46 protein-coding genes and 5 pseudogenes are annotated in these 46,287 nt (G+C 71.9%); 29 read left to right on the top strand and 22 right to left on the bottom strand.

Translation table 11 applies throughout. From position 1 onward, the window contains the following. Positions 1-269 precede the first annotated feature (269 nt). Together ABZ312_RS38585 and ABZ312_RS38580 are read right to left on the bottom strand one after the other, a co-directional pair. A complete protein-coding gene (locus ABZ312_RS38585) occupies positions 270-608 on the bottom strand; it encodes a DUF3040 domain-containing protein (protein WP_500439715.1) in 339 nt (112 codons plus the stop codon). 175 nt (positions 609-783) lie between these two features. Next, positions 784-951, bottom strand: a complete 168-nt coding sequence (locus ABZ312_RS38580) for a DUF5670 family protein (RefSeq protein WP_018561957.1) — start codon at positions 949-951, stop codon at positions 784-786. Positions 952-1,059: 108 nt separating this feature from the next. Here ABZ312_RS38580 and ABZ312_RS38575 point away from each other — a divergent pair, with 108 nt between their 5' ends. Next, positions 1,060-2,199, top strand: coding sequence for a winged helix DNA-binding domain-containing protein (locus ABZ312_RS38575; RefSeq protein ID WP_500323975.1), 1,140 nt, complete (start codon positions 1,060-1,062; stop codon positions 2,197-2,199). Positions 2,200-2,344: 145 nt separating this feature from the next. Beyond that, complete coding sequence (locus ABZ312_RS38570; protein ID WP_500439714.1) at positions 2,345-2,575, top strand: hypothetical protein; 231 nt, start codon at positions 2,345-2,347, stop codon at positions 2,573-2,575. Between the two features lie 68 nt (positions 2,576-2,643). Here ABZ312_RS38570 and ABZ312_RS38565 read toward each other — a convergent pair whose 3' ends face one another. From ABZ312_RS38565 to ABZ312_RS38555, 3 genes are all read right to left on the bottom strand, one after another. Next, positions 2,644-3,117, bottom strand: a complete 474-nt coding sequence (locus ABZ312_RS38565) for a hypothetical protein (RefSeq protein ID WP_500323977.1) — start codon at positions 3,115-3,117, stop codon at positions 2,644-2,646. Between the two features lie 46 nt (positions 3,118-3,163). Continuing rightward, positions 3,164-3,721: a hypothetical protein gene (locus tag ABZ312_RS38560; protein ID WP_500323978.1), complete on the bottom strand. Its 558-nt coding sequence runs from the start codon at positions 3,719-3,721 to the stop codon at positions 3,164-3,166. A gap of 114 nt (positions 3,722-3,835) precedes the next feature. After that, positions 3,836-4,312 carry a MarR family winged helix-turn-helix transcriptional regulator gene (locus ABZ312_RS38555; protein WP_500323979.1) on the bottom strand — a complete coding sequence of 159 codons (477 nt, stop codon included), beginning with the start codon at positions 4,310-4,312 and terminating at the stop codon, positions 3,836-3,838. A gap of 149 nt (positions 4,313-4,461) precedes the next feature. Here ABZ312_RS38555 and ABZ312_RS38550 point away from each other — a divergent pair, with 149 nt between their 5' ends. Further along, positions 4,462-4,683, top strand: coding sequence for a hypothetical protein (locus ABZ312_RS38550; protein ID WP_500323980.1), 222 nt, complete (start codon positions 4,462-4,464; stop codon positions 4,681-4,683). Positions 4,684-4,785: 102 nt separating this feature from the next. On the opposite strand, the gene ABZ312_RS38545 is transcribed toward ABZ312_RS38550, so the two are convergent. Together ABZ312_RS38545 and ABZ312_RS38540 are read right to left on the bottom strand one after the other, a co-directional pair. Then, a complete protein-coding gene (locus ABZ312_RS38545; RefSeq protein WP_500358981.1) occupies positions 4,786-6,408 on the bottom strand; it encodes a phytoene desaturase family protein in 1,623 nt (540 codons plus the stop codon). Between the two features lie 25 nt (positions 6,409-6,433). Beyond that, positions 6,434-6,892 carry an SRPBCC family protein gene (locus ABZ312_RS38540; protein ID WP_500439713.1) on the bottom strand — a complete coding sequence of 153 codons (459 nt, stop codon included), beginning with the start codon at positions 6,890-6,892 and terminating at the stop codon, positions 6,434-6,436. A gap of 109 nt (positions 6,893-7,001) precedes the next feature. On the opposite strand from ABZ312_RS38540, the pseudogene ABZ312_RS38535 reads away from it, so the two are divergent. Both ABZ312_RS38535 and ABZ312_RS38530 read left to right on the top strand, forming a co-directional pair. Further along, positions 7,002-7,880, top strand: a pseudogene (locus ABZ312_RS38535) (SDR family oxidoreductase); the annotation flags it as partial. Further along, positions 7,866-8,345: a DUF5994 family protein gene (locus ABZ312_RS38530; protein WP_500358987.1), complete on the top strand. Its 480-nt coding sequence runs from the start codon at positions 7,866-7,868 to the stop codon at positions 8,343-8,345. The pseudogene ABZ312_RS38535 and the gene ABZ312_RS38530, both read left to right, overlap by 15 nt. A 386-nt stretch (positions 8,346-8,731) precedes the next feature. Here the strand turns inward: ABZ312_RS38530 and ABZ312_RS38525 are convergent, their stop codons facing one another. Both ABZ312_RS38525 and ABZ312_RS38520 read right to left on the bottom strand, forming a co-directional pair. Continuing rightward, the gene (locus tag ABZ312_RS38525) at positions 8,732-9,457 is read right to left on the bottom strand and encodes a hypothetical protein (RefSeq protein WP_500439716.1); all 726 of its coding nucleotides are present in this window, start codon (positions 9,455-9,457) and stop codon (positions 8,732-8,734) included. Beyond that, positions 9,454-10,032 carry a DUF5994 family protein gene (locus tag ABZ312_RS38520; protein WP_500323983.1) on the bottom strand — a complete coding sequence of 193 codons (579 nt, stop codon included), beginning with the start codon at positions 10,030-10,032 and terminating at the stop codon, positions 9,454-9,456. The genes ABZ312_RS38525 and ABZ312_RS38520 overlap by 4 nt, the downstream gene beginning before the upstream one ends. A gap of 231 nt (positions 10,033-10,263) precedes the next feature. Between ABZ312_RS38520 and ABZ312_RS38515 the strand changes: the two genes are divergently transcribed. Beyond that, positions 10,264-10,983, top strand: a complete 720-nt coding sequence (locus ABZ312_RS38515) for a hypothetical protein (RefSeq protein ID WP_500323984.1) — start codon at positions 10,264-10,266, stop codon at positions 10,981-10,983. A gap of 3 nt (positions 10,984-10,986) precedes the next feature. On the opposite strand, the gene ABZ312_RS38510 is transcribed toward ABZ312_RS38515, so the two are convergent. Beyond that, entirely contained in the window at positions 10,987-11,484 is a 498-nt protein-coding gene (locus ABZ312_RS38510) for an Ohr family peroxiredoxin (RefSeq protein ID WP_500323985.1), read from the bottom strand. 304 nt (positions 11,485-11,788) lie between these two features. Here ABZ312_RS38510 and ABZ312_RS38505 point away from each other — a divergent pair, with 304 nt between their 5' ends. From ABZ312_RS38505 to ABZ312_RS38490, 4 genes are all read left to right on the top strand, one after another. Then, positions 11,789-12,055: a WhiB family transcriptional regulator gene (locus tag ABZ312_RS38505; RefSeq protein ID WP_500324238.1), complete on the top strand. Its 267-nt coding sequence runs from the start codon at positions 11,789-11,791 to the stop codon at positions 12,053-12,055. Positions 12,056-12,361: 306 nt separating this feature from the next. Then, on the top strand, positions 12,362-13,591 hold the full coding sequence (locus tag ABZ312_RS38500) for a PP2C family protein-serine/threonine phosphatase (protein WP_500439712.1): 1,230 nt from the start codon (positions 12,362-12,364) through the stop codon (positions 13,589-13,591). Positions 13,592-13,640: 49 nt separating this feature from the next. Continuing rightward, the gene (locus ABZ312_RS38495) at positions 13,641-14,372 is read left to right on the top strand and encodes an SDR family oxidoreductase (RefSeq protein WP_500323987.1); all 732 of its coding nucleotides are present in this window, start codon (positions 13,641-13,643) and stop codon (positions 14,370-14,372) included. Positions 14,373-14,420: 48 nt separating this feature from the next. Further along, on the top strand, positions 14,421-15,296 hold the full coding sequence (locus tag ABZ312_RS38490) for an RNA polymerase sigma-70 factor (RefSeq protein ID WP_500323988.1): 876 nt from the start codon (positions 14,421-14,423) through the stop codon (positions 15,294-15,296). A 54-nt stretch (positions 15,297-15,350) separates the two neighbouring features. On the opposite strand, the gene ABZ312_RS38485 is transcribed toward ABZ312_RS38490, so the two are convergent. Further along, positions 15,351-15,830: a cupin domain-containing protein gene (locus ABZ312_RS38485; protein WP_500323989.1), complete on the bottom strand. Its 480-nt coding sequence runs from the start codon at positions 15,828-15,830 to the stop codon at positions 15,351-15,353. A 139-nt stretch (positions 15,831-15,969) separates the two neighbouring features. Next, the gene (locus tag ABZ312_RS38480; protein WP_500358984.1) at positions 15,970-16,431 is read right to left on the bottom strand and encodes a hypothetical protein; all 462 of its coding nucleotides are present in this window, start codon (positions 16,429-16,431) and stop codon (positions 15,970-15,972) included. A 284-nt stretch (positions 16,432-16,715) separates the two neighbouring features. Between ABZ312_RS38480 and ABZ312_RS38475 the strand changes: the two genes are divergently transcribed. The 3 genes and pseudogenes from ABZ312_RS38475 to ABZ312_RS38465 form a co-directional block, all read left to right on the top strand. Further along, complete coding sequence (locus ABZ312_RS38475) at positions 16,716-18,071, top strand: NAD(P)/FAD-dependent oxidoreductase (RefSeq protein ID WP_500323991.1); 1,356 nt, start codon at positions 16,716-16,718, stop codon at positions 18,069-18,071. A gap of 11 nt (positions 18,072-18,082) precedes the next feature. Beyond that, a complete protein-coding gene (locus ABZ312_RS38470; protein WP_500439711.1) occupies positions 18,083-18,508 on the top strand; it encodes a MarR family winged helix-turn-helix transcriptional regulator in 426 nt (141 codons plus the stop codon). A gap of 432 nt (positions 18,509-18,940) precedes the next feature. After that, positions 18,941-19,624 (top strand): annotated as a pseudogene (locus tag ABZ312_RS38465) (sigma-70 family RNA polymerase sigma factor); the annotation flags it as partial. Between the two features lie 79 nt (positions 19,625-19,703). Here the strand turns inward: ABZ312_RS38465 and ABZ312_RS38460 are convergent. Then, complete coding sequence (locus ABZ312_RS38460; protein WP_500439710.1) at positions 19,704-20,588, bottom strand: sigma-70 family RNA polymerase sigma factor family protein; 885 nt, start codon at positions 20,586-20,588, stop codon at positions 19,704-19,706. Positions 20,589-20,880: 292 nt separating this feature from the next. On the opposite strand from ABZ312_RS38460, the gene qcrB reads away from it, so the two are divergent. From qcrB to ABZ312_RS38435, 5 genes are all read left to right on the top strand, one after another. Next, a complete protein-coding gene (gene qcrB, locus ABZ312_RS38455; RefSeq protein WP_500439709.1) occupies positions 20,881-22,509 on the top strand; it encodes a cytochrome bc1 complex cytochrome b subunit in 1,629 nt (542 codons plus the stop codon). Between the two features lie 77 nt (positions 22,510-22,586). Then, positions 22,587-23,537, top strand: a complete 951-nt coding sequence (locus ABZ312_RS38450; RefSeq protein ID WP_500323995.1) for an alpha/beta hydrolase — start codon at positions 22,587-22,589, stop codon at positions 23,535-23,537. A 233-nt stretch (positions 23,538-23,770) separates the two neighbouring features. After that, positions 23,771-24,622 carry an alpha/beta fold hydrolase gene (locus tag ABZ312_RS38445; RefSeq protein WP_500323996.1) on the top strand — a complete coding sequence of 284 codons (852 nt, stop codon included), beginning with the start codon at positions 23,771-23,773 and terminating at the stop codon, positions 24,620-24,622. A gap of 399 nt (positions 24,623-25,021) precedes the next feature. Then, positions 25,022-25,657: a DUF1062 domain-containing protein gene (locus ABZ312_RS38440; RefSeq protein WP_500323997.1), complete on the top strand. Its 636-nt coding sequence runs from the start codon at positions 25,022-25,024 to the stop codon at positions 25,655-25,657. A 247-nt stretch (positions 25,658-25,904) separates the two neighbouring features. Continuing rightward, positions 25,905-27,137 carry an MFS transporter gene (locus tag ABZ312_RS38435; protein ID WP_500439708.1) on the top strand — a complete coding sequence of 411 codons (1,233 nt, stop codon included), beginning with the start codon at positions 25,905-25,907 and terminating at the stop codon, positions 27,135-27,137. 12 nt (positions 27,138-27,149) lie between these two features. On the opposite strand, the gene ABZ312_RS38430 is transcribed toward ABZ312_RS38435, so the two are convergent. Beyond that, on the bottom strand, positions 27,150-27,611 hold the full coding sequence (locus ABZ312_RS38430; protein WP_500439707.1) for a hypothetical protein: 462 nt from the start codon (positions 27,609-27,611) through the stop codon (positions 27,150-27,152). Between the two features lie 114 nt (positions 27,612-27,725). Between ABZ312_RS38430 and ABZ312_RS38425 the strand changes: the two genes are divergently transcribed. The 4 genes and pseudogenes from ABZ312_RS38425 to ABZ312_RS38410 all read left to right on the top strand — a co-directional run. After that, complete coding sequence (locus ABZ312_RS38425; protein ID WP_500324000.1) at positions 27,726-28,298, top strand: GNAT family N-acetyltransferase; 573 nt, start codon at positions 27,726-27,728, stop codon at positions 28,296-28,298. Between the two features lie 79 nt (positions 28,299-28,377). Further along, positions 28,378-28,788 carry a VOC family protein gene (locus ABZ312_RS38420; RefSeq protein ID WP_500324001.1) on the top strand — a complete coding sequence of 137 codons (411 nt, stop codon included), beginning with the start codon at positions 28,378-28,380 and terminating at the stop codon, positions 28,786-28,788. Positions 28,789-29,036: 248 nt separating this feature from the next. Continuing rightward, complete coding sequence (locus ABZ312_RS38415; protein ID WP_500439706.1) at positions 29,037-31,418, top strand: ATP-binding cassette domain-containing protein; 2,382 nt, start codon at positions 29,037-29,039, stop codon at positions 31,416-31,418. Between the two features lie 54 nt (positions 31,419-31,472). Further along, positions 31,473-31,616, top strand: a pseudogene (locus tag ABZ312_RS38410) (helix-turn-helix transcriptional regulator); the annotation flags it as partial. Between the two features lie 18 nt (positions 31,617-31,634). Here the strand turns inward: ABZ312_RS38410 and ABZ312_RS38405 are convergent. Next, positions 31,635-32,051: a nuclear transport factor 2 family protein gene (locus tag ABZ312_RS38405; protein ID WP_500324003.1), complete on the bottom strand. Its 417-nt coding sequence runs from the start codon at positions 32,049-32,051 to the stop codon at positions 31,635-31,637. 223 nt (positions 32,052-32,274) lie between these two features. On the opposite strand from ABZ312_RS38405, the gene ABZ312_RS38400 reads away from it, so the two are divergent. Further along, a complete protein-coding gene (locus tag ABZ312_RS38400) occupies positions 32,275-32,997 on the top strand; it encodes a DUF6082 family protein (RefSeq protein WP_500324004.1) in 723 nt (240 codons plus the stop codon). Positions 32,998-33,085: 88 nt separating this feature from the next. After that, positions 33,086-33,439, top strand: a complete 354-nt coding sequence (locus tag ABZ312_RS38395; protein WP_500324005.1) for a VOC family protein — start codon at positions 33,086-33,088, stop codon at positions 33,437-33,439. A gap of 12 nt (positions 33,440-33,451) precedes the next feature. Here the strand turns inward: ABZ312_RS38395 and ABZ312_RS38390 are convergent, their stop codons facing one another. From ABZ312_RS38390 to ABZ312_RS38370, 5 genes are all read right to left on the bottom strand, one after another. Continuing rightward, positions 33,452-33,658 carry a hypothetical protein gene (locus tag ABZ312_RS38390; RefSeq protein ID WP_500359579.1) on the bottom strand — a complete coding sequence of 69 codons (207 nt, stop codon included), beginning with the start codon at positions 33,656-33,658 and terminating at the stop codon, positions 33,452-33,454. Further along, positions 33,658-34,254 (bottom strand): YceI family protein, encoded by a 597-nt coding sequence (locus ABZ312_RS38385; RefSeq protein WP_500324007.1) that lies wholly within the window; start codon positions 34,252-34,254, stop codon positions 33,658-33,660. Before ABZ312_RS38385 ends, ABZ312_RS38390 begins: the two co-directional genes overlap by 1 nt. Positions 34,255-34,332: 78 nt before the next feature. Then, on the bottom strand, positions 34,333-35,082 hold the full coding sequence (locus tag ABZ312_RS38380; protein ID WP_500439705.1) for an SDR family oxidoreductase: 750 nt from the start codon (positions 35,080-35,082) through the stop codon (positions 34,333-34,335). 165 nt (positions 35,083-35,247) lie between these two features. Then, positions 35,248-36,948, bottom strand: coding sequence for an L-aspartate oxidase (locus ABZ312_RS38375; RefSeq protein WP_500324009.1), 1,701 nt, complete (start codon positions 36,946-36,948; stop codon positions 35,248-35,250). 184 nt (positions 36,949-37,132) lie between these two features. Next, a complete protein-coding gene (locus ABZ312_RS38370; RefSeq protein ID WP_500359581.1) occupies positions 37,133-38,377 on the bottom strand; it encodes an NAD(P)/FAD-dependent oxidoreductase in 1,245 nt (414 codons plus the stop codon). A 209-nt stretch (positions 38,378-38,586) separates the two neighbouring features. On the opposite strand from ABZ312_RS38370, the pseudogene fdxA reads away from it, so the two are divergent. From fdxA to ABZ312_RS38350, 4 genes and pseudogenes are all read left to right on the top strand, one after another. Beyond that, positions 38,587-38,898 (top strand): annotated as a pseudogene (gene fdxA, locus ABZ312_RS38365) (ferredoxin); the annotation flags it as partial. A gap of 103 nt (positions 38,899-39,001) precedes the next feature. Continuing rightward, positions 39,002-39,544: a GNAT family N-acetyltransferase gene (locus ABZ312_RS38360; RefSeq protein WP_500324011.1), complete on the top strand. Its 543-nt coding sequence runs from the start codon at positions 39,002-39,004 to the stop codon at positions 39,542-39,544. A 137-nt stretch (positions 39,545-39,681) separates the two neighbouring features. Beyond that, a complete protein-coding gene (locus tag ABZ312_RS38355; protein ID WP_500439704.1) occupies positions 39,682-42,135 on the top strand; it encodes a SpoIIE family protein phosphatase in 2,454 nt (817 codons plus the stop codon). Positions 42,136-42,240: 105 nt separating this feature from the next. Then, positions 42,241-42,894, top strand: a complete 654-nt coding sequence (locus ABZ312_RS38350) for a DNA alkylation repair protein (protein ID WP_500324239.1) — start codon at positions 42,241-42,243, stop codon at positions 42,892-42,894. 35 nt (positions 42,895-42,929) lie between these two features. Here the strand turns inward: ABZ312_RS38350 and ABZ312_RS38345 are convergent, their stop codons facing one another. Continuing rightward, positions 42,930-43,562: a response regulator gene (locus tag ABZ312_RS38345; protein ID WP_500359589.1), complete on the bottom strand. Its 633-nt coding sequence runs from the start codon at positions 43,560-43,562 to the stop codon at positions 42,930-42,932. Beyond that, positions 43,562-43,921 (bottom strand): annotated as a pseudogene (locus ABZ312_RS38340) (sensor histidine kinase); the annotation flags it as partial. The pseudogene ABZ312_RS38340 and the gene ABZ312_RS38345, both read right to left, overlap by 1 nt. 37 nt (positions 43,922-43,958) lie before the next feature. On the opposite strand from ABZ312_RS38340, the gene ABZ312_RS38335 reads away from it, so the two are divergent. Next, a complete protein-coding gene (locus ABZ312_RS38335; RefSeq protein ID WP_500439703.1) occupies positions 43,959-46,217 on the top strand; it encodes an FtsX-like permease family protein in 2,259 nt (752 codons plus the stop codon). Positions 46,218-46,287: the final 70 nt, after the last annotated feature.

Genomic DNA, 46,287 nt, shown 5'->3' with positions numbered 1-46,287 from the left:
CCGGCTCGGCCGGAAGAGCTGGCGGCCCTGGTGCCCAAGGCCGCCCACGCGGTCTTCGCGGCCGCCCTGGTGCGGGCGGCGCTCGACCGCCACGTGGCCGAGGAGGTCGCCGCCGCCCAGCCCTGAGCGGGAGTTTTCCAGCGGCGAGCTTGCCACGGGGCGGCATGATGCCGGGCTCGGGGGGCTCGCTGTGCACGACGCCCCTGGCGTGACGAGGTGACCGCGGCCGTGGCCCTCGCCGCGCTCACCGTCCGCCGGCTGAGGGTCCGTTACACGACCTGCCTGCGCCGACCGATGCGCCGCCTGGGCGAGGTCGGCCACGCGGCGGCGAGCAAGGTGACGGCCCACGAGGCCGCGCCGACCCACACCAGCGGGGTCTCCTTGGTCAGCGTCGCCGACAGCAGCAGTGCCAGGGTGGTGCCGGCGAGGAAGGTCACCAGCAGGGCGCGTGGCCACCGCGCGAACCGCGCCGCGATCTCCCGCAGGGGGGTACACACGCGCATGGTGCGCAGTCGCCGGGCGAGCGCCCGGTCCTCACGGCGGAGCAAACGCTCGATTCCGTCGAGAGCCATGCGTTCCCGGACGGTGAGCCGGCAGTCCTCCCTCATCAGCATCTCCTGGAGGCGTGGGCCGGGCTGCTCCGGCCATCTCTGCCCCGCGTGTACCCCGTTGTGCGGCAGGGACCGCCGCCGCGGCAGGAATGACCTGATACGACCGGTGGCGGACGACGGACGGGGGCCCGCCGCGATGCGCGGCGGGCCCCGGCGTGCTGCGGGCGAGAGGTCACCATCGGTACCAACGGCGGCGCCCACCGCCTTCGGCGGCCCGGAACACGAAGCCGAGCAGCCACACCACCAGCACGATGATGGCGATCCACCACAGGGCCTTGAGGGCGAAGCCCGCACCGAAGAGGATCAGGGCGAGCAGCAGGACAAGAAGCAAGGGAACCATGTCGTCAACCTCCTGACCCCGCGTCTGCCCTGGTGTTCCGTGACCATGCACCACCGGGCCGCGGCGTCCACCGGAAGGACTGTCGGACCGGGGCGGCATAATCCGGCCATGAGCCTCACCGCGCGGCAACTCACCCTCGCCACCCTGGACCGTCAGCTCCTGCTCGAGCGCAGGCGCCTCGACGTGGCCGAGGCGGTCCGCCGGGTCTGCGCGCTGCAGGCACAGACCCCGGCCTCCCCGTACCTGGCGCTGTGGAACAGGGTTCGGGACTTCGCGCCCGAGGACCTCGACGCGGCGTTCGCGGACCGGCGGATAATCAAGGCGACCCTGATGCGGATCACGCTGCACGCCGTCCACGCCGAGGACCATGCCGCCTACCACGCCGCGATGGTGGGCACGCTGCGGGCGTCACGGCTGTACGACCGCCGCTTCACCTCGACCGGGCTGGACCCCGCCGACGCCGACGCGCTGCTTCCCGAACTCGCCGGGTTCCTCGACCGGCCCCGCACCGGCGCCGAGGTGGAGAACGAGGTCGCGGGACGTTTCGGCGAGCACGCCCACCGCGTGTGGTGGGCGCTGCGCACGTACGCCCCCGTGCATCACGCGCCGGCCGGCGGCCCCTGGTCGTTCACCCTGCCGAACACCTACCGCGCCTCCGCGGCGGTCCCCGCGCCCGAGCCCGAGCAGACCGACGCCGGGGTGCGGCGACTGCTGCTCGCCTACCTGGGTGCGTTCGGGCCCGCCTCGGCCCAGGACTTCGCTCGCTTCACGCTGCTGCAGCGCTCCGTCATCACCCGGGCGCTGGACGGGCTCGGCGACCAGGTGGTGCAGGTGGCGGGACCGGGCCGCGCCGCCCTGTACGACCTCGCCGACGCCACCGTCCCCGATGAGGACACGCCGGCGCCGCCGAGGCTGCTCCCCATGTGGGACAGCATCCTGCTGGCCCACGCCGGCGCGGGGCGGGTCGTGCCAGGGGAGTACCGGCCGGTGATCGCGCGGCGGAACGGCGACACGCTGCCGTGCCTGCTCGTCGACGGGCAGGTCGCCGGCGTGTGGCGCGCGACCGGCGACGGCCTGGAGCTGACCGCCTTCCGCAAGCTCGGCAAGGCCGCCTGGCAGGGGCTGGTGGAGGAGGCGGCGAAGCTGTGGGCTCTGCTCGCCGACCGCGACCCGGCCGTCTACCGGCGCTACGGACACTGGTGGGACAAGGGGTTCCCCGGCGTCGAGAGCCGGTTCGTGAAGGCCTGAACGTGGCGCCGCGACGTCGGCTTCGCCGTTTCACCGCCTCGCGTCATGTCGCGGAGGCTGCTCTGCCGATCTTTCGCGTACTTATCATCGGGTTTATACGTGATGATGCTGAGACGCCACTGTCCGAGAAGGGAGGAGTCAGCCCATGGAGCAGCCGGAGGAGGAGACCCGCCGGGACCCGGACCGAGACCCGGGGGAGGAGGCGACCCGGGAATCGGGAACGCCGTCCTCGGATGCACCGGATGCACCGGATGCACCGGATGCACCGGATGCACCGGATGCACCGGATGAACCGGATGAAGAGGAGCGGGGCTCGGAGCAGTTGAAGATTCCACCGCACGAGAAGCGTCGGGGAACCGGCCTGGAAGATTTCTAGGTCGTCCTCCCGGCACCCGCACAGCGGTGGGCGGGACGCCGCCTGGGCAGCGCCCCGCCGCGCCGGACTCAGGTGGACAGCAGGCGGTTGAAGAAGGACCGGTAGCGCCGGAGCGCCGTGCGCAGGTCCTCCGTGTTCACCTGCTCGCCACGGGTCCACTGGCCTTCCAGGTCCCCCTTGTGCTGGGCGAACGTCGATGCCAGCTTCTGCATGACGTCGGCCACCAACTCGTCGGCGGCGTGCACGGCATCGCGGGGGTCGTCGACGAACTCGCTCTGGATCTGCTGCCAGCGGTCGCGGAAGTGCTCCTGGTCCTGAGAACCCAGCAACTGCGGGGCCTCATCCGATGCGGTCTCCTGGACAGGAGTGCCCGCCATGTCCTCCGGGGGCGGTCCGCCCCGGGTTCCGCTGCTCTCGCCTGGGTACTCCGGTGCCCGGGAGGCCGCTTCCGGGCGGTCCGGCTCGAGGCCGGCGGGTGCGTGGGTCTCTGCGAGGTCTTCGGTGGCCAGACCGCTTCCGCGGGAGGCACGCTCGCGTTCCATGGTTCTCCGCCTCTCCAGATGGGGTGTTCCGGGACGGGCCCTTCGCTCAGGCCCGGGCGTGGCGCCGCCCACCGCCGTCGGTGAGCAGTTCGTCGAACAGGGCGCGGTAGTGGACCATCGCGCCGCGCAGCTGTTCGGTCGTGGCCTCGTGCCGGGTGCTGAGGTCGTTGACCTCGTGGGCCGCCCGGTAGTGGTCCAGGGTCCGGCCGTGCTCCACCGAAAGGTCCTTGACCTGCTGGTCGAAGTTCTCGGTCGGGTAGCCGCGGTCGCGCATCAGGGAGCCCACCAGGCTGTCGGCGTCGTGGACGGCGTCCTCGGGCCGGTCGACGAACTCCTCCTGGACGCTGGTCCACTCCCGCGCGTAGCGGTCACGCACACCGCTCGGCAGCGGCTTGATGTCCAGCGAGTCGTGACGCTTGGTGCGTGCGGCGAGGTCCCGCTCGGCGTCCTTGCGGCTGTCGGCGCCTTCCACCGTCCGGTCGTACTCCGGGCCGAACCGTTCCTTCAGGCGCCGGTGGCGCATGAAGAGGGTGGACGCCACCGCGATCAGGGCGAGTATCACCACCACGGGGATGATGATCGCCAGAAGTGTCCCTGTTGACATGGGGTCGACTCCCTAGCACTTACGGGAACCCCCCTCAGGCTGACGCCTGCCCTGGCACCGGTATCCAAAACGCCATGTGTGCGGGCATTCGTCACGTATGACGCCAGTGGCACCTCAGGCCGTACCGTGCTCCGCGCGCAAGTGCTCGACGACCGGGGTGAGGGCTTTGCGGAGGGCCGCCTGGTCCTCGGCGGGGAGCAGGTCGATGAAGTGCTCCCGGACGGCGGCGACGTGGTGCGGGGCGACGTTGCGCATGGTCTCCCAGCCCTCGTCCGTGAGGACGGCGAACAGCCCGCGCCGGTCGGACTCGCAGTTCTCGCGGCGGACCAGGCCGGCGTTCTCCATGCGGCTGATCTGGTGGGACAGCCGGCTCTTGGACTGCAGGGTGGCGCGGGCCAGGTCGCTCATCCGCATGCGGTGCTGGGGCGACTCCGAGAGGTTCACCAGGATCTCGTAGTCGTTGATGGTGAGGTCGAACGGCTCCAGGTCGCGTCCGAGCTGGTGGAGCAGCAGCGTGCCGACCTCCAGATAGGTGCGCCAGGCGCGCTGCTCGTCAGCGGTCAGCCATTCGTCGCTCTTGCCCTTCGCCATTTCCCCATCCTATCGAGTGCGGCAATTCTGCTTGAAAGCTCCACATTTTAGCCATTGCGATTGACCCGAATGCATCACTCAACTGTGATCGATCTTCACCGCGAGTACGCTCCGTCGATAGGGATTCAGCCACGACAGGAGCGTTGACCATGCCCGAGATGCGCCTTGCATGCCGCAGTCCTGAAGCGGCTGCCGCCGTGGTGGCGGTAGGCAGTTGCCCCGGTGACCCGCAGCACACCGTGAAGCAGGACGGGGCCGACGTCGTCATCGGGTATTGCGACTCACTGTGGCCCCTGGACGTCGCGGAATGGGCGGCGCTCGAAGGCCACGCCAGCGACCGCGCCGCTGCCCGGGTGATGATCTCTCTGTAGAAGCCGGCGGCAGCGAGTTCCGCAAGGGCGGGGAAACCGGTTCCCGGGAAACGGCGAATCCGGCCTGCGTCTGCCTCACCAAGGCCTGAAGGACACGGCGGATCAGGTGGAGCGCCCCGTGCGGCCGCGGCGGGTGAGGGCACGCTGCGCCCTGCTCAGCAGGCGGCTCGGGGAACGGGATCGCAGCGCGGCATGAGCGGCGTTGGCGCCCGGGGCGCCGTGCACGCCGCCGCCCGGATGGGCCCCCGCGGACGCCAGGAAGAGTCCCGCGATCGGCGTCTCCGGACGTCCCGTTCCCGGGAGGGGGCGGAAGACCAATTGCTGGTGCATGCCCGCGGTGCCGCCGTTGATGGCGCCGCCGTGGAGGTTGGCGTCGTTCGCCTCGAGCTGGGGCGGGGCGAGTACACGGCGGGCGGCGACGAGTGAGCGGAAGCCGGGTGCGTACCGCTCGACCTGCGCTTCGACCCGGTCGGCCATCAGCTCCTGGTCGGTGCGGGTCCAGGTGCCGGTGATGCCCGCCCCGCCGGCGTCGCCGCGGACACGGTGGGGGAGGTGGGTGTACGCCCACGCGGATTGCGTACCGGACGGGGAACGCGACCCGTCCGCCGTGGTCATCTGCCCGAACAGGAGGAAGGGCCGCTCGGGCACCTGCCCCATGGCGATCTGCGCGGCGAACCGCGTCAGTTCGTCGACACCTTCCGCCAGGTGCACGGTGCCCGCCTGCGCTGCCGCGGACGACGACCACGGCACCGCGCCCTCCAGGGCCCAGTCCACCTTGAAGGTCGCGAAGTCCCACTGGAAGCGGCGCAGATCCTCCAGGACCCGGTCCGGGAGGTCGTCCCGGTCGACCAGCTGCCCGTACAGCGCGGGCACGGACACGTCGGCCAGCACGGCGCGGCGTGCCGGCACCGCGTCGCCGTCGGCCGTACGGACCCCCACCGCCCGGCCGGAGCGCACCACGACCTCCGTCACCCGCGCTCCGCACCGCAGCGTCCCGCCGCGTCTGCGGAGCCGCCCGACGAGGGCGGCCGTGAGCGCTCCGGCGCCGCCGACGGGCACGGGGAAACCGTACGTCTGCCCCAGCATGGCCATGAGCCAGCCGAATCCTCCGCTCCCCGCGGCCTCCGGGGCGAGATCGGCGTGGAGCGCGCAGCCGGCCAGCAGCAAGGGGCCCAACTCGCCCCGGAACTCCTCCTCGCCCAGACGGCGCACGGGAAGCACCAGGGTGCGTGCCATGCGCAGCCCACCGCCCGCGCGCAGCCGTGCCGCGAGCCGCAGGCCCGGACGCACCGGAGGGAAGGGCGTGAACAGGGCATCGACGAGGTCGTCGCCGAGGCGCCCCCAGATCGTGCACAGCCGGTGCCATGCCGCGCCGTCGCCGGCGGTCTCCGCGTCGAGGACCGCGGCCGTGTCGACGGCACGCCGGTGCAGCACCGCGCAGCGGCCGTCGAGCAGCGGATGGGCGACGACGGCCGGCGCGTGGCTCCAGCGCAGGCCTTCACGGTGCAGGTCGAGCCCGCGGATGACCGGCGAGGCGGCCGTGAGAGGGTAGAAGGAGCTGAACAGGTCGTGGATGTACTCGGGATGGACGTCCCGCCCGGAGCGGACTCCGCCGCCGGGCTCGTCCTGGGCCTCGAGCACCTCCACGCTCCATCCTGCGTCGGCCAGCAGGTTGGCGGCGACCAGGCCGTTGGGGCCCGCGCCGATCACGACCGCGTCCGCCATGGGTGCCTCCCGTCGTCGGCGCCGTTCAGCCGCCGTCCGTGTCTTCGCATGCCGCGTCGGCCTCCACGGCGTCGGCCAGCCGGCTGAGCATGCTGCGGTGCCGGACCTGGAGCAGCGCGTCCAGCGCGGCATTGTGGAACAGGCCGCCGGGGCCGCGCAGCGGATGCTCGTCGACGATGACCAGCGTGTCCTTGCCCCACGGGCGCAGGTCGATGGCGATCCGCGCGGAGCCGAGCCATCCGCTGAAGGCCTCCAGTTCCAGCTGCCGCGGGGGCCGGCAGATCCGTACGATCGTCTCGCCGGTCAGCTTCACCGGACCCAGCGGAACGGTGTACTCGATGCTGGAGCCGACCGCCGGCCAGTCGCCTTCGCCGCGCCGGGACGACGACGGACCCACGACCCAGTCCCCGTAACGCGTGCCGTCGGCCAGCACGGCCCATACGTCTTCCGGCGCGCCGCCGACGAGCCTGTGCCGAACTGCCATGAGTACCTCCGGTGACCTTCGTGTTCACCGCACGCCCGTTCTTCTGCCCTCGGTTACGGTCGTTATAGGCGTGTTTGCGGAGTTTCCTCGTCGCAGCGGGAGGAGCAAGGTGACGGGCTCCCTGCCTTTGCTGGGCCGTACGGCCGTGGTCACCGGCGCCGCCCGGGGCATCGGGCGGGCGGTGGCGCACGCCCTCGCGGCCCGCGGCGCCCGTGTCGCGCTGCTCGGACTGGAACCGGAGGAATTGGAGTCGGCGGCCGCCGGCGTGCCCGGTCCGGCGCGGGCCTGGCAGCTCGATGTCACGGACGAGGCCGCCCTGCGCCGCACTGCCGACGAGGTGACGGAGCAGTTCGGGCCGGCCTCCGTGGTCGTCGCGAACGCCGGGATCGCCTCCGCTGGCCCCTTCGGCGAGTCCTCCATGGCGACCTGGCGCAGGATCGTCGAGGTCAACCTCGTCGGAAGTGCTCTGACCGCCCGGGCCTTCCTCCCGCAACTGCTGGCCACCCGCGGCTACTACCTGCAGGTCTCCTCGCTCGCGGCGATCGGCGCCGCCCCGTTGATGTCCGCCTACTGCGCCTCCAAGTCAGGGGTCGAGGCCTTCACGCACTCCCTGCGTGCCGAGGTGGCCCACCGTGGCGTCGCCGTGGGCGTCGCCTACCTGAGCTGGACGGACACCGAGATGATCCGCGATGCCCGGTACGACGCGCCCCTGCGCGAACTGAGGGCCCTCATGCCCTGGCCCGCGAGCCGTACCTACCCCGCGGAGGACACGGCGGAGCGGCTCGTGCGGGGCATCGAACGCCGCGCGCCCGCCGTCTACGTACAGCCCTGGCTGCGCGGTGTCCAAGCGGTGCGCACCCTTCTGCCGGGTGTGGTCGCCTGGCGGGCCCGGCACGCGATGGGCGCCCTGGAACGGCGGACGGCAGGCCGGCGCAGGGAGTACGTTGAAGACGACAAGACGAGCGAGAACACCATGGCCGACTCCGACACCCCCCACCCTCCCGGACTCCTTGCGGATGAGATCCAGCGAGAAGTGAAACCCGGGACGGCAGTGCTGAGGCTGGAGACGACCCCCGACCGCCAGGGCATCCTCGACGGTGCGTGGTGGCCGCGTTCCCGCGACATCGTCGCGGAGCTTCCCAGCCTGATCACCGAGTTGGTCCGCCACCTGGGTCCCATCACGCGCGTCGGCCTGGACGCGAGCGCCTGGGACGAACTCCCCACGCGCCTGACCATCGACGACCGGGTCGTGCACATCGACTCCTTCGCCGTCGGTGACGACACGGTCCTGATCACCCGCGGCGAGCGGGACCACTTCTCCCTGCTGGTGGTTCCGCCACAGGCGACCCCCGATGCGGCACGCGCGGCGATGGCCAAGGCGGTGGCGGCCGGCAACGTCCAGGGGGCCGAACAGATCCTCATCGACACGGGCACCCCTCCCCGCGGACCGTGACGGGGGTCCCGGCGAAGCGGCGCGTCCCCTCCGCCCCATGCGCGACGACCCGCGCTCCCGCACCCTGGCACGGGAGCCTCGCGCAACCGCCAACACAACGGCCCCGGCGCATTCACACGCCAGGGCCGCCCTTCCAAACTGCCGCACGTGAGAGTGCGCCAGTTCACTGTCCATGGTACTGCTGCCGGACGCTCGACGCTGAGACACAGATACCGGGGAGAGCCATGTCCCGCGGACGAGGGTGCCGTCGCGGACGCCAGGGGGGAAGCCCCCAACGGGGCCCGCACCGGCGGTCTTTCGCCGGTCCGGGCCCCGCGGTGAAGCCGGGCGGGACGGGTTCGCCCGCCCCAGCCGCCTGCCGGCCCGATCGGGTACGGGCCGGTACATCACCCCCAGGCGGTTGCCGGCGGCCAGTCGGCCCGGCGGGCCCGGGCGGTGTCCGCTCGCTTGCGGGTCTGCGCCGCTTCGCCCGTGTCATCGCGGCCCGACTCCGTCCGAGCCGGAATCTCTCCCTCGTGCGGACGGCCGGTGGGGGCCGGGTGTCCCGTGCCCGCTCCGGACTGGAACGACTCCACGGCTCCGGGGCCCTGCGTGGTGTCGACCGTGAGGTGCAGGCGGGTGCCGCCTTCGGGATTCGCCGGGTAGCTGCGCTGTTCCGTCCCCGCGAAGTGCCTCCGGAGCGTTTCGGCGACCCGGCGGGCGGCCTCGGGGGACGCGGCGATGATGCGGACCTGGGCGAGCGCGGTCCGAGGCGGCGTGGCCGTCTGCCCGGTGTGCGCCGCCGACGGCGGGCGGTCCGCAACGGTGACCCGACCAGGCGAGGCCAGCAGCCGTTCGGGTTGCCGCGCACTCGCTGCCGTCGAACCTGTGGATCGCAGCAGTCGACGGCTTCCGCCTCGCGGCTCTTCCTGCATCGTCCCGGCCGGTGGGTTCGCGGGATCGCCCGCGCTTTCCTCCGGGACGGCGACGGTCCGGCGGCGACGGTACGGAAGGAGATCGCCGTAACGGAAGGCGGCGATCCGCTGGTCGTGGCGGTCGTTGAGCGCATGGATCAGGAAGGTGCCCACGGCGATCATCGCGAGGAGCACGGCCAGGCTGACGAGGATGGTCATGACGTCCACATCCCCTCAGCGCGGACCGGCCCCGCGGCCGCGCCGGCCGCCGGCGCGGCTCCGCCTTCCGACTCCCAGTCCGCTTCGTCTCCGCGGTCGGTTCCCCTGGCCCGGAGGGCTTCTTCGTCCGCCATGATGCCGCTCGCGGTGCTCCGGCTCCGGGGGTCGGCCGCGGCTGCCATCAGCCGGGTCGCTGCGGCCAGATCACATTCCGGCGGAATGACCAGCAAGTCGAGGCGGCCGGTGGTGTAGGAGAGCAACAGCAGTTTGTTCGCGTCCTGTTCGGTGAACCAGCCGACGTGGACGACATGTCCCGAGACGGGCACTTTGCGTGGGATCACAGGCCAGAGCGAGGGGTGCACCGCGACCCGGGTCACGCGCGCCCAGCAGCGGTCCAGCGTGTCGATCAGGGCCGGGAGTTCACGCGTGAGGTCGCGAGAACGAGGCCACCAGGCTCCGTCCAGCAGTCCCCGGGTGCCGGCACTGGCCGGCTTGAGTGCCAGCCGAGGCGGCGGTATCGGTGGTGAAGAGTCCTGCCCATCAGCGACGAATGGGCGATCGAGGACGATGTTCATGACACGGACCTGACTCCGGGGAGCGTTCCCGCTTGCCCGAGATGGTCGTTCGCCGGGAACGACACCGGCATGAGGGCCCGTGTGCGAAATGCTCCTGGTCCCTCAAGCGTACTCCGGTGAGGACCCGACGGGGCCGTGGTCGGGCGGCCGGCAGTGCCGTGATGCCCCGCGGGCGGGGCCCTGGAAGACTCGTCCCACGTACTCGGGGCCATGCGAAGGAAGCGAACGGCCATGGACCGGTACCTGGCGGAGATCCTCCGGGCGCACGGCGGCGGTGACCGCTACGCGCGGTTCGGCGAGGTCCGCGCGACGATCGTCACCGGCGGCGAGCTGTGGAGGCTGAAGGGCGTGCCGCAGGACCCGGCGCCCCGCAACATGACCGTGTGGCTCCACGAGGAGCGGGCGTCCCTGCGCCCCTATGGCGCGCCCGACCAGTCGACCGACTTCACCCCCGGCCGTGTCGCGATCGAGAAGGCCGACGGCACGGTCGTCGCCGAGCGCGGCGACCCCCGGTCCCACTTCGCGGGGCACACGATGACCACCCGCTGGGACGCGCTGGACCGCGCCTACTTCAACGGCTACGCCCTGTGGACCTACCTGACCACCCCCTTCCTGCTCGCCGGCCCGGGGGTCACCGTGTCCGGCATCGGGGCGTGGCGAGAGGACGACGAGACGTGGCGGGGCCTGCGCGCCACGTTCCCCGCGGACGTGGCCACGCACTCCCGTGAGCAGGACTTCTACTTCGACGACGCCCTCCGGCTGCGCCGCTACGACTACCACGTGGAGATCGCGGGCGGCTTCGCGTGCGCGCAGTACGTCTACGACTACGTCGAGGCCCAGGGGCTGCGGATGCCCTCGAAGCGCCGGGTGCACCTCCGCGCCGAGGACGGCAGCCCGCGGCGCGACACGTTGCTCGTCTCGATCGACGTCAGCGACGTGCACTACGTGTGAGGCTCAGGGGGCCAGCGTGAGCGTCGCCGGCGTCCCCCGCGCCAGCATCTTGGTGTAGGGACACAGCGAGTCCGCCCGCCGCAGCAGGGGAGCGGCGGTCGCCGCGTCCGTCCCGGGCCAGGTGATCACCAGGTCCGCCCGCACCAGGTAGCCGCCGTCCAGGGGGTCCCGGCCGAAGGCCACGGAGGCCTCCACCGCGATCGCCGCGGGGTTCCGGCCGGCCTGCCGGGCGACCAGGCTGAGGGCGCCGTGGAAGCAGGCCGCGAGCCCGGCGGCGAACAGCTGTTCCGGATTCGTGCCGCCGCTCTCCCCGCCGAGTTCGGGGGGCAGCCGCAGGACGAGGTCGAGCATCCCGTCGGACGACCGGGCCCGTCCCGATGCCCGTCCGTGGCTCACCTCGCCGCCGCTGACGGTCACGGACGTCGTGTAGATGGGGGAGAAGGCCGTGCCGTCGTAGTCCTTCGCCGTGGACAGCCCGGGCCACTGGGTCGGCTCGCTCACCGTGGTGCCCCTCTTCGGAGCCGGCTCCCGCACGGTGCGGGCGCCTTTCCGTCGCGTATGACTGTGGTCTGCATGGTCCGCCCTTCGTCATCCCGGGAGAGGCCCGGACCCGATCACCGAATCCGACCAATCAGCTGATCAACGTGTGACAACGCCTCGCGCCCAGGTGAACTCGCCCGCGGGCCCGAGCGATTGACGCCCGGGTCGTCCGCCGGGCACCCAAGCGCGGCATATCGGGCGTCACAGCCACGTCGATCCACTGGTCTCCATGAAGAGTCCCGGCCCGTCCCACCAGGAGGTCTTCATGAATTGGCGTTACGACGCTGCGTGCCGCGAGGAGGATCCGGAGCTGTTCTTCCCCATCAGCGGCAGCGGTCCGGGAATGGCGCAGATCCAGGAAGCCAAGGCCGTGTGCCTGCGGTGCCCCGTCACGGCGCAGTGCCTGCGGTCGGCGCTGTCGGCCGGTCGTCTCGACGGAATCTGGGGCGGCACCACGGAGGACGAACGGCGGAGGATGCAGCGCCGCGACTACGTCGAGCGCTGGCGGAAGACGCGGCAGGCCACCGTCTGATCCGGGTCGGACGCTCATGGCTTCCCTTGTCCGATGTTCGTCATATGTCGAACAATATAGGCCGGGAACGGATGGCGCGGCGGGGGCAGATGGGATCCATGTCACATATGCGGTGGATGTCCTGTCGTACCCGGAAAGCCGGAACGGTGGCGCAGCGCCGCACACGGGCGCGACCGCGCGGCCACGCAATGCCCCCGCACGGAAAGGCAGCGCATGATCCCCTCCCTTCCGCTCCGCAACCGCCCCGCCCCCCGCTCGCGGGGTCCGGGGACACGGCCCGCCGTCGGGCTCCTCCTCCTCGCCGCCATGAGCGTCCTGGACGGGCTGTGCCCACCGGCCGTCGGCTGGGCGACGACGCTCGTGGCCGCCTCGGCGGCGGCGGCGTTCGCCGGCGCCTCGCTGACCGCAGGAGCCGTCCTGATCGTCGCCGCGGCCGGGATCGGCCTGGTCGTCAGCCCCACCGGGGTTCCGCCGGTCACCACCTCGCAGGACGCCGTCGTGCTCGTGCTGTCCGTGGTTGCCGTCGTGTTCTGCGTCCGCCAGGAGCACCACCAGCTGGAACTGACCGCCGTACGGTCGGTCTCCGAGATCACGCAGCGAGTCGTCCTGCGCCCGCTCCCCGACCGGATCGGCCCGCTGCGCGTCGCCGCCGCCTACCAGGCCTCCGACGCCCACGCCACCGTCGGCGGCGACCTCTACGCGGCCGCCCGCGTCCCCGGAGCGACGCGGATGCTGATCGGCGACGTCCGCGGCAAGGGCCTGCAAGGGATCCACGAAGTGGCGGCCGCCGTCGGCGCGTTCAGGGAGGCGGCACCCCGCTGCGCCACCCTGTCCGAAGTGGCCGCACACCTGGAGTGCAGCATGCGCACCCACCTGGAGGAGTTCGAGGAGGGCCACGACGACGCCGCCGAACGCTTCGTCACCGCGCTGGTGTTGGAGATACCCGACGACCGGCGGGTCATCCGCGCGGTCAACTGCGGCCACCCCGCGCCCCTCGTCTCCGGCGGCGGGCGCGTCACCCTCCTGGCACCCCGCCGCTGCGGGCCGCCCCTCGGCCTGGGCGGCCTGGCCCCCCACGACCACCACGAGGACACCTTCCCCTTCGCCCCCGGGGACGTCCTCCTGCTCTACACCGACGGCGTCACCGAGGCCCGGGACCCGGCGGGCACCTTCTACCCCCTCCAGGACCGGGTCGCCTCCTGGGCGGGCGACGAGCCCGGTGGCCTCGTGCGGCACGTACGGGAAGACCTGTGCCGGCACCTCCGGGGCACGCTGAGCGACGACGTCGCCATCGTCGCCCTCCAGCGGGTTCCCGTTCCCGCGCAGGCGACCGCCCCCGGGGTGGCGGCCGGGCGGGTTCCGGGCGGGCCGCCGCCGGACGCGGCGGGGAGTTCCCGTCCGCCGCCCCATCGGGGTGATGGCGGCCTGCACGCCCTGACACCCGCCGGCCCGTCACACCGTGCGGCGCGGTCCGGCGTGCCCTCGGGCGGCCTCCGTGGCAGACCAGGCGCGTCGAGTGCCGCGAAGGTACGTTAAGCAGGTAGGGGCATTAACCGGTCACAGGCATCGGGAGATGGGCAAAGCCATGAAAATCGCAGTCATCGGCGGAACCGGGCTCATCGGCTCGCAGGTCGTGAAGGACCTCAACGCGGCCGGCCAGGAGGCCGTGCCGCACTCGCTGTCCACCGGCGTGGACCTCCTGAGCGGCGACGGCGTCGTGGAGGCCGTCGCGGGCGCGGACGTCGTCGTCAACCTCACGAACTCGCCGACCTTCGACGAGGCCTCGCCCGCGTTCTTCCAGACGTCGATGGACAACCTGATCGCCGCCTGTGAGAAGGGCGGCGTCGGTCACATGGTCATCCTCTCCATCGTGGGCGTGGACCAGGTGCCGGAGCTGGACTACTACCGGGCGAAGGTGCTGCAGGAGGACATCCTCAAGGCGAGTTCCATCCCGTACTCCATCGTCCGCGCCACGCAGTTCATGGAGTTCATGGACGCGACGATGTCCTGGACCACCGACGGCGACACCGTTCGGCTGCCGCACACCCCGCTCCAGCCGATCGCCGCCGCCGACGTCGCGCGGATGGTCGCCGAGGTCGCCTCGGGTCCCCCGCTCAACGGGACCGTGGACATCGCCGGGCCCGATGTCTTCTCCCTCGACGAGATCGGCCGGATCACCATCGCCGCCAAGGGCGACGGGCGTTCCGTCGTCGTCGACGACACGGCGGGCATGTTCGCCGTCCCCCAGGGCGACGTCCTCGTGGGTGGGCAAGCCGCTCGCATCGCCCCCACCCACTACCGGGACTGGCTGTCCTGACCGACGGGCGCGTCCGGACCGCGGACGACGCCGACCGAGGACGACGCAGTGGATGACGCCTACGACCTCCAGAAGGCACAGGAGGAGTTCCAGGCCGCCCGTGGCAGCCTGTTCGGCATCGCCTACCGGATGCTGGGCAGCGTGAGCGAGGCCGAGGACATCCTGCAGGAGGCGTGGATCCGCTGGCAGACCTACGACCGCTCCAAAGTGGAGAACCCTCCGGCGTTCCTCGCGACGACGGTCACCAGGCTCGCCATCAACGTGCTGCAGTCGGCCAGGGCCCGGCGTGAGACCTACGTCGGACCCTGGCTGCCGGAGCCGGTGGACACCGAGAGCGACCCCGCGCTGGGAGCCGTGAACGGGGAGGCGCTGGAGGTCGCGGTGCTGATGCTCCTGGAGAAGCTCACGCCCGCGGAGCGCGCCGCCTACGTGCTCCGGGAGGCCTTCGAGTACCCCTACGCGCAGATCGCGGAGATCATCGGACAGTCCAACGCCAACGCGCGCCAACTGGTGAGCCGGGCGCGCAAGCACCTGGCGGCGGAGAAGCGGGCCGGTGTCGTGACCGCCGACCGGCAGCGCTTCCTGACGGCGTTCGTGGCGGCCGCGAAGGCCGGGGAAGTGGGCGTGCTGGAGGACATGTTCGCCGAGGACGTCGTCTCGTACTCCGACGGCGGAGGTGAGGTCCGTGCCTCGAAGTTCCCCGTCGTGGGCCGTCAGCGGGTGGCCAAGTACATCCACGCCTTCGCCGACCGGTTCTGGGTCGGCGCCACCGTGGAGCCCATCCAGGTGAACGGCGGGCCCGGCATGAAGCTGTCCCGCGACGGCACGGTCTACGCCGTCCTGACGTTGAGCGTCACACCGGAGGGCATCGACCGGGTGATGTGGATGATGAGCCCGACAAAACTCGCCGTCCTGGACAAGTGAGTGCACGGACCCCCGGCACCGCCCAGGGGGCGCGGCGCCGGGGGAGCGGCCCGGTCAGTCGACGAAGTACGAGTCGTGCTTGTCCAGGAACGCGGCGCGCTCCTCCGCCGTGGCGTTGCCCATCCGCGAGATCTGCTCGAAGTACTCCTCACGCGGTGCGCCCGGGGTGAAGAGCAGCAGCATCTCCGCCGGGGCGTCGGAGTCGTTGCGGAAGGCGTGCAGCCCGCCCTGCGGGACGTGCAGGAAGTCGCCTTCCTGAGCGTCCACCCACTTCTCGCCGTTGTAGAGGCGGACGGTGCCGTTGAGGATGAAGAAGGACTCCGAGATGGTCCGGTGGAAGTGCGTCTTGGGACCGCCCGCGTTCGCCTTCATCATGACGCGGTAGAGCCCGTACTCGCCCCGCGTCATGTCCGTGGTCGCCAGGTAGTGGATGCCGTCCCCGGCCTGGCCGACGTTCGGAGGGGCGCTCGCCGGGCGGAAGTTGGCGTTGACCTCGCCGCTGTCCCCGAAGTACACCTGCTTTGGGTATGACATGCCTACCATCCCTCGCTCGCGTCGTGTGCGCCATGGCGCATCGGCGGGGCGGGTGCCGGCCGCTCCGGTCGGCCGTCCATGACCACGCCCCTCGGGGGGTAGACCGGGTTGCCCGGGCGCGTGTGACAGCTCCGTGGCGTCAGGAGACGGCGACGACGCCCACCGCGGCCAGGCCGTTGTCCGCGCGCAGGAGGATGTCGTAGAGGTAGGTGTCGCCCGCGCGGGGCGTCAGGACCTGCCGGCCCCCGGAGGGCAGGGTGCCGGTGACCGTCTCGTGTCTCTCGCCGGGCTCCGATCCGCTGACGGCCACGAGCCTGACCGGCGTCCTGCCGATGTTCTCCAGCGTAACGGAGCGGGTCCTCGGACACGTACCGGTGAGCTCGTCGGCGCAGTGGAAGCGCACGTCGCCGAAGTCGGTCAGGCCGCAGGAGACGTCGGTGGCGAAGCTGAAGTGGGCGGAGCAGACGGCACCCCCGCGCAGGGCCGTCGCGGGCGGCGAGGTGTGGGCGTCGTCCGGGGGAGGGTCGTCCGTGCACGCCGTGGCGAACGGCGCGAGCGCGACGGTGCTGACGAGTACGGCGGACAGGAGTGCTGTGCGCACGTGGAACTCCAGGAGAAGGAAGGCGAAGGTGGGGGGCGCGCGTGGCGTCGCCGTGGACGTCAGCCCGGGCCGGCTGACGTCGAGTCCGCAGGAACGTAGCAGACAGTGTTGATCCGTGCGGCGAGCGGAGGGGCTGTGGAAGGCCCCCCAAACGGTCGCTCTGGTGAGAAATCCCCCGATACATCCCTGCCGTGATCACAGTGTTCACCACTGAGCGGACATGCTCTGTCACACCGACAGGGCCTGCGCTGTCTTCTTGGTGACGGAGAGAAACAGAGGGAATCATGCGCGAGATCCTGATCGTCGGCGGCGGCTACGCGGGCTTCTACACGGCCTGGGGCCTCGAGAAGACGCTGCGGCCCGGGGAGGCGCGGGTCACCGTCGTCGACCCGCGTCCCTACATGACGTACCAGCCGTTCCTGCCGGAGGTGACGGCCGGTTCGGTGGAGGCACGTCACGCCGCCGTGTCGATGCGGCGGCACCTGCACAAGTCCCGGCTGGTCGCGGGCAGCGTGACCGGGATCCGCCACGCCGACCGCACGGTGACCGTCCGGCCCGTGAAGGGGGAGGAGTACGAACTCCGGTACGACACCCTCGTCGTCACCGCGGGAGCCGTGACCCGTACCTTCCCCATCCCGGGCCTGGCCCGGCACGCCATCGGCCTGAAGCACGTCGAGGAGGCGGTCGCCATCCGCGACCGGCTGCTGACGGCGTTCGACCAGGCCGCCTCGCTGCCCCCGGGGCCCGAGCGGCGGAAGCTGCTCACCGTCACCTTCGTGGGCGGTGGGTTCTCCGGTGTCGAGGGCTTCGGTGAGCTGCTGTCGCTGGCGACCGCGATGCTCAAGTCCTATCCGGAACTGAGCCTGGAGGAGCTGTCGTTCCACCTGGTGGAGGCGCGGGGCCGCATCCTGCCCGAGGTGACCGACGGGCCCGGGGCCTGGGTCGTGCGCCACCTGGAGCGCCGCGGCGGGCATGTGCACCTGAACACCCAACTGGTCTCCGCCGAGGACGGGCACGTCGTGCTGTCCAGCGGGGAGGAGTTCGACTCGGAACTCATCGTCTGGACCGCCGGCAACGCCTCGAACCCCGTGGTGCACAACCACACCGACCTGCCGGTCGACGAGCGCGGCCTGCTCATCGTGCGGCCGGACCTCCGGGTGGGTACGGAGGCCGAGCCGGTGCCGGACGTGTGGGCGGCCGGGGACGACGCGGCCGTGCCCGACCTGGCCTCGCCCGTGCCGGGGGCGCACACGGTGCCGAACGCCCAGCACGCGGTCCGGCAGGGCAAGCGCCTGGCCAAGAACATCGTCGCGAGCCTGCGTGGCGGCAGGGTCCGGGACTACCGCCACAGCAGCCTCGGCGTGGTCGCCACGCTGGGCCTGGGACGCGGCATCTTCCAGTACAAGGCCATCGTCGTCAAGGGGTTCCCGGCCTGGCTGATGCACCGCGGCTACCACGTGCTCGCGGTGCCCACGTGGGAGCGGAAGGTCCGGGTGCTCACCGTCTGGCTCACCGCGGCCCTGTTCGGCCGGGACCTCGTCTCCCTCGCCTCCGTGCAGCACCCGCGGGACGCGTTCGTCACGAGCGCCACCCCCCGGCGTCCCGCGGAGCCGCGGGCGGGCGACCACGCCGGAGTGTGAACGCCGGGAAGATGACGCTGAGCGGGCGGTGGAGCGCGCTCGACCGGCTCCACCGCCGCATCGAGAACCGCGTCGAGCGGGCGCTGCACGGGCAACTGGGCGTGAGCGCACGGGAGTTCCATGCCCTGCGAGCCCTCCAGGAGAGCATCCGCGATGCCGAGGGCCAGCTCCACTTCGACGAACTGGCCGACGCGATCGGCCTGACCCAGTCCGCGACCAGCCGGCTGGTGACCCGGCTGCGCGACCGGGGATTGATCACCACGCGCACCTCGGCGTACGACCGGCGGAGCGTGGACGTGCACCTCACCCCGGTCGCGCAGGACGTGCTGCGGCTCGGGGTGCCGCTCCTGGAGCGCGCCGTCCACGACGTCGTGTCCGGCCTCCGCGCGGAGGACGCCGACGCCAACCTGATCCGCTACCTCCAGGGGCTCTCGTAGCCCCTGGAGATAGCGGACGTCCCGGTCGGCCGGTCACTTTCCGTCACATCGACCTTCGTACATGCGGAACTTTCCACCACGGATGAATAACGTGTCACTCTTTCTCTGGCAACAGAGGGTTGAATCTGTGCGGTTTTTGGCGAAATGTCGGATTCGACATCCCTTTTGTGTCGTTTGTCCAGCGTATGATGTGAGGCAACGGTGGGTTGTGGGCTCATGGAACACACCATGCGCTCCCCGCAAGTCTGCTGTTCCGGTGCCGACGACGACTTTCTCCCGCCTTTTTCTGTCACATGATCGGGCCCCTTCCGGTCTATTCAGCGGACGTGAATGGAGAGTTCGTGACGCTCGGTGATCGGAGACCGTGTAGTGGCCACCCATGCAATACATCGTGTGACACCTTTGTGTCACACGGCCGGGGGCTGCCCGTAAATGACCTCTGACCGGCGGAACGCGGACGCCGAGCCGTCCCCCTCCGCACCAAGCCTCGACGTGGCGGCCTCCGCCTTCGTCGAACTCCAGCCACGCCTGTTCGGCATCGCGTACCGCGTGCTCGGCAGCGCCGTCGAGGCCGAGGACGTGGTGCAGGAGGTGTGGCTGCGCTGGCAACGGACCGACCGCTCCGCGGTGCTCAGCCCGGCCGCCTTCCTCTCGACCACGACGACCCGGCTCGCCATCAACGTCGCACAATCCGCCCGGGTGCGCCGGGAGACCTACATCGGACCCTGGCTGCCCGAGCCCGTGGACACGAGCGCGGATCCCGAGGCGGGCGTCCAGCGGACGGAGGCCGTGGAGTTCGCCCTGCTGCTGGTCCTGGAGCGGCTGAACCCCACGGAACGCGCGGCCTACGTCCTGCGTGAGGCGTTCGACTACGCCTATCCGGAGATCGCCGAGATACTCCAGCTCAGCATCGTCAACGTCCGCAAGATCGTCAGCCGGGCCCGCAAGCACGTGGTGGACAAGCCCCGCGAGACCGTCGACGCCGCGGAGCACCAGCGCCTCCTGGAGACCTTCGTCTCGGCGGCCCGGACGGGGAACCTCGCCCCGCTGGAAGCGCTCCTCGCCGCGGACGTCGCGGACCGTCTGGCCGGACGCGGCGGCCCGCACGGAGCGGCCCCCGCAGTCCGCGACGGGGTCTGCGCCGCCGGTCCGACGCGGACGACGGACGCCGGCGCATGAAGGGCTCGCGGAGCCGTCAGGGTCCGAGGGTGCCCACGGGGCGGGCCGGATGGTTCCAGGGCCGGAGCTTGTCGGGGTTGAGGACGATCCAGGCTTGCGAGACGCGGTGGTCGGCGACGTCCAGGCTGATGACCGCCACCACCTGGCCCTCGTAGCGAGCCACCAGACCGGTGCGGCCGTTCACGGGGTGGGCGGACAGGGCCACCCGCTGGTGGTGCGAGAGCAAGGTCAGCAGACTGCGCGCGACCGCCCGGGCGCCGTGCACCGGCCGGACCAGCGCCCGGACCTTCCCGCCACCGTCGAAGAACGCCGTGGCGTCCGGACACATCAGCGACGTCAGCCGCACCACGTCGCCGCCCGCGCAGGCCGCGCGCACCGCGCGCGCCACCGCGTCCTGCTCCTTCGGCGTCACCGGATGCGACCGGCAGGCGCGGATCGCCAGCCGCGCACGATCGGCGAGCTCGGCGCACTCCGGCTCCGACCGCCCCACCACGTCCGCCACGGCGCCCAGCGCCATCCCGAAGCAGTCGTTGAGCACGAACGCCGCCCGCTCCACGGGCGACAGCGCGGCCAGGGCCGTCAGCAGGACCTCACCGATCTCCTGTTCCAGCTCGGCCCCCACGCCCGGCCGTTCCGTGTCCGCCGCGGCCGGGACGGTTCCCCCGGCGGACGCGGCCAGCCGCGCCAGACAGATCGCGCCGACCGTCTTCACGAGCCACGCCCCGGGCGGATCGATCGACCGGCGGGCCGCCTCCGGCAGCTCGTACCACCGGCGGTAGGCCTCGTCGACGACCGCCTCGGCCTCCGCCGTGCCGCCCACCATCCACAACGCCACGTCCAGCAAGTGCCGACGTTCGTCCAGCAGCTCCGCGATCGGCACCGCGTCACCGGAGAAATCCATGACCCCCGACCTCCCTCGCCCACCACACCGACATGGCACCGAATTCCGGTCCTAGTGGTGAGACCAGGTCCGTGCGGACCTTGTGACATTGAGCCACGCGCCGGCCGCCGGCGGAGCTGTCCCCGTGCGGGTCCACCCCTCCCCCGTGAACAGGGCGCGAAACCTCCTTCCGCATTGGCGCGCAGACGGCGCACGTCACACTTTCGCCGCGTGATCGGTCGTATTGCCGGAAGGTGCACGAGAGTGCCGACCCGCGACCCGCCATGGGTGAATCATGAATGGTGACAGGAACATGGACGGTGACAGCCGGCCCGCCGATTCGGAACGACCGCCGGACCAGGGGGTGAAAGTCGCCGAATGGGTCGGCGAACGACTGGGTATTGACAGACGTACCAGATCGTCCGGGATGCGGAAGGCATTCCCCAGCCACTGGTCCTTCATGCTGGGGGAGATATCCCTCTACAGCTTCTTCATCCTCGTCCTGACGGGGGTGTACCTGTCGCTGTACTTCCATCCGTCGATGACGCCGGTGGAATACCACGGCAGTTACGCACCGCTGCAGGGCCAAATGGTGTCCGAGGCCTTCGACTCGACGATGCGCATCTCCTTCGAGGTGCGCGGCGGCCTGCTGATCCGCCAGGCCCACCACTGGGCGGCGCTGATCTTCGTCGCCAGCATGTTCGCCCACATGCTCCGGGTGTTCTTCACCGGTGCGTTCCGCAAGCCGCGCGAGCTCAACTGGGTGCTCGGCTTCTCCCTGCTGGTCCTGGGCATGTTCGAGGGACTGACGGGCTACGACCTCCCGGACGACCTGCTCTCCGGGACCGGACTCATGGTCGTGAACGGCACCATCCTCTCGATACCGGTCGTCGGGACCTACCTGTCGATGTACCTCTTCGGGGGCGAGTACCCGGGCAAGGACCTGATCGCGCACTTCAACACGCTCCACGTCGTGGTGATCCCCGCCCTCATGGCCGGCGTCCTCGTCGCCCACCTGGTCCTGGCGCGCCGTCACCGGGGCGCGCAGTACCCGGGGCCCGGGCGTACCGAGCGGAACGTGGTCGGCCTGCCCTTCCGGGTCTACGCCGTGAAGTCGGGGGCGTACTTCCTCCTGGTCAGCGGGGTCGTCCTCATCATCGCCTCGACCACGCAGATCAACCCCATCTGGCTGTACGGCCCCTACCGGCCCGACCAGGTCACCGCCGGTTCACAGCCCGACTGGTACATGGGCGTGCTCGACGGCCTGCTGCGCGTCATGCCCGGCTGGGAGGTCGTCCTCTGGGGCCACACCCTGGCGCTGGACAACCTCGTGCCCCTGCTGGCGGGCGCCGGGCTCTTCCTCGCCCTGGGCGCCTACCCGTTCGTCGAGGCATGGGTCACCAAGGACGGCAACCGCGACCACCATCTCCTCGACCGGCCCCGCAACCGGCCGGTGCGCACCGCCCTGGGCGCGGCGTGGGTCAGCGTGTACGCGGTGGCGCTGCTGGGCGCGGCGAACGACGTGATCTCCATCCGCCTGCACATGTCGGTCAACTCCGTGACGTGGGCCGTCCGCATCGGCCTGTTCGTCGTGCCCTTCGTGGTGTACGGCGTGACCAAGCGCTGGGCGCTCGCCCTCCAGCGCAGCGACCGCGACAAGGTGCTGCACGGCCGCGAGACCGGGATCATCAAGCGCCTGCCGGACGGCGAGTACGTCGAAGTCCACCAGCAGCTCGGCCGCGAGCAACTCCACCTCCTCACGCAGCACGAGCAGTACGCGCCCATCCGCCTCTCCCCGGACGGCAGGGCCGGCCGGGTGGAGCGACTGCGGGCCCTGCTCAGCCGGGGCCTGTACGGGAAGGGGACGCAGATTCCCAAGCCCACCGTGCAGGAATTCGAGGAGATCACCCACGACCACGGTGAGAAGAACATTATCCACTGAGGTGTCACATATTCAGCCGGTCCTTTGTCATAAGAGCGAAGGAAGTGCACGAGAGTGCCGAACTTGGGAGTTCGACAATGAGCAAGCCCGTCCTCGAGCCTGCGGCTCAGGAAATCGCGGACGCCACGGCGACGCCGCCATTCCTCTACGAGCTCGGTGCGGAAGGCGCCCGTAAGGTCCTCGACGACCTGCAGGCGGCGCCGGTCGAGAAGTACGACGTCCGGGAAAAGTGGATCACCGTGCCGGCCGAGGTGGGTGACGTGCGCGTGCGCATCGTCAAGCCCGTGGGGGCGGAGGAGGTCCTGCCCGTCGTGCTGTACGTGCACGGTGGCGGGTGGGTGCTCGGCAACGCGGGTACGCACGACCGTCTCGTGCGCGAACTGGCCGTCATGGCGCACGCCGCGGTGGTGTTCGTCGAGTACGACCGCTCGCCCGAGGTCCGGTACCCGGTGGCCATCGAGCAGGCCTACGCGACGGCCCGTTGGGTCACCGGGAAGGGCGCGGACGAGGGATTGGACGCCTCGCGCATGGCCGTCGCCGGCGACTCCGTCGGCGGCAACATGACCGCGGCGCTGACGATCATGGCGAAGCGGCGCGGCGACGTGACCTTCGTCCACCAGTCGCTCTACTACCCCGTGACCGACGCGGCCCAGGACACCGGCAGCTACCGGGAGTTCGCAGACGGCCCGTACCTGACCGCGAAGGCCATGGCCTGGTTCTGGGACTGCTACACCACCGACCCGGCCGAGCGGGCGGAGATCACCGCCTCGCCGCTGCGGGCGAGCCTGGAGGACCTCGAGGGCCTGCCGCCCGCGCTGGTCATCACCGACGAGAACGACGTGCTGCGCGACGAGGGCGAGGCCTACGCCCGCAGGCTCACGCAGGCCGGCGTCCCGACCACCAGCGTCCGCTACAACGGCACGCTGCACGACTTCATGATGCTCAACCCCGTCCGTTCCACGCAGGCGACCACCGCCGCCATGGAGCAGGCCACCCGCGCGCTGCACACCGCGCTGCACACCAACTGAGTCACCCCACCGCCGGACGCGGGGCCGGGCCACTGGGCCGCCCCCTGCCCGCGGGCCTCCCCGAGAAGCGCCCGCACCGGTGATTCCTGGTGGTCCCGGACCCGGACGTCCCCGGTTGCCGGCCGCGAGCCACCTCTCGCAGACGTGCGGCGGCAATCCGCCGCACCCTCCGCCGGACCTCGTTCCCGGGGCCCGGATCGCACAACCATCTCCCGCCTCGAAAGGGCCTTCCTGTGAACCGTCATGCCCGTTACCGGACCCTCCGCACCCCGCTCACCGTCATGGCGACGGTGACCGTCGCCGCCGGTCTGCTCGCCGCGACCATGGCCCCCGCCAGCGCCACCAAGGGCGGGCACGGCGCCCCCTCGCACCACCGCAAGCCGACCGTGGTCCTGGTCCACGGCGCGTTCGCCGACTCCTCCAGCTGGAACGACGTCGTCAAGAAGCTGAAGCACGACGGCTACCCCGTGGTGGCCGCGGCCAACCCGCTGCGCGGGCTGGCCAGCGACGCCGCGTACGTCCGGGAGCTGGTGGACAGCATCGACGGGCCCGTGGTCCTGGCCGCCCACTCCTACGGCGGCGCCGTGATCTCCAACGCCGCCTACGGCTCCGACAAGGTCAAGGCCCTCGTCTACCTGGCCGCCTTCATGCCCGACAAGGGCGAGAACGCCTTCGACCTGTCGCTGAAGTTCGAGGGCAGCACGCTCGGCGACGCGCTGAAGCAGGTGCCGGTCACGATGCCCGACGGTTCCAAGGGCGTCGACCTCTACATCGACCAGGCCAAGTTCCACCACCAGTTCGCCGCGGACGTCCCCGCGCACACCGCGGAGATCATGGCGGCCACCCAGCGCCCCGTGTCCGGCGGCGCGCTGTACGAGCCCTCCGGCGAGCCCGCGTGGAAGACCATCCCCTCCTGGACCCTGGTGGCCTCCAACGACCGGAACATCCCCCGCGAGCTCCAGGTCTTCATGGCCGAGCGCGCCAAGTCCCACGTGGAGGAGGTCCGCGCGTCCCACGCGGTGAGCGTGTCCCACCCGAAGGAGTCCGCGCGCATCATCGAGGAAGCCGCGCGCTCGGTCCGCTGACCGCCGGCCCGGTGACCCCGCGGGCGGGGCGGCGCACGATGCGCCGCCCCGCCCGCCGTTCGTGGCCTCCGGGAAATTCGGTTGCCTGACGGCCCGCTGGTCGAACATCATCTCGGCCATGGATCTGTAACCAGTGGCGCACGTGCGGAATGAAGACGGGTTCGAGTCACTCCCCGTCCGGTTCCGGCGTGCCGTTCGAAGCCCGCACCTCGTGATCGGGGCGGGCTTCCTTCACGCGACGTGATGTGCCACGTCGCGCCGGCCGGTGTGCTCCGCTCTCGGACGCCGGCCTCACGCCACTGGATCCGGGGGAGTTCACAGCGCCGCGACGCGCTCCCTGACGCCTCCTCCGTCAGCCCTGGAGTTCGCGAAGCCATGAACGAGGTCCGCAGTATCCGTGTGTCCGCTGAAGGCGGCGGTTCCGACGTCGACCGGAAAGCACTGTGGGTGGTCAGGGAGCTCGCTCTGCCCGCCATCGTCACGGCATGCGTGTCGTGCAGGTCCACGCGCCACCGTCCCAGCGGCAAGTTCCGCGTGAACGCGAGCGGCAAGCTCCTCGACGTCTGGATGCTGATCTGCTGCGAGCTGTGCGGCCGTACGTCGAAGATCCCCGTCCACGAGCGCGTCCACGTACAGGCACTCGACCACGAGCGGCTGCTGATGTTCGAGAACAACGATCCGGGCATGGTGCGGCATCTGACGATGGACGGGGCGCTGGCCGGAAGGGCCGGGTACCGGCTCGACTGGACCGGCACGTGGGAGCTGGAGACCGACACGCCGTTCTACGACATCGAGCAGGACGATCCGGCATCGTTCGAGGTCGTCGTCGGTTTCGACCTCCCTGCGCCCATCCGGGTCGAGAAGCTGCTCATGACCGGGCTCGGCCTGAGCCGGTCCGCCGTGAGAGCCATGGTGGCCTGCGGGCGGCTACGCCTGCCCCTGGCCGTCGACGCGAAGGCACGCGGAGACTTCACCTTCTTCGTCATCGCCACCCCACCGCCTTCGCACGACGCCGCCGCGGATCACACGGCCTAGGGCCGCGGCGCCGACAGCTCCGCGCACCGGGCGGCCGGTGCGCGGGGCATGGACATCACCGGCGCGGGCGTCGAAGATGGCCACCCACGACACGTCAAGATTTCTGCCCGGTGATGGAGTCGGTGCGGGGCGCGTGCCCCCTCTCCGCGCCACCACTGGACGGTTTCAGGCGGCTTCCACGGGACGGCACATCCGGGCACCGACGTCCCAGGTGGGCCGTCCCGCCGGGCAGCGAAAGGGAATCGCCGTGCCCTCGGCGAACTACCGTTCCCTGCTGCGTACCCCCGGCGCCGCGGCCTTCTTCCTGCCCGCATCGCTCGGACGCGTCGGCATCGCGATGACCGGCTTCAGCATCGTCTGGCTCGTGCACAGCCATACCGGCACCTTCGCCGCGGCCGGCCTCGTCGGCGGCGGATTCGCGGTGACCGACGCGCTCGTGGCGCCCCAACTGGCCTGGCTCGTCGACCGGTTCGGGCAGACCCGGGTCCTGCCGCCCGCACTGCTCGCCCACGCCCTCGCGGTAGCCGTCCTGGTGTCCCTGGTCGCCGCCGGCGCCTGCGACGCCCTCATGACCCTGGGCGGTGCGCTGGTCGGGGCCAGCCTTCCCCAGCTCAGCGCGATGTCCGCGGCACGCTGGGCGGCACTGCTGCGCACCGACCGGGCCGCGGAACTGCCCACCGCCTTCGCGCTGGAGTCGATCGGCAACGCGGTGGCCTACCTCGTGGGCCCGGCGCTGGTCAGCGCGCTCGCCGCGGCCGGACATCCCGCGGCCGGCGTGGTGCTCGCCGCCTCCTTGTCGGTGGCCGGCGGCCTGGTCCTCGCGGCGCAGCGCGGCAGCGCGCCCCCACCGGCGGCCGGCAGCGCCGTGCACGCGCGTGCGGGCCGGTCGTTGTTGTGCGGGGCGGTCTTCGTACTGATGGGGCTCAACCTCGCCCTCGGTGTCTTCTTCGGCGCCATGCAGGTGTCGGTGACCGCCTTCGCGGTGGAGCACGGCGCACCGGGCGCCGCAGCCGTGGTCTTCACCGTCTCCAGTTGCAGCGGTCTGCTGGCCGGTTGGGTGTACGGGGCGCGCCGGTGGGGCGCCACGCCCCCGGTGCAACTGCTGGCGGCGACCAGTGCGCTCCTGCTCGGCACGCTGCTGCTGCCCACGGTCGGCTCACCGTTCGGACTCGGCTTGGTCGTCCTCCTGACCGGTGCCACGATCCAGCCCCTTCTGGTGCTCTTCTCCGTGCTCACCGAGTCGACCGTCCACCGGGCCGTCCTGACCCAGGCGTTCTCCTGGCTCGGCTCCGCCAGCGCTGCGGGCTCGGCCGCCGCGGCGGCGGTCTCCGGCTGGGCGGTCGACTCGTCCGGGGCACGTGGCGGCTTCGCGATCACCACCGCGGCAGCCGCCGCGATGACCCTCCAGAGCCTCGCGGGCCTGCGTCTCCTGCGGACGCGGAAGGGACAGCCGGCGCGTGCGGAGCCGAGGGCGAACTGAGGGCGGGAACCTTCAGCCGCGTACGGGGCGGAGGCCGGCCGCCAGCTCCGCGCGGTCGATCAGCGCGGTGAGGCTGACGGCCGGCGCGGACGCCAGCGCGTCGCCCGCGAGCGCGCCCACGTCGACCGCCGAGGTCCGCCCGCCCAGCGGGTGCGTGAACCGGGTGATGACCCAGCGGCCGCCCACGGGTGAGCCCGAGTCCTCGCACCATGCCCAGCGTGCGCCGTGCGCGCTGATCAGGAACTCCGCGAGACAGGCCACCAGCAGCGTGTGGAGCTCGACCCACTCGTCCCGGTCGAGGAGAGCGGGGATCTCCTGGGCCAGGCGCGCGTCGAGGACGTGTGCCGCGGTCCCCGGGTCCGTCCGCAGGAGATCGGGAGCATGACCGAGACCGGCCAGGAGGTCCCCGGTACGCCCGCGGCACGCGGCGGCCCACTCGCAGACATCGACCAGGGCGGCGGCATGTGCAGTCATTCTGGTAGGGATATCAGAGCGGACTCGACGGGCCGCACGGCCCCCCCGCCCCCACCGCCGCTGCCAGGCGAAATCCCGTTGTCGGGTTCCGGGAGGCTGCGAGAGCATCCGGGAATGGACGAGCCCGCCGAGATCCTCCGCTCCGACCAGGTCGAACTGCGCCGCTGGCGCACCGGCGACGTCGACGCCCTGGACCACGCCATCGCCGAGTCCCTTGACCACTTGGCGCCCTGGATGCCCTGGGCTGCGGGCCACGGAAGACGGGACACCGCCGGCTTCCTGGCCCGCAGCCAGGACGAGTGGGGGAGCGGGGAGGCGTACGCCTACGCGATCACGTCGGAGGACGTGGTGATCGGCAGCTGCGGACTCCACCGCCGCATCGGTGCGGGCGGCCTGGAGATCGGGTACTGGCTCCACCCCCGGTGGACCGGACGGGGACTCGCCACGGCGGCCGCCGCCGCACTCGTCGGCCAGGGATTCGGCCTGACCGGCATCGACCGGCTGGAGATCCACCACGACGCCGCCAACGCCGCCAGCGGAGCCGTCGCCCGCCGCCTCGGCTTCACCGAGATCGCACGCGTACCGGAACCGGAAGGCCCGTCCGCCCCCGGCGACGTGGGGATCGAGGTCGTCTGGCGGATGACCGCGGACCAGTGGTGTGCGTCCCTGCCGGGTCGCGCGCTCTGAGTGCGGGGGTCACCGTGCGCGGAGGATCGGTCAGGAATGGAGAAGCCCCCGCGAGCGGGCCGCGGCTAGCGTGACGGCCATGGACATCACCATTCACTGGACCTTCCTCCCGCACACCGACCCCGAGGCCTCGCTGGCCTTCTACCGCGACACCCTCGGCTTCAAGGTCCGCAACGACGTCGGCTACGGCGACATGCGCTGGATCACCGTCGGCCCCGCCGACCAGCCCGGCACGTCGATCGTCCTGGAGCCGCCGGCCGCCGACCCGGCCATCACCGAGGACGAGCGCCGCACCATCACCGAGATGATGACCAAGGGCACCTACGCCCGCCTCACCCTGGGCACGCCCGACCTCGACGGCGTCTTCGAGCGGCTCGTGGCGGGCGGCGCCGAGGTCGTCCAGGAACCGACCGAGCAGCCGTACGGGATCCGCGACTGCGCTTTCCGAGACCCCGCGGGCAACACGATCCGCTTCAACGAGGTCCGCTGACCGCCCCGTGACCCCCGCTCCCGCGCCGCCCCCCCCCGGCGGGAACCCGGCCACCACACGGTCCGTTCGACGGGGACCGGTCCGAAGGGGGAGCGGGGCGGCCGGGTGGACGGTTACCGTGGCCGCGCCCCACCGACGCGGGGGGACCGGACATACTTGACCGAAGCCGGTCAGATCGAACCAGGCGACGCCGACGGAGACCGCCAAGGCGGCCCAGCACGCACCAGACAGATGGAGAGACGACACACATGGCCAAGAAGGCGGACGCGCAGTCGCCTGCGCCGCACGTTGCCGACAGCCACGATCTGATCCGCGTGCACGGTGCACGTGAGAACAACCTGAAGGACGTCAGCATCGAGATCCCGAAGCGCCGGCTCACGGTGTTCACCGGAGTCTCCGGCTCGGGCAAGAGCTCCCTGGTCTTCAACACGATCGCCGCGGAGTCGCAGCGGCTGATCAACGAGACCTACAGCGCCTTCGTCCAGGGCTTCATGCCGACACTGGCCCGCCCCGAGGTCGACGTCCTGGACGGGCTGACGACCGCGATCACCGTCGACCAGCAGCGGCTGGGGGCGGACCCCCGCTCCACCGTCGGCACCGTCACCGACGCCAACGCCATGCTGCGCATCCTCTTCAGCCGGCTCGGCACCCCGCACATCGGCCCGCCCAGCGCCTACGCCTTCAACGTCCCCTCCGTCCGGGCCAGCGGCGCGATCACCGTCGAGCGCGGCGCGAGCAAGGCCGAGAAGGTCACCTTCACCCGCACCGGCGGCATGTGCCCGCGCTGCGAGGGCCGGGGCACGGTCTCCGACATCGACCTGAGCCAGCTCTTCGACGACTCCAAGTCGCTCAACGAGGGTGCGATCACCGTCCCCGGCTACAAGGGCGGCGGCTGGAACGCCCGGCTCTACGCCGAGTCCGGCTTCTTCGACCCCGACAAGCCGGTCCGCACCTTCACCAAGCAGGAACTGCACGACTTCCTGCACCGCGAGCCGACCCGCATGAAGATCGCGGGCATCAACATGACCTACGAGGGACTGGTCCCGCGGGTCCAGAAGTCGATGCTCGCCAAGGACAAGGAGGCGATGCAGCCGCACATCCGCGAGTTCGTGGACCGCGCCGTCGCCTTCACCACCTGCCCCGAGTGCGACGGCACGCGGCTCAGCGAAGGCGCCCGGGAGTCGAAGATCGGCGGGATCAGCATCGCCGACGCCTGCGCGATGCAGATCAGCGACCTGGTCGCATGGGTGCGCGCCCTGGACGAGCCCTCGGTCGCGCCGCTGCTCACGAAGCTGCAGCACACCCTCGAGTCGTTCGTGGAGATCGGACTCGGCTACCTCTCGCTCGAACGGCCGTCGGGCACGCTCTCGGGCGGCGAGGCGCAGCGCGTCAAGATGATCCGCCACCTCGGCTCCTCGCTCACCGACACCACCTACGTCTTCGACGAGCCCACCACCGGTCTGCACCCGCACGACATCCAGCGGATGAACGGCCTGCTGCTGCGCCTGCGGGACAAGGGCAACACGGTGCTCGTCGTGGAGCACAAACCGGAGACGATCGCCATCGCCGACCACGTCGTCGACCTCGGCCCCGGCGCCGGCACGGCCGGCGGCACCGTCTGCTTCGAGGGCGACATCGAGGGGCTGCGGAGCAGCGGCACCATCACCGGGCGCCACTTCGACGACCGCGCGTCCCTGAAGGAGACGGTGCGCAAGCCCACCGGCAACCTGGAGGTCCGCGGCGCCACGGCGCACAACCTGCGCGACGTCGACGTCGACGTCCCGCTCGGGGTGCTCACCGTCATCACCGGCGTCGCGGGCTCGGGCAAGAGCTCCCTCGTGCACGGGTCGATCCCCGCCGGTGCCGGGGTCGTGTCCGTCGACCAGAGCCCCATCCGCGGCTCGCGCCGCAGCAACCCGGCGACGTACACCGGACTGCTCGACCCGATCCGCAAGGCGTTCGCCAAAGCCAACGACGTGAAGCCCGCGCTGTTCAGCGCCAACTCCGAGGGTGCCTGCCCCACCTGCAACGGAGCCGGCGTGGTCTACACGGACCTGGCCATGATGGCGGGCGTCGCCAGCACCTGCGAGGAGTGCGAGGGCAAGCGGTTCCAGGCCTCGGTGCTGGAGTACCACCTCGGCGGCCGCGACATCAGCGAGGTGCTCGCGATGTCGGTCACCGACGCCGAGGAATTCTTCGGCGGCGGTGAGGCGCACACGCCCGCCGCGCACCGCATCCTCGGCCGGCTCGCCGACGTCGGACTCGGCTACCTCAGCCTCGGCCAGCCGCTCACCACGCTGTCCGGCGGTGAGCGGCAGCGGCTGAAGCTGGCCACGCACATGGGCGACAAGGGCGGCGTCTACGTCCTCGACGAGCCGACCGCCGGCCTGCACCTCGCCGACGTCGAGCAACTGCTCGGTCTGCTGGACCGTCTCGTCGACTCCGGCAAGTCCGTCATCGTCGTCGAGCACCACCAGGCGGTCATGGCGCACGCCGACTGGATCATCGACCTCGGCCCCGGCGCAGGCCACGACGGTGGGCAGATCGTCTTCGAGGGCACCCCGGCGGACCTCGTCGCCGCCCGCTCCACCCTCACCGGCCGGCACCTGGCCTCCTACGTCGGCGCCTGACGCGCGGCGGGGGCCGGGGCGATCACGCCCCGGCCCCGTGCCGTCATGCTGCGGCTCATCGCGGCACCGGACGACGTCGCCGCGGTCGGTCACGCCGTCGGGTACGACAGCCCCTCGCAGTTCTGCCGCGAGTACCGCCGCATGTTCGGCGCCCCGCCCGGCCAGGACGCGGCTCGCCTGCAGACCGCGGCGGTGGTCCAGGAGTTGACGCCGCCGTCAGTCGCCCCACGCGTCTGCGGACCTGCTCGAATCGAAGAAGCGGTCCCTCGCGCACCGGATCTTGCCGTCCTCGAGACAGACGGTCGACACGATGTCGTGTGCCTCCATGGAATGTCCCTCCCCATCCAGGAGTTCGTCGGTCCGGCGCACGGAAACGACGTCTCCGTCGGCCTGGATGTCACGTACATCCATACGGAAGCCGCTCGCGCGGAAGGTCTCCAGGGCACGGCGCAGGTCGTCGAGGAGGGCGTCCAGGCCGTCCACGGGATGGTCGTTGATGATGACGGACTGCCAGTTGACGTCGGGATGGAGGAACCGGTGACAGGTGGCCGCGGCATCGTCGTAGGTGGGTCCGAATTCCGCACAGAAACTCCGGACCGTGTCCACGGGCGATGGATGGCTCATGTCCAGCATTCCTTCATGATCGGAGTCGTCCGGCGCGCCGAGTGTTTCAGAAAAGCGACGGCCCGCTCCACGAGCCCGTCCCTCCCAACTGGTAAGCGCAGCCTCCTACGAGCGGGGTCACACCCCGGCCCCCGCGCCGGCACGGCACAATCAGCCCGTGGCAACCGGGAGGGCCCGGCTTGGGGGAGGGTGCGCTGTGATGGTCCGTCATCGTCCGGTGGGGAGGCGCTCATTGGCCCGACGCGTCACCGGGTTCCTGGGGCTGCTGGCGGCCGCGGCGGTCGTGCTGGCGGCGGTCCTGCTGTCCCCGTTCGTGCTGGAGGGGATCTCCGGCTCGCGGGGGGTGGACTGGGACCGGCTGGGCCAGGTCGGTGCCGCGTACGGCTTCACGTCGGCGATCGTCTCGGCACTCGCGCTGGCCGGTGTCGCGGTGTCGCTGATCGTCCAGAACCGGCAGGCCAGGGCCGAGCAGATCCAGGGGATCCGCGGCTACTACCTGGAGCTGGCCCGGCTGGAGCTCGACGACATGGCACTGTTCCAGCCCGTCTGGGGTGCGACGGACATCGCCGATCAGGACGGACGGAGACGGCACGTCTACGCCGACCTGATGATGAACTACGCGTGGATGGGCTACGAGATCGGGACGATCCCCGAGGGCCTGCTGCGGGACATGCTGGCTGGGATGTTCACCGGGGAAGCGGGGCGCGACTACTGGAGCAGGGCCGGCGCCTCGTGGATCGCCCGCTCGTCCGGGAGCCGTGCGGGCCGTCGTTTCCTGGGCGTCGTAGGCGAGGAACTCGCCCGGGCCGTCGCCGCCGGGCCCCCGGCGCGCACCCCGCGGGTGCCCGGCGTCCCTGCTCCCCGGGGACCGCGCCGGCGGTGGGCCGTGTCCGGCACCCTGATCGGCCTGGGTACCGGTCTGGCCCTGGGAGCGGTCCTGCGGGGCCGACGCTGAAGACAGTCCCCGGGTGCCGCCCCGGGGGCCCGTCGGGCGATGGTGTGGTGCCGCGCGTCCTGATCGCCGTCCTGGCAGGATGGGCGGCATGGAACGTGTGCTGGGAATCGGTGGTTACTTCCTGCGGGCGGCCGACCCCGCGGCTCTGAACGCGTGGTACCGGGACTGCCTGGGCCTGGACGCCGATGAGCACGGCCTGTGGCGTCAGGAGGCGGGGCCGACGGTGTTCGCGACCTTCGAGTCCGGGACCGACTACTTCGGGTCCCGCACCCAGCAGACCATGCTCAACTTCCGGGTCCGCGACCTGGACGCCATGCTCGCGCAACTGCGGGCCAAGGGCGCCGACGTGGCCGAGGAGACGCAGGACATGGACGGCGTCGGCCGGTTCGGCTGGGTCACCGATCCCGAGGGCAACCGCATCGAGCTGTGGCAGCCCGCCTGACCGCGGGGCCCCTCAGTGGTCGTCGCCCGTGGCCTGGTCGGGGAGGAGACCGGAGCTGCGGAGGCCGCTCAGGGCCTCGGCGACGGCGGTCATGCGATCGGCGACGTCCGCAAGTTCGCGGCGCAGTTCCATGACGCGCCGCTCCAGCGCCACGGCCTGGGCGGTGAGTGCCGCGGCGGTGGCCGAAGTGTCGGGGTGGTGGTCGGCGGATCGGGTCATCACAGGGCCTCCGGGCCGAGTTGCAGCGCGGAGACGCTGAGTTCGAGCCGCGCCTTGTCGCTGAGCAGCACGCCTCCGGTCTCCAGGGGGACGTTCCAGTTCAGGCCCCAGTCCGAACGCCGGAGGACGGCCGAGCCCTCGAAGCCGACCCGCCGCTGCCCGTCGGTGTCGCGGGCGGTGCCGCCGTAGTCGAGGTCGATGTGCAGCGGCAGCTCGACGTCCTTGATCCTGAGGTTCCCCGTCATGCGGAAGCGGTCCTCGTCCAGGGGGACGACCGCGGTGGAGCGGAAGACCATGAGGGGGAACGTCGCCGAGTCCAGGAAGTCGGGGCCGGTGATGTGGGAGTCCCGCGCCCGGACGCCGGTGTCCAGGCTGCCGGTCTGCACGCTCACGTGGGCCTCCGAACGGGCCGGGTGAAGCGCGTCGAGCCGGAGGAACCCCTCGAACGCGGTGAATCTGCCCCGTACGTTGGCGACCATGGCGTGCCGGACGGAGAAGCCGACCGCGCTGTGGACCGGGTCGATGACGTACGCACCGGTCAGTTCCTCCTGCGGACGGGAGCCGGGGACGGTGGTTTCCGCGCAATTCCTGGGCATGGCGGGTCGACCTCTTCGTACGGGTGGGTCGGGGACGGCGCGGTGGCCCCCACCGGGGGCAGGGGCCACCCGCGGGGGTTACCGCTGCTGCTGGGCGAACCAGTCGGCGAAGCGGGTCGCGGCGAGCTGCGCGCCGGCGCCGGGGACGAGCGAGTCTTCCTGCAGCACGGACCCGTAGTACGGGGCCTGCGGGTCCGCGACGACCTTGCGGGGGTCGTTCTGGGCGGCGAGCACGTCACGGACCAGCTCGTCGAACCGGAACACGTCCGGGCCGGCGATCTCCACCACGCCGCCCAGGGGCGTGCCGGCCGCGGTGCGGGCGACGGCCGTGGCCACGTCGTCGGAGTAGATGGGCTGGAACTTCACGGGCGCGATGCGCACCGTGTCGCCCTCGGTCCCCGCGTCCGCGATACCGTTCACGAACTCGAAGAACTGCGTGGCGTGCACGATGGAGTAGGGCATGCCCGACGCCTTGATCAGCTCCTCCTGGGCCAGCTTGGCGCGGAAGTAGCCGTTGTCCGGGAGCCGGTCGGTGCCGACGATGGAGAGCGCGACGTGGTGGCCGACACCCGCCTTGGCGTTCGCCTCCATGAGGTTGCCGGTGCAGGTGCGGAAGAAGTTCATCACGGCCTCGTCCTCCCACGAGGGCGAGTTGGAGACGTCGACCACGACCTGCGCGCCCTGCAGCACCTCGGCGAGACCCTCGCCGGTCAGGGTGTTGACGCCGGTGTTGGGGGAGGCCGCGACGGCCTCGTGCCCGTGCTCGTTGAGCTTGCTGACGACCTTCGAGCCGATCAGCCCGGTTCCGCCGATGACTACGACCTTCATGATGGAGTCCTCTCGGATGTTCTCGTGCGTGACGCGCAAGGGGCGGTGGGGCGCCCCACCGGCACCGGCCGGTGTCTCTTCGCTGGGAAGACCGGGCAGCGGAGCCGTTTGTGACAGGGGCCCGATTCGGCGGGCCCCCGGATCCCTCACAGGACGCGAGCGTCCTCACTCGACGAGCTTGCCCTCGGTGGAGACCTCCTGCATCAGGGCGGTGATCTCCTCGGGGATGTCCGGGATGCTCTCCCGGGTGACGCCGGTCTTGGGGGACCAGACGAGGTTGACCCGCAGCGCGGGATCCTGCTCCGGGTAGTCGCTGCGGTTGTGGCAGCCGCGGGTCTCACGCCGCTCCAGCGCCGATTCCAGCGTGGCACGCGCCGCCAGGGCCGCCGACTTGAGGTCGAAGGCGTGCGCGAGGTCCTGGAAGCCGGCGATGTCGGGGTGGACACCGACGGACTCCATCCGCTTCTCGATGAGGTCGAGTTCGGTCAGACCGGCCCGCAGGCCCTCCTCGTCGCGCACCACGCCCGCGTGCTCGGTCATGGTGTTGCGGATGGCGCGCTGCAGGGCGCGGACGTTCTCGGGCCCGTCCGCCGCCACCAGGTCGTCGACCTCGGCGCGGGCCTGCGCCACCGCCGCCGCCGACCGCGGCTGCGAGGTCAGTCCCAGCGAGTAGGCGGCGGCCGCCTGACCCGTGATGCGACCGAAGACCAGCAGCTCGATGAGGCTGTTGCCGCCCAGGCGGTTCGCGCCGTGCAGGCCGCTGGACGCCTCGCCGATGGCGTACAGGCCGCGGACGTCGGTGCTGTGGTCCTCGGGCCGCACCCAGACGCCGCCCATCGAGTAGTGCGCGGTGGGCGCGATCTCGATCGGGTCGCGGGTGATGTCCAGCATCTGCAGGTCGAGCAGCGTCTGGTAGACGCGGGGGAGCCGGTTCATGATGGTCTGCCGCGGCAGGTGGGAGACGTCCAGCCACACGGCTCCCTTGGGGGTGCCGCGGCCCTCCTTGATCTCCGTGTACGAGGCGAGGGCGACGCGGTCGCGGGTGGACAGCTCCATCCGCTCGGGGTCGTAGCGGCTCATGAACCGCTCCCCGAGGGCGTTGCGCAGGATGCCGCCCTCACCGCGGGCGGCCTCGCTGACGAGCGTGCCGGCCGCGTTCTCCGGCTCGATGATGCCGGAGGGGTGGAACTGCACGAGCTCGGCGTCGCGCAGCCGCGCGCCGGCCTCCACGGCCAGACGGAACGAGTCACCGGTGTTCTCGTCGCGCCGGGAGGAGGTGCGCCGCCAGATCCGGGTGTGGCCGCCGGCTGCGAGGATGACGGCGTCGGCGTGGATGAGGTAGCGCGTGCCGTCGGTGAGGTCGAAGCCGTACGCGCCGAACACGGCGCCGTCGTGCTCGAGGATGCGGGTGATGTAGACGCCGTCGAGCACCGGGATGTCGAGCTGCTCGGCCCGCCGCACGAGCGTGCGCTGGATCTCCAGGCCGGTGTAGTCCCCGGCGAAGGCGGTGCGGCGGTATTTGTGCGCGCCGAAGAAGCGCTGCGAGATCCGGCCGTCCTCCTCCCTGGCGAAGGCCATGCCGTACCGCTCCAGGTCGTCGATGCCCAGGGCCGCACCCTGGGTGACGATCTCCACGGTGCGGGGGTCGGCCAGCAGGTAGCTCTCCTTGAGCGTGTCCGCGGCGTGCTGCTGCCAGCTGTCCTCGGGGTCCATCGTGGCGAGCGCGGCGTTGATGCCTCCGGCCGCCAGGGCCGTGTGGGCGTCGTCCTTGGGCCGCTTGCCGACCGCGAGGACGTCGACTCCGGCCTCCGCAAGTTCGATCGCCGCTCGCAGTCCTGCTCCTCCGGTACCGATCACCAGCACCATGGTGGAAATGTGTCGTTCAGTGAGGGCCACGGTCTGCTCCGATCGACTTGGTTGTCACCCCATACGACCGGGCGGTCAAGCCATCTGTGACAGCGGTCCCCGCCCCCGGACCGCGTGGCGGGGCGTCCGGAAGGGCGTGGGACGACCGGATCACCCGGCCGTCCCACGCCCACGGGACCGGTCGTCAGGCGACGACGCGGTCCAGGGGCACGTCCGGGTCGGCCAGGCGCGCGTCGTCGACCGCGGCGCGCGAGGTGATCAGGTCGCGGACCGGCTCGACGACGTCCCACACGTTGACGTTCATGCCGGCCAGGATGCGGTTCCCCGACATCCAGAAGGCGATGAACTCCCGAGCCGCCCGGTCCCCGCGGAAGACGACGCGGTCGTAGCCGCCGGGCTCCACGTAGCCGGTGTACTCCATGCCCAGGTCGTACTGGTCGGTGTAGAAGTACGGCAGCCGGTCGTAGACGGCGTCCTTGCCGAGCATGGCCTGCGCGGCGGTGGCCGGCTGGTTGAGCGCGTTGGCCCAGTGCTCGACGCGGATGTGGCGGTCGAGGAACGGGTGGTAGGCGTTGGCGACGTCGCCCGCGGCGAAGACGTCCGGTGACGAGGTCCGCAGGTGCGCGTCGGTGACGACGCCGTTGCGCACCTCCAGCCCGGCCGCCTCGGCGAGCTGGACGTTGGGGGTGATGCCGACGCCCACGACCACGGCGTCCGCGGGGAGGCGGGTGCCGTCGGCGAGCTGCACCCCGTCGGCGCGGCCGCCGGTGCCGGTGATGCGTTCCACCGTCACGCCGTGGCGCAGCACGACGCCGTGCTCGGTGTGCAGGCCCGCGAAGACCTCGGCGGCCTCGCGCCCCAGGACCCTGAGCAGCGGCAGCTCCTCGTGCTCCAGCACCGTCACCTCCGCCCCGGCCTGCTTGGCGGCGGCGGCGGTCTCCAGGCCGATCCACCCGGCGCCGATGACGACGATCCGCGCGCCCGCGGTGAACGCCTCCTTGAGCCGCTCGCTGTCGCCCACACGGCGCAGGTAGAGCACGTTGTCCAGCTCCGCCCCGGGGACGGGCAGGCGCCGCGGGGTCGAACCGGTGGCCAGGAGCAGCTTCGTCCAGGGCATGCGGCGCCCGCCGTCGAGCTCCACCTCCTTGGCGCCGGCGTCGAGGCCGGTCACCGTCGTGCCGAGCATCAGGTCGACGTCGTGCTTGTCGTACCACTCGTCGGGATGCACGAAGATCGAGTCGCGCGTCTCCTTGCCGAGCAGATAGCCCTTCGAGAGCGGCGGGCGGACGTAGGGCCTGTCCCGTTCGTCGCCGATGAGGACGAGCCGGCCGTCGTAGCCGTTCTCCCGCAGAGCCTCCGCCGCCTTGCCCGCGGCCAGACCGCCTCCGACGATCACGAAAGTGTTCTCAGGGGACACAATGCACCTCATCTCGGATGTCGCATGCTGCGAACCGTGTACGGAGAGTCAACCACCAGACCGCTCGGCGCTCCGTCGTGTGACACAGCCGGTCGTGTCGCCCGGCCTCCGGGCGGGCGCCATGTCACGACGTCAGGGGTGTGCCGGTCATACAGCTGATCGAAGGACGCCCGGGGCAGCCGGCCCACCGGTCCGTCCCCGTAGCGACCGAGGAGCAGAAGGTGGCCTACGTCATCGCGCAGCCCTGCGTCGACGTCAAGGACCGGGCCTGCGTCGCCGAGTGTCCGGTGGACTGCATCTACGAGGGCGGCCGGACGCTCTACATCAACCCCGTGGAGTGCGTGGACTGCCGTGCGTGCGAGCCCGTGTGCCCGGTCGAGGCGATCTTCCGCGAGGACGACCTCCCGCAGGAGTGGGCGCGCTACAGGGAGGTCAACGCCGAGTACTTCCGGCCCACTTCGGGCTCCGGCGGGCATGGCAGGCCGCTGGTCGGCGACGGGGACCACGCCTTCGTGGCCCGGTTGCCGCCGCAGCGGTCCCGCAAGAAGGACATCGCCCTCTTCGCCATCGGCAAGGAGGAGGCCGAGGAGGCCGACCTGTGGTTCCCGTCGTGACGGCCCCGGGAGGCGAGGGCCGGTGATTCCCTTCGCTCGCGACCGGCTGCGGAACGCAAGGCCCGCGCGGCAGGGGCCCGACGTGGTCGAGGTCGGCCCCCAGGACCTCGAACGCACCGTGGCCATGCACCTCAGGTGCTCGGCCCGCACCCTGTGGAGCCGGTACCACCGCGCGATGGGCGATCCTCGTTCCTACCTGCACACCCTGCTGTCCAGGCCCGGAGCCGTGCACCTGGCCGTGCAGCAGCCGGCCGGCGACATCGTGGCCGTGGGCCACCTGATGCCGGACCGCGGGAACGCGGAGGCGGCGCTGCTCGTCGAGGACGCGTGGCAGAACAGCGGGCTCGGCAGCCGTCTGCTGCGCGACCTCGGGCACCGTGCCGTCGGCGCCGGGTGGAAGGAGGTCTACGGCCTCGTCCTGCCCGGCGACGAGAAGATCCCCGCGATCCTGTCGCACACCTCCGTCCCCCTCCACACCCTGCACGAGGAGGGCGTGACGACCGTCTGGGCGGAGACCGGCGACATAGCCGCCGCGGAGGCGTCCACCGACGCCGGCGCGCGGTGAGCCGGCGCTGCGGACGGCGCCGGGGGAGTGCCGGGTGCGGGGCTGTCTGTCACAGATCCGGATGCTGTCCGGTCACAACCCCGGAAGACGCAAATCGGGCATTCCGCCCACCCTGCCTGCCTGAGGACGAGACTTCGATGACCTGCACGGACGCGGTGACACTCGGTAAGCACGTGAACACGCCCGGGATATCCGACTCGGCGTTCGCGCTCTTCGACGAGCGGGGAACGGTCGTCGCGTGGACGCCGGCCGCCGAGCGCCTGGTCGGATATTCCGCCGGAGCCGTGGTCGGACTGCCCGCCGCGCTGGTGCTGCCGTCCTTCGTGGAGACCCCGTCGATGTCGGACTTCGTCAAGCAGTGCCGTGCCGAGAACGGCTGGCCGGGCACGACGGCCGTGTCCCACCAGGACGGGCGCACGATCGACGTCACCCTGCGGATCACGATGCTGCGGGGCCGGAACGGCACGACACGCTGGCTCGCGACCCTGACCGACACCGGCGTCCTGTCCGGGGACGCGCTGAGCGGATCGGTATGGGGGCCGCTCCTCGCGCGCGCGCCCATCGGAGTGGTCATCCGCGACCCGCAGCTGCGGTGCGTCTTCGTCAACGACGTCATGGAGGACCACGACGGCATCCCCGGCGACGAGCGACTCGGACGACGGTTCGTCGACGTGCTGGCCGGCGCCAAGGCGGGCGCCCTCGAGGCCGTGATGCGGCAGGTCCTGAAGAGCGGCACCACCAAGGTGCACGAGTACCGGACCTGGCTGCCGGTGAGCAAGGGCCGGGAGCATCCGTTCGCGGCGTCGTTCCACCGCCTCCAGGGCGCCGACGGGGAATCGCTGGGGGTCTGCGTCATCAGCGCCGACGTCGTCGAGAGCCGGCTCGCGCGCGAGCGCCTCGCCGCCGTCGGCGAGGCCAGTACGCGTCTGGGCAGCACCTTGGACGTGATGCAGACCAGCCAGGAACTGGCCGAGCTCGCCGTGCCGCTGCTCGCGGACTACGTCGCCGTGGACCTGGAGCAGTCCGTGCCGTTCAGCGAGGGACCGCCGGTGCGCATCGACCCGACGGGCGAACGCCTCCCCGTTCTGCGACGTGCGGGTCTGGCCACGATCCACCAGGGAGCCCCGGAATCCGCGTGGGTGCGCGGCGAACCGGTCACCGTGCCGCCCGGCTCACCGTTCGCCCACGTCCTGAGCACGGGCAGGTCCCACCTGGAGCCGATCCTGGACATCGCCCCGGGGATCTGGATCGACCAGGACCCGGCCCTGGCCGCGAGGATCCGCAAGAACGGGGTCCACTCGCTGATGGTCGTCCCCATCCGCGCCCGGCGCGCACTGCTGGGTGTGGCGCTGTTCATCCGCACCGCGGACCCCGAGCCGTTCCAGGACGTCGACCTGCTGCTGGCCGAGGAACTCGTCGGGCGTGCCGCCGTGGCACTGGACAACGCGCGCCAGTACGCACGCGAGCACACCGCGGCCCTCACCCTCCAGCGCAACCTGCTCCCGCACCGGCTGAGGGGCGGCATGGCCGTCGACGCGGCATCGCGCTACCTGCCCGCCGACATGGACCACGGGGTGGGTGGCGACTGGTTCGACGTCATCCCGCTGTCGGGCGCCCGGGTCGCCCTCGTCGTCGGTGACGTCGTCGGTCACGGTCTGCACGCCGCGGCGACCATGGGCACGCTCCGCGCCGCCGTCCGCACGCTGGCCGACATGGAACTGCCCCCCGCCGAACTGCTGACCCGCCTCGACGACACGGTCCAGAGACTGGTCGAGGAGGACACCGACCCCGCGGACCAGACACCCGCCGTCGTGGGCGCCACCTGCCTGTACGCCGTCTACGACCCGGCCACCCGCGTGTGCACCATGGCCCGGGCCGGGCACCCCCCGCCCGCCCTCGTCGACCACGAGGGCCGGGTCACCTTCCCCGACCTGCCCACCGGAGCGCCCCTGGGCATCGGCCTCGGGGACCCCTTCGAGGCCGTGGAGCTGGAACTGCCCGTGGGAAGCCTGATCGCCCTCTACACCGACGGCCTGATCGAGAGCCGCGGCGGCGACATCGAGGAAGGGATGGACCGCCTGGGCGCCGCCCTCGGGGAACCCGGCCGGTCCCTGGAGGAGCTCTGCACCCGCGCGACGGAGTCCCTCCCCGCGCAGGTACCGTGCGACGACGTCACCCTGCTCCTGGTCAGGACCCGGTCGCTCAACTCGGCCCACATCGCCTCCTGGACGCTGCCCGCCGACGAGACCGCCGTGCGCCGCGCCCGGAAGCTGGCCGCCGGCCAGCTGACCGCCTGGGGCCTGGACGGGCTCGAACACTCCACGAAGCTCCTCGTGAGCGAGCTGGTCACCAACGCCGTGCGCCACGGCGCCGGCCCGATCGGCCTGCGCCTGATCCGGCACCAGGCCCTGACCTGCGAGGTGTCGGACACCGACGTCTGCGCCCCGCGCCTGCGCAGCGCGGACTCCATGGACGAGAACGGCCGCGGCCTCTTCCTGGTCGCCCAGATGTCCCGTCGCTGGGGATCCCGCTCGGCGGTGGACGGCAAGGTCGTCTGGGCCGAACTGGACGTGGCCGCCTCAGCCGCGTAGGGACCGGCCGCCGCGGCCTCCGGCCGGCTGTGGCACCGTCGTAAGCTGAACCCCGCTCGCGAGGGACAGGAGACCGAGGTGGCCGAGACGACGCCGGCCGAGGTGATGGCCGAGCTGGCCGCGCTGGAGGACCCCAAGACCCGCGCGGTGAACGAGAGGCACGGCGACGACCACGGTGTGAACCTCGGCAAGCTGCGCGCCCTCGCGAAGCGGCTGAAGACGCAGCAGGAACTCGCGTGCGGGCTCTGGGAGAGGGACGACACCGCGGCGCGACTGCTGGCGACCCTGATCTGCCGCCCCAAGGCGTTCGGGCGCGGCGAGCTGGACGTCATGCTGCGCGAGGCGCGCGCGCCCAAGGTGCACGACTGGCTCGTGAACTACGTGGTGAAGAAGAACCCGCACGCCGAAGAGCTGCGGGTGGCCTGGCTGGCCGACCCGGATCCCGTGGTGGCGAGCGCCGGATGGGCGCTGACCACCGAACGCGTGGCGAAGAAGCCCGACGGCCTGGATCTCCCGGGGCTGCTCGACGCCATCGAGGCGGACATGAAGGACGCCCCGGACCGCCTGCAGTGGGCGATGAACCACTGCCTGGCCCAGATCGGGATCGAGCACCCCGAGCTCCGCGCCCGCGCCGTCGACATCGGCGAGCGCCTGGAGGTGCTCAAGGACTACCCGACCTCCCCGGGGTGCACGTCCCCGTTCGCGCCGGTCTGGATCACCGAGATGGTCCGCCGGCGGCACGATGCGGCGGCGGGCTGACCCGCGGAGCGACCGGTGCGGGGGTTCGGCATGGATCAGGCCCGCAGGTAGGCCAGGACGGCCAGGACGCGGCGGTGGGTCTCGTCGGCCGGGGGGAGGTCGAGCTTGGTGAGGATGCTGCCGATGTGCTTGCCCACGGCCGCCTCGGAGACGACAAGGTGGCGCGCGATCGCGCCGTTCGACCTGCCCTCCGCGACCAGCGCCAGCACTTCCCGTTCACGCGGGGTGAGCCGCTGCAGCGGATCGCGGCGGCGGCGCAGCAACTGCCGTACGACCTCGGGGTCGACGACCGTGCCGCCCGCGGCGACCTCGCACAGCGCCTCGACGAAGTCCTCGACCTGGCCGACCCGGTCCTTCAGCAGGTATCCGAGGCCCGTTCCGTCGCCGGAGTCCAGCAACTCGGCGGCGTAGGCGCGCTGCACGTACTGACTGAGGACGAGGACGGGCAGGGTGGGCCGCTTCTGCCGCAGCAGCACCGCGGCCCGCAGGCCCTCGTCCTGGAATCCGGGCGGCATGCGGACGTCCGTCACCACCACGTCGGGGGAGTGCTCGTCGACGGCCGTGACCAGCGCGCCGGCGTCGCCCACGGCGGCCACCACCTCGTGCCCGCAGCGGTCGAGGAGGCCGGTCAGCCCGTCCCGCAGCAGGACGCTGTCCTCGGCCAGCACTACGCGGAGCGCTCGGTCCACTCGCAAGGGATCTCCACACGTAGCAGGGTCGGCCCGCCCCGGGGGCTGGACAGGGAGAGTCTGCCATCCAGTACGGACACCCGGTCGGCGAGCCCGGTCAGCCCGCTGCCCGCAGCGGGCTCGGCGCCGCCCCGGCCGTCGTCGCGCACCTGGAGGAAGAGCCGCCCGTCGCGGTGCCCGCCGCTCACCTCGGCGCGGTCGGCGGCGCTGTGCCGGGCGACGTTGGCGAGGGCCTCGCGCACCACGAAGTACGCGGCGGCCTCGACCGCCCGGGGCAGCCGTCCGGGCAGTTCCACGTCGACGTCGACGGGGACGGCGGAGCGGTCGGCGGCGTCGGCGGCGCCGGTCGTGGTCCGCGGCCAGGACACCCTGCGCGTGGCCACGCCGAGGGGCGAGGCGACGCAGCCGCTCGCGCAGCCGCGTGCCGTACCCGCCGCGACCCGCGCCGGGCTGCGGCGGCTCGGCACGGTGGTCGAGGACCGGTCCTTCCCCGTACGGGCCGAGGGCGGGCCCGGCGACCTCGTGGGACACCCCTGGTCCACCGCGGCGTTCGCCCCGTACCGGCTCAGTGCGGGACGCGCGCCCCGCGCCGCCGACGAGGTCGTCGTGACCGGCGGCTGGGCCACGCCGGGCGCACGGGTGCGCACCGACCGGGGCACCGTGCGCGTCGTGGGCACCGTGCCCGGGCGCGGGTTCGAGCACGCCGTGTTCTACACCGACGCGCGCGCCGCCCGACTGTGCCCCGTCAGCGTGCAGTTGGTGGCCGACGCGGACGCCGCCGCGGTACGGGACGCCGTCCGCGGCAGCGGCGCCCGGGTGCTGACCGGGAACGAGCGCCGTCACGCGGACGCCGACCCCGGCCGGGACGCCGAGGCGGTGACCGCGCTGAACGCCCTGTTCGGCACCGCCGGCGGCGTCACCGCCTTCGTGTCGGTGTTCGTCGTGGCGTCCACGTTCGCCTTCGCGGTCGCCCAGCGGCGCCGCGAGTTCGGGCTGCTGCGCACCGCGGGTGCCACCCCGGGCCTGCTGCGCCGCATGGTGCTGACCGAGTCCCTGCTGGTCGGCGTGCTCGCCTCGGCGGCGGGCTGCGCGCTCGGCGGGTACGCCGCGCCGTGGCTGGCCGCGTCGGTGGTCGACGGCGGACTGGCACCGGGCTGGTTCGCCGTCGGCGACCACACCTGGCCGTACCACGCCGCGTTCTGGACGGGCCTGCTCGTCGCCCTCGGAGGGGCGGCCGCGGCCTCGTGGCGGGCCGGCCGCACCGGCCCGGCGCAGGCGCTGCGCGAGGCCTCCGTGGACACCGGGGCGATGACGTGGGGCCGGTGGCTGTCCGGCGGCGGGCTGCTGCTGACCGCCGTGGTGACCCTCTGCGTCACGCTGTACGGCGACCCCGGCGACCTGCTGCACCGCAAGACGTACGTGAGCCGGCCGATGCTGCTGATCACCGCGACCGCGCTGCTCGCACCCGTCGTGCTGCGCCCGCTGACCAGGCTGCTCGCCCGGGCCTCGGGGCTGCTGCCCGGCGCGGCCGGCATGCTCGTGGGCGAGAACGCCGCCGCCGGCGTGCGCCGTACCGCCGCGGTCGCCTCGCCCGTGCTGGTGGTGGTCGCCCTCACGGGCTCGCTGCTCGGCGCCACCGCCACGCTCGGCCGTGCCGAGGCCGCCGAGGCGCGCGAGCGGACCACCGCCGCCTTCGTCCTCGTCGCACCGGACGGCGCGGGCTTCGGCACCCGGACCCTGGAGCGTCTGCGCGACGTCCCCGGGACGCAGGTGTCACCGACCGCGTCGAGCGCGGTGTACGTCCTGGAGGACGGCCCGGCGCTGATCAGGTCCGAGGCGCACGCCGCCGACCCCCGGGCCCTCGCCGCCACCAGCCGGCTGCCGCTCGTCGCGGGGAAGGTGAGCGACCTGGACGACGGGTCGATCGTCGTCAACGAGGAATGGGAACGGCACTCCGTCGGGCAGAGCGTCCGGGTGTGGCTCGGGAACGGCACCGGCAGGACGCTGCGCATCGCGGCGGTGACGGCCACCGGCACGGGCGGGAACGGCGTCTACGTCACCCCCGCCAACGCCCCCGGCGCTCCCGTCGACCGGGTGGACGTCGCCCTGGCCCAGGGCGCCGACCCCGGCGCGGTGGCCGCCGCGCTGCGCGAGGCGGTGCAGCCGTCCGGCGGCCGGATGCTGACCCGGGACGCGTGGCTCGCGGCCGCCCGGCCCGGGAACGACCGCACGACCCGGCTCGGCTTCCTGCTCGTCCTCGGCATCGCCCTGCTCTACACCGCTATCTCCCTGGTCAACACCATGGTGATGGCCACCTCCGACCGGATCCGCGAGCTGGCCGTGCTGCGCCTGGCCGGGGCCACGCGGCGGCAGGTGCTGCGGCTGGTGGGCGCCGAGTCCCTGGTGGTCGTCGCGGTCGGCGCCCTGCTGGGCCTGGCCGTCGCCGCACTCAACCTGGCCGGGATGCGCTGTGCGTTGGCCCTGCTGTCGGTGGACAGTCCGATCGCACTGCCGTGGACGGCCGTCGGTGCGGCCGTGGGCGCGTGCGCGGTGCTCGCGGTCGCCGCCGCGACCGTCCCGGCCGCGCTGGCCGTGCGGGGCCCGGCGGCGGCACTGGCCGGGATGCGGGAGTGAACCCCGCGCCGGGCCGCCGCCCGGCGCGGGGCGGCGGGGGCCCGCTCGACTGGGTTAGGACAGGGCGTCC

It is taken from the genome of Streptomyces sp. NPDC006207 (assembly GCF_040613835.1).
Lineage (GTDB): Bacteria > Actinomycetota > Actinomycetes > Streptomycetales > Streptomycetaceae > Actinacidiphila.
Note: the sequence above shows the minus strand (reverse complement) of the source record. Positions and strands in the feature narration are given on the sequence as shown.

Bases quoted from the DNA above. Each gene is read 5' to 3' on its own strand.
- ABZ312_RS38585 (WP_500439715.1), bottom strand. From the start codon at position 608: ATGAGGGAGGACTGCCGGCTCACCGTCCGGGAACGCATGGCTCTCGAC.
- ABZ312_RS38580 (WP_018561957.1), bottom strand. From the start codon at position 951: ATGGTTCCCTTGCTTCTTGTCCTGCTGCTCGCCCTGATCCTCTTCGGT.
- ABZ312_RS38575 (WP_500323975.1), top strand. From the start codon at position 1,060: ATGAGCCTCACCGCGCGGCAACTCACCCTCGCCACCCTGGACCGTCAG.
- ABZ312_RS38570 (WP_500439714.1), top strand. From the start codon at position 2,345: ATGGAGCAGCCGGAGGAGGAGACCCGCCGGGACCCGGACCGAGACCCG.
- ABZ312_RS38565 (WP_500323977.1), bottom strand. From the start codon at position 3,117: ATGGAACGCGAGCGTGCCTCCCGCGGAAGCGGTCTGGCCACCGAAGAC.
- ABZ312_RS38560 (WP_500323978.1), bottom strand. From the start codon at position 3,721: ATGTCAACAGGGACACTTCTGGCGATCATCATCCCCGTGGTGGTGATA.
- ABZ312_RS38555 (WP_500323979.1), bottom strand. From the start codon at position 4,312: ATGGCGAAGGGCAAGAGCGACGAATGGCTGACCGCTGACGAGCAGCGC.
- ABZ312_RS38550 (WP_500323980.1), top strand. From the start codon at position 4,462: ATGCCCGAGATGCGCCTTGCATGCCGCAGTCCTGAAGCGGCTGCCGCC.
- ABZ312_RS38545 (WP_500358981.1), bottom strand. From the start codon at position 6,408: ATGGCGGACGCGGTCGTGATCGGCGCGGGCCCCAACGGCCTGGTCGCC.
- ABZ312_RS38540 (WP_500439713.1), bottom strand. From the start codon at position 6,892: ATGGCAGTTCGGCACAGGCTCGTCGGCGGCGCGCCGGAAGACGTATGG.
- ABZ312_RS38530 (WP_500358987.1), top strand. From the start codon at position 7,866: ATGGCCGACTCCGACACCCCCCACCCTCCCGGACTCCTTGCGGATGAG.
- ABZ312_RS38525 (WP_500439716.1), bottom strand. From the start codon at position 9,457: ATGACCATCCTCGTCAGCCTGGCCGTGCTCCTCGCGATGATCGCCGTG.
- ABZ312_RS38520 (WP_500323983.1), bottom strand. From the start codon at position 10,032: ATGAACATCGTCCTCGATCGCCCATTCGTCGCTGATGGGCAGGACTCT.
- ABZ312_RS38515 (WP_500323984.1), top strand. From the start codon at position 10,264: ATGGACCGGTACCTGGCGGAGATCCTCCGGGCGCACGGCGGCGGTGAC.
- ABZ312_RS38505 (WP_500324238.1), top strand. From the start codon at position 11,789: ATGAATTGGCGTTACGACGCTGCGTGCCGCGAGGAGGATCCGGAGCTG.
- ABZ312_RS38500 (WP_500439712.1), top strand. From the start codon at position 12,362: ATGAGCGTCCTGGACGGGCTGTGCCCACCGGCCGTCGGCTGGGCGACG.
- ABZ312_RS38495 (WP_500323987.1), top strand. From the start codon at position 13,641: ATGAAAATCGCAGTCATCGGCGGAACCGGGCTCATCGGCTCGCAGGTC.
- ABZ312_RS38485 (WP_500323989.1), bottom strand. From the start codon at position 15,830: ATGTCATACCCAAAGCAGGTGTACTTCGGGGACAGCGGCGAGGTCAAC.
- ABZ312_RS38475 (WP_500323991.1), top strand. From the start codon at position 16,716: ATGCGCGAGATCCTGATCGTCGGCGGCGGCTACGCGGGCTTCTACACG.
- ABZ312_RS38470 (WP_500439711.1), top strand. From the start codon at position 18,083: ATGACGCTGAGCGGGCGGTGGAGCGCGCTCGACCGGCTCCACCGCCGC.
- ABZ312_RS38460 (WP_500439710.1), bottom strand. From the start codon at position 20,588: ATGGATTTCTCCGGTGACGCGGTGCCGATCGCGGAGCTGCTGGACGAA.
- qcrB (WP_500439709.1), top strand. From the start codon at position 20,881: ATGGACGGTGACAGCCGGCCCGCCGATTCGGAACGACCGCCGGACCAG.
- ABZ312_RS38450 (WP_500323995.1), top strand. From the start codon at position 22,587: ATGAGCAAGCCCGTCCTCGAGCCTGCGGCTCAGGAAATCGCGGACGCC.
- ABZ312_RS38430 (WP_500439707.1), bottom strand. From the start codon at position 27,611: ATGACTGCACATGCCGCCGCCCTGGTCGATGTCTGCGAGTGGGCCGCC.
- ABZ312_RS38425 (WP_500324000.1), top strand. From the start codon at position 27,726: ATGGACGAGCCCGCCGAGATCCTCCGCTCCGACCAGGTCGAACTGCGC.
- ABZ312_RS38420 (WP_500324001.1), top strand. From the start codon at position 28,378: ATGGACATCACCATTCACTGGACCTTCCTCCCGCACACCGACCCCGAG.
- ABZ312_RS38415 (WP_500439706.1), top strand. From the start codon at position 29,037: ATGGCCAAGAAGGCGGACGCGCAGTCGCCTGCGCCGCACGTTGCCGAC.
- ABZ312_RS38405 (WP_500324003.1), bottom strand. From the start codon at position 32,051: ATGCTGGACATGAGCCATCCATCGCCCGTGGACACGGTCCGGAGTTTC.
- ABZ312_RS38395 (WP_500324005.1), top strand. From the start codon at position 33,086: ATGGAACGTGTGCTGGGAATCGGTGGTTACTTCCTGCGGGCGGCCGAC.
- ABZ312_RS38390 (WP_500359579.1), bottom strand. From the start codon at position 33,658: ATGACCCGATCCGCCGACCACCACCCCGACACTTCGGCCACCGCCGCG.
- ABZ312_RS38385 (WP_500324007.1), bottom strand. From the start codon at position 34,254: ATGCCCAGGAATTGCGCGGAAACCACCGTCCCCGGCTCCCGTCCGCAG.
- ABZ312_RS38380 (WP_500439705.1), bottom strand. From the start codon at position 35,082: ATGAAGGTCGTAGTCATCGGCGGAACCGGGCTGATCGGCTCGAAGGTC.
- ABZ312_RS38375 (WP_500324009.1), bottom strand. From the start codon at position 36,948: ATGGTGCTGGTGATCGGTACCGGAGGAGCAGGACTGCGAGCGGCGATC.
- ABZ312_RS38370 (WP_500359581.1), bottom strand. From the start codon at position 38,377: ATGAGGTGCATTGTGTCCCCTGAGAACACTTTCGTGATCGTCGGAGGC.
- ABZ312_RS38355 (WP_500439704.1), top strand. From the start codon at position 39,682: ATGACCTGCACGGACGCGGTGACACTCGGTAAGCACGTGAACACGCCC.
- ABZ312_RS38350 (WP_500324239.1), top strand. From the start codon at position 42,241: ATGGCCGAGCTGGCCGCGCTGGAGGACCCCAAGACCCGCGCGGTGAAC.